The organism is Asticcacaulis aquaticus (genome assembly GCF_028550415.1).
In the GTDB taxonomy this organism is placed as follows: domain Bacteria; phylum Pseudomonadota; class Alphaproteobacteria; order Caulobacterales; family Caulobacteraceae; genus Asticcacaulis; species Asticcacaulis aquaticus.
Genome location: NZ_JAQQKX010000015.1, coordinates 57,008 through 102,720 on the forward strand (window position 1 = coordinate 57,008; position 45,713 = coordinate 102,720).

General features: G+C 61.1%; 50 protein-coding genes and 1 tRNA gene. 22 read left to right on the top strand and 29 right to left on the bottom strand.

Annotated features, from left to right (window positions below):
- The first annotated feature begins 24 nt into the window (after positions 1 to 24).
- Positions 25 to 312 carry a hypothetical protein gene (locus PQU92_RS15925; RefSeq protein ID WP_272749243.1) on the top strand — a complete coding sequence of 96 codons (288 nt, stop codon included), beginning with the start codon at positions 25 to 27 and terminating at the stop codon, positions 310 to 312.
- On the opposite strand, the gene PQU92_RS15930 is transcribed toward PQU92_RS15925, so the two are convergent.
- A complete protein-coding gene (locus PQU92_RS15930) occupies positions 309 to 2,261 on the bottom strand; it encodes a methyl-accepting chemotaxis protein (RefSeq protein ID WP_272749244.1) in 1,953 nt (650 codons plus the stop codon). The genes PQU92_RS15925 and PQU92_RS15930 overlap by 4 nt on opposite strands.
- 289 nt (positions 2,262 to 2,550) lie before the next feature.
- On the opposite strand from PQU92_RS15930, the gene PQU92_RS15935 reads away from it, so the two are divergent.
- On the top strand, positions 2,551 to 2,703 hold the full coding sequence (locus PQU92_RS15935; protein WP_272749245.1) for a hypothetical protein: 153 nt from the start codon (positions 2,551 to 2,553) through the stop codon (positions 2,701 to 2,703).
- A 9-nt stretch (positions 2,704 to 2,712) separates the two neighbouring features.
- Here PQU92_RS15935 and aguB read toward each other — a convergent pair whose 3' ends face one another.
- The 3 genes from aguB to PQU92_RS15950 all read right to left on the bottom strand — a co-directional run bounded on the left by aguB (position 2,713) and on the right by PQU92_RS15950 (position 7,220).
- Positions 2,713 to 3,594, bottom strand: a complete 882-nt coding sequence (gene aguB / locus PQU92_RS15940) for an N-carbamoylputrescine amidase (RefSeq protein ID WP_272749246.1) — start codon at positions 3,592 to 3,594, stop codon at positions 2,713 to 2,715.
- 29 nt (positions 3,595 to 3,623) lie between these two features.
- Positions 3,624 to 4,682 carry an agmatine deiminase family protein gene (locus PQU92_RS15945; RefSeq protein WP_303657418.1) on the bottom strand — a complete coding sequence of 353 codons (1,059 nt, stop codon included), beginning with the start codon at positions 4,680 to 4,682 and terminating at the stop codon, positions 3,624 to 3,626.
- Between the two features lie 159 nt (positions 4,683 to 4,841).
- Complete coding sequence (locus PQU92_RS15950; protein WP_272749247.1) at positions 4,842 to 7,220, bottom strand: TonB-dependent receptor domain-containing protein; 2,379 nt, start codon at positions 7,218 to 7,220, stop codon at positions 4,842 to 4,844.
- A 421-nt stretch (positions 7,221 to 7,641) separates the two neighbouring features.
- Between PQU92_RS15950 and PQU92_RS15955 the strand changes: the two genes are divergently transcribed.
- Complete coding sequence (locus PQU92_RS15955; protein ID WP_272749248.1) at positions 7,642 to 9,240, top strand: ArnT family glycosyltransferase; 1,599 nt, start codon at positions 7,642 to 7,644, stop codon at positions 9,238 to 9,240.
- Between the two features lies 1 nt (position 9,241).
- On the opposite strand, the gene PQU92_RS15960 is transcribed toward PQU92_RS15955, so the two are convergent.
- Together PQU92_RS15960 and PQU92_RS15965 are read right to left on the bottom strand one after the other, a co-directional pair.
- Positions 9,242 to 9,805: a sugar O-acetyltransferase gene (locus PQU92_RS15960; protein WP_272749249.1), complete on the bottom strand. Its 564-nt coding sequence runs from the start codon at positions 9,803 to 9,805 to the stop codon at positions 9,242 to 9,244.
- Positions 9,806 to 9,963: 158 nt separating this feature from the next.
- Positions 9,964 to 11,184 (bottom strand): OmpA family protein, encoded by a 1,221-nt coding sequence (locus tag PQU92_RS15965; RefSeq protein WP_272749250.1) that lies wholly within the window; start codon positions 11,182 to 11,184, stop codon positions 9,964 to 9,966.
- Between the two features lie 365 nt (positions 11,185 to 11,549).
- Between PQU92_RS15965 and PQU92_RS15970 the strand changes: the two genes are divergently transcribed.
- Positions 11,550 to 11,639: transfer RNA gene (locus tag PQU92_RS15970), tRNA-Ser, on the top strand.
- Positions 11,640 to 11,777: 138 nt separating this feature from the next.
- Here the strand turns inward: PQU92_RS15970 and PQU92_RS15975 are convergent.
- The 4 genes from PQU92_RS15975 to PQU92_RS15990 form a co-directional block, all read right to left on the bottom strand.
- Positions 11,778 to 11,981, bottom strand: coding sequence for a hypothetical protein (locus PQU92_RS15975; protein WP_272749251.1), 204 nt, complete (start codon positions 11,979 to 11,981; stop codon positions 11,778 to 11,780).
- Between the two features lie 39 nt (positions 11,982 to 12,020).
- Positions 12,021 to 12,452: a CBS domain-containing protein gene (locus PQU92_RS15980; RefSeq protein WP_272749252.1), complete on the bottom strand. Its 432-nt coding sequence runs from the start codon at positions 12,450 to 12,452 to the stop codon at positions 12,021 to 12,023.
- Positions 12,453 to 12,552: 100 nt separating this feature from the next.
- The gene (locus PQU92_RS15985) at positions 12,553 to 13,521 is read right to left on the bottom strand and encodes a bile acid:sodium symporter family protein (protein ID WP_272749253.1); all 969 of its coding nucleotides are present in this window, start codon (positions 13,519 to 13,521) and stop codon (positions 12,553 to 12,555) included.
- Entirely contained in the window at positions 13,518 to 14,495 is a 978-nt protein-coding gene (locus tag PQU92_RS15990; protein ID WP_272749254.1) for a ketopantoate reductase family protein, read from the bottom strand. The genes PQU92_RS15985 and PQU92_RS15990 overlap by 4 nt, the downstream gene beginning before the upstream one ends.
- Positions 14,496 to 14,581: 86 nt before the next feature.
- Between PQU92_RS15990 and PQU92_RS15995 the strand changes: the two genes are divergently transcribed.
- The 5 genes from PQU92_RS15995 to PQU92_RS16015 all read left to right on the top strand — a co-directional run bounded on the left by PQU92_RS15995 (position 14,582) and on the right by PQU92_RS16015 (position 18,012).
- Positions 14,582 to 15,037, top strand: coding sequence for a DUF4442 domain-containing protein (locus PQU92_RS15995; protein ID WP_272749255.1), 456 nt, complete (start codon positions 14,582 to 14,584; stop codon positions 15,035 to 15,037).
- Positions 15,038 to 15,047: 10 nt separating this feature from the next.
- Positions 15,048 to 16,073, top strand: a complete 1,026-nt coding sequence (locus PQU92_RS16000) for a threonine aldolase family protein (protein ID WP_272749256.1) — start codon at positions 15,048 to 15,050, stop codon at positions 16,071 to 16,073.
- Between the two features lie 134 nt (positions 16,074 to 16,207).
- Entirely contained in the window at positions 16,208 to 16,684 is a 477-nt protein-coding gene (gene ybaK / locus PQU92_RS16005; protein ID WP_272749257.1) for a Cys-tRNA(Pro) deacylase, read from the top strand.
- Positions 16,685 to 16,723: 39 nt separating this feature from the next.
- Positions 16,724 to 17,557 carry a hypothetical protein gene (locus PQU92_RS16010; RefSeq protein ID WP_272749258.1) on the top strand — a complete coding sequence of 278 codons (834 nt, stop codon included), beginning with the start codon at positions 16,724 to 16,726 and terminating at the stop codon, positions 17,555 to 17,557.
- 44 nt (positions 17,558 to 17,601) lie between these two features.
- On the top strand, positions 17,602 to 18,012 hold the full coding sequence (locus PQU92_RS16015) for a hypothetical protein (protein WP_272749259.1): 411 nt from the start codon (positions 17,602 to 17,604) through the stop codon (positions 18,010 to 18,012).
- Here the strand turns inward: PQU92_RS16015 and PQU92_RS16020 are convergent.
- Complete coding sequence (locus PQU92_RS16020; protein ID WP_272749260.1) at positions 18,009 to 18,635, bottom strand: glutathione S-transferase family protein; 627 nt, start codon at positions 18,633 to 18,635, stop codon at positions 18,009 to 18,011. The genes PQU92_RS16015 and PQU92_RS16020 overlap by 4 nt on opposite strands.
- Before the next feature lie 110 nt (positions 18,636 to 18,745).
- Positions 18,746 to 19,207, bottom strand: a complete 462-nt coding sequence (locus PQU92_RS16025; RefSeq protein ID WP_272749261.1) for a DUF2269 family protein — start codon at positions 19,205 to 19,207, stop codon at positions 18,746 to 18,748.
- A 49-nt stretch (positions 19,208 to 19,256) separates the two neighbouring features.
- On the opposite strand from PQU92_RS16025, the gene PQU92_RS16030 reads away from it, so the two are divergent.
- From PQU92_RS16030 to PQU92_RS16040, 3 genes are read left to right on the top strand one after another with little or no spacing between them, the layout of a single operon-like run.
- Positions 19,257 to 19,646 (top strand): DCC1-like thiol-disulfide oxidoreductase family protein, encoded by a 390-nt coding sequence (locus PQU92_RS16030; RefSeq protein WP_272749262.1) that lies wholly within the window; start codon positions 19,257 to 19,259, stop codon positions 19,644 to 19,646.
- Positions 19,643 to 20,254: a DUF4166 domain-containing protein gene (locus PQU92_RS16035; protein ID WP_272749263.1), complete on the top strand. Its 612-nt coding sequence runs from the start codon at positions 19,643 to 19,645 to the stop codon at positions 20,252 to 20,254. The genes PQU92_RS16030 and PQU92_RS16035 overlap by 4 nt, the downstream gene beginning before the upstream one ends.
- Entirely contained in the window at positions 20,247 to 21,293 is a 1,047-nt protein-coding gene (locus PQU92_RS16040) for a saccharopine dehydrogenase family protein (RefSeq protein ID WP_272749264.1), read from the top strand. The genes PQU92_RS16035 and PQU92_RS16040 overlap by 8 nt, the downstream gene beginning before the upstream one ends.
- Here PQU92_RS16040 and PQU92_RS16045 read toward each other — a convergent pair.
- The 7 genes from PQU92_RS16045 to PQU92_RS16075 all read right to left on the bottom strand — a co-directional run bounded on the left by PQU92_RS16045 (position 21,290) and on the right by PQU92_RS16075 (position 27,409).
- Complete coding sequence (locus tag PQU92_RS16045) at positions 21,290 to 22,069, bottom strand: tetratricopeptide repeat protein (RefSeq protein WP_272749265.1); 780 nt, start codon at positions 22,067 to 22,069, stop codon at positions 21,290 to 21,292. The two genes, PQU92_RS16040 and PQU92_RS16045, sit on opposite strands and share 4 nt — an antisense overlap.
- 60 nt (positions 22,070 to 22,129) lie before the next feature.
- Positions 22,130 to 22,648 (bottom strand): DUF1993 domain-containing protein, encoded by a 519-nt coding sequence (locus PQU92_RS16050; protein WP_272749266.1) that lies wholly within the window; start codon positions 22,646 to 22,648, stop codon positions 22,130 to 22,132.
- A 57-nt stretch (positions 22,649 to 22,705) separates the two neighbouring features.
- Positions 22,706 to 23,269, bottom strand: a complete 564-nt coding sequence (locus PQU92_RS16055; protein WP_272749267.1) for a hypothetical protein — start codon at positions 23,267 to 23,269, stop codon at positions 22,706 to 22,708.
- Between the two features lie 84 nt (positions 23,270 to 23,353).
- On the bottom strand, positions 23,354 to 25,045 hold the full coding sequence (locus tag PQU92_RS16060; protein WP_272749268.1) for an alkaline phosphatase D family protein: 1,692 nt from the start codon (positions 25,043 to 25,045) through the stop codon (positions 23,354 to 23,356).
- A gap of 195 nt (positions 25,046 to 25,240) precedes the next feature.
- Positions 25,241 to 26,248, bottom strand: coding sequence for an aldo/keto reductase (locus PQU92_RS16065; protein WP_272749269.1), 1,008 nt, complete (start codon positions 26,246 to 26,248; stop codon positions 25,241 to 25,243).
- Positions 26,249 to 26,261: 13 nt separating this feature from the next.
- A complete protein-coding gene (locus PQU92_RS16070) occupies positions 26,262 to 26,555 on the bottom strand; it encodes a putative quinol monooxygenase (RefSeq protein ID WP_272749270.1) in 294 nt (97 codons plus the stop codon).
- Between the two features lie 53 nt (positions 26,556 to 26,608).
- Positions 26,609 to 27,409 carry a type 1 glutamine amidotransferase domain-containing protein gene (locus PQU92_RS16075; RefSeq protein WP_272749271.1) on the bottom strand — a complete coding sequence of 267 codons (801 nt, stop codon included), beginning with the start codon at positions 27,407 to 27,409 and terminating at the stop codon, positions 26,609 to 26,611.
- Positions 27,410 to 27,533: 124 nt separating this feature from the next.
- On the opposite strand from PQU92_RS16075, the gene PQU92_RS16080 reads away from it, so the two are divergent.
- The 4 genes from PQU92_RS16080 to PQU92_RS16095 are packed head-to-tail and all read left to right on the top strand — an operon-like array spanning position 27,534 to position 29,748.
- Complete coding sequence (locus PQU92_RS16080; RefSeq protein WP_272749272.1) at positions 27,534 to 28,442, top strand: LysR family transcriptional regulator; 909 nt, start codon at positions 27,534 to 27,536, stop codon at positions 28,440 to 28,442.
- A 59-nt stretch (positions 28,443 to 28,501) separates the two neighbouring features.
- Positions 28,502 to 28,696, top strand: coding sequence for a hypothetical protein (locus PQU92_RS16085; RefSeq protein WP_272749273.1), 195 nt, complete (start codon positions 28,502 to 28,504; stop codon positions 28,694 to 28,696).
- 1 nt (position 28,697) lies between these two features.
- Positions 28,698 to 29,567 (top strand): SPFH domain-containing protein, encoded by an 870-nt coding sequence (locus PQU92_RS16090; RefSeq protein WP_272749274.1) that lies wholly within the window; start codon positions 28,698 to 28,700, stop codon positions 29,565 to 29,567.
- Between the two features lie 4 nt (positions 29,568 to 29,571).
- Positions 29,572 to 29,748, top strand: a complete 177-nt coding sequence (locus PQU92_RS16095) for a type II toxin-antitoxin system antitoxin (protein WP_272749275.1) — start codon at positions 29,572 to 29,574, stop codon at positions 29,746 to 29,748.
- 2 nt (positions 29,749 to 29,750) lie between these two features.
- Here PQU92_RS16095 and PQU92_RS16100 read toward each other — a convergent pair whose 3' ends face one another.
- Both PQU92_RS16100 and PQU92_RS16105 read right to left on the bottom strand, forming a co-directional pair.
- Positions 29,751 to 31,868, bottom strand: coding sequence for a hypothetical protein (locus PQU92_RS16100; RefSeq protein WP_272749276.1), 2,118 nt, complete (start codon positions 31,866 to 31,868; stop codon positions 29,751 to 29,753).
- 238 nt (positions 31,869 to 32,106) lie between these two features.
- On the bottom strand, positions 32,107 to 34,599 hold the full coding sequence (locus PQU92_RS16105) for a TonB-dependent receptor (RefSeq protein WP_272749277.1): 2,493 nt from the start codon (positions 34,597 to 34,599) through the stop codon (positions 32,107 to 32,109).
- A gap of 262 nt (positions 34,600 to 34,861) precedes the next feature.
- Here PQU92_RS16105 and PQU92_RS16110 point away from each other — a divergent pair, with 262 nt between their 5' ends.
- The 3 genes from PQU92_RS16110 (at position 34,862) to PQU92_RS16120 (ending at position 37,122) form a co-directional block, all read left to right on the top strand.
- Positions 34,862 to 35,443, top strand: a complete 582-nt coding sequence (locus PQU92_RS16110) for a YceI family protein (RefSeq protein ID WP_272749278.1) — start codon at positions 34,862 to 34,864, stop codon at positions 35,441 to 35,443.
- A gap of 71 nt (positions 35,444 to 35,514) precedes the next feature.
- The gene (locus PQU92_RS16115) at positions 35,515 to 36,333 is read left to right on the top strand and encodes a DODA-type extradiol aromatic ring-opening family dioxygenase (RefSeq protein WP_272749279.1); all 819 of its coding nucleotides are present in this window, start codon (positions 35,515 to 35,517) and stop codon (positions 36,331 to 36,333) included.
- Positions 36,334 to 36,435: 102 nt separating this feature from the next.
- A complete protein-coding gene (locus PQU92_RS16120) occupies positions 36,436 to 37,122 on the top strand; it encodes a glutathione S-transferase family protein (RefSeq protein ID WP_272749280.1) in 687 nt (228 codons plus the stop codon).
- A gap of 124 nt (positions 37,123 to 37,246) precedes the next feature.
- Here PQU92_RS16120 and PQU92_RS16125 read toward each other — a convergent pair whose 3' ends face one another.
- Positions 37,247 to 37,414, bottom strand: a complete 168-nt coding sequence (locus PQU92_RS16125; protein WP_272749281.1) for a hypothetical protein — start codon at positions 37,412 to 37,414, stop codon at positions 37,247 to 37,249.
- Between the two features lie 180 nt (positions 37,415 to 37,594).
- Between PQU92_RS16125 and PQU92_RS16130 the strand changes: the two genes are divergently transcribed.
- Positions 37,595 to 38,962 (top strand): alpha/beta hydrolase family protein, encoded by a 1,368-nt coding sequence (locus tag PQU92_RS16130; RefSeq protein ID WP_272749282.1) that lies wholly within the window; start codon positions 37,595 to 37,597, stop codon positions 38,960 to 38,962.
- On the opposite strand, the gene PQU92_RS16135 is transcribed toward PQU92_RS16130, so the two are convergent.
- From PQU92_RS16135 to PQU92_RS16165, 7 genes are all read right to left on the bottom strand, one after another.
- A complete protein-coding gene (locus PQU92_RS16135; protein WP_272749283.1) occupies positions 38,943 to 39,362 on the bottom strand; it encodes a metallopeptidase family protein in 420 nt (139 codons plus the stop codon). The genes PQU92_RS16130 and PQU92_RS16135 overlap by 20 nt on opposite strands.
- On the bottom strand, positions 39,359 to 39,535 hold the full coding sequence (locus tag PQU92_RS16140) for a hypothetical protein (RefSeq protein ID WP_272749284.1): 177 nt from the start codon (positions 39,533 to 39,535) through the stop codon (positions 39,359 to 39,361). The genes PQU92_RS16135 and PQU92_RS16140 overlap by 4 nt, the downstream gene beginning before the upstream one ends.
- On the bottom strand, positions 39,522 to 40,097 hold the full coding sequence (locus PQU92_RS16145; protein ID WP_272749285.1) for an ATPase: 576 nt from the start codon (positions 40,095 to 40,097) through the stop codon (positions 39,522 to 39,524). The genes PQU92_RS16140 and PQU92_RS16145 overlap by 14 nt, the downstream gene beginning before the upstream one ends.
- 139 nt (positions 40,098 to 40,236) lie before the next feature.
- Positions 40,237 to 41,055, bottom strand: coding sequence for an enoyl-ACP reductase FabI (locus PQU92_RS16150; protein ID WP_272749286.1), 819 nt, complete (start codon positions 41,053 to 41,055; stop codon positions 40,237 to 40,239).
- A 167-nt stretch (positions 41,056 to 41,222) separates the two neighbouring features.
- The gene (gene fabB, locus PQU92_RS16155; protein WP_272749287.1) at positions 41,223 to 42,446 is read right to left on the bottom strand and encodes a beta-ketoacyl-ACP synthase I; all 1,224 of its coding nucleotides are present in this window, start codon (positions 42,444 to 42,446) and stop codon (positions 41,223 to 41,225) included.
- 37 nt (positions 42,447 to 42,483) lie between these two features.
- Entirely contained in the window at positions 42,484 to 43,002 is a 519-nt protein-coding gene (gene fabA / locus PQU92_RS16160) for a 3-hydroxyacyl-[acyl-carrier-protein] dehydratase FabA (RefSeq protein WP_272749288.1), read from the bottom strand.
- Positions 43,003 to 43,362: 360 nt separating this feature from the next.
- Positions 43,363 to 43,974 (bottom strand): SH3 domain-containing protein, encoded by a 612-nt coding sequence (locus PQU92_RS16165; protein WP_272749289.1) that lies wholly within the window; start codon positions 43,972 to 43,974, stop codon positions 43,363 to 43,365.
- A gap of 180 nt (positions 43,975 to 44,154) precedes the next feature.
- On the opposite strand from PQU92_RS16165, the gene PQU92_RS16170 reads away from it, so the two are divergent.
- Both PQU92_RS16170 and PQU92_RS16175 read left to right on the top strand, forming a co-directional pair.
- Positions 44,155 to 45,138, top strand: a complete 984-nt coding sequence (locus tag PQU92_RS16170) for a 2-hydroxyacid dehydrogenase (protein ID WP_272749290.1) — start codon at positions 44,155 to 44,157, stop codon at positions 45,136 to 45,138.
- 7 nt (positions 45,139 to 45,145) lie between these two features.
- Positions 45,146 to 45,679 carry a hypothetical protein gene (locus PQU92_RS16175; RefSeq protein ID WP_272749291.1) on the top strand — a complete coding sequence of 178 codons (534 nt, stop codon included), beginning with the start codon at positions 45,146 to 45,148 and terminating at the stop codon, positions 45,677 to 45,679.
- Positions 45,680 to 45,713 lie beyond the last annotated feature (34 nt).

Genomic DNA, 45,713 nt, shown 5'->3' on the forward strand with positions numbered 1-45,713 from the left:
GATGTTTTTGGAGTATGTTCCGATATGAAACCTGTTCTGGTTCGCCCCATCCTGTCGCTTGTCCTGTCCGTGATCCTGTCTCTGGGCGCTCTGTCTTTGGAGGCTCAGGCGCAAGCTGCTGGCACGTCCGCCTATCGCGCCTGCCTGCGCGGCGCCCTGACGCCCGTTACCGCCACCTCCGCCTATCGCAACGGTTCGGTGCGCGAAAAACGCGCCCTGCTGAACAGCTACAAGGCCGAGGTCAGCCGCAACCGGGCGGCCTGCAAAGCCCAAGGTTACGCCTCAGGGTTAAGCCTCAGGGTTAAGCCTTAAGCCGCCTCGACCACGCTGTTCATCTTGCTGAGGAAATCGGCCACACGGCCGCGCAGGATATTGGCCTGCTCGGACAGGTCCTGCGACGAGCCATAAAGCTGCGCCGAGGCTTCGCCCGTTTCGGTGGTCACGTTTGACACGTCGTGCAGGTTATTGCTGATCATCTGCGTGCCTTCGGCGGCAAAGGCCATGTTACGCGCAATATCCTGCGTGGTCGCCGACTGCTCCTCGACCGCCGACGCGACCGAGGTCGTTGCCGACGTAATATCGTCGACCGAGCCCTTGATACCCGACAGGGCGTCGATAATGTCGCGCGACGCCGAGCGCATTTCCTCGATCACGCCGTTGATTTCGCCGATCGACCGGTTGGTCTGGTTGGCCAGATTCTTGACCTCGCCCGCCACCACCGCAAAACCGCGCCCGGCTTCGCCTGCCCGCGCCGATTCGATGGTCGCGTTGAGCGCCAACAGATTGATCTGGCTTGAAATATCCGCAATCACCGTCGTGACTTCGTTGACGCGATCGGACGCCTTCGACAGTTTTTGCGCCAGCAGATCGGCGTTCTGCACCTTCGCATAGGAGTCGCGCACCAGACCGTTGGTGACCTGAATCTGTTGGGAAATTTCGCGTACCGAGGCCGAAAGCTCCTCGGCGGCGGCGGCGACCGTGTGGACGCTGGCGGTCGTCTGAATGGCCGCCGACGATGCCGACACGGCCAGACCGGCGCTACGTTTCAAATCCGCATTCATCGTCTCGGCAACGTGCGACAACTCTACCGCCGACGACGCCAGACCCGACACCATATCCTGCACATTCAGCTCGAACTCCTGCGTCAGGTGCGCCTTGGCCGTCACCACGTCCCAGACCAGCATGGCGGCGACATAGTCCCCGTTCCGGTCATGAACCGCCGAAATCTGCAAATCGATCGAATCGCCACCGAGCCTGATCTTGGCGCGATGCGGCAGGTTCTTCGGATCGGACAGAAGCCGGCGCTGATGTTCGGGATGCGCGTGGAAAATGTCGATCGACTGCCCGATAATCTCCTCGCTCCTGATCGGCAGATGGGCCTCAAGGCGCTTGAGCAGGCCCAGGGTCGAGGCATTGGCATAGTTGATACGCAGATTGTCCCTGACGTCCACCGACATGACCGAAGTCGGCATGCTCAGAACCATCTGGTTGACCATGAAGGCTTCGCGCGCATTGTGACGCAGGGTTTCGGTGGCGCGCGCCAGAATCCCGATCTCGTCCCGGCGGTTAAGATAGTCGAGGTCGATATCGGTGTCGCCCTGAGCGATACGCGTGATCGTTCCGGCAGCGGCATTGAGCGGTTTCAGGAGGTCGCGCCACATAAGCCACGCCATCAGCACGACGCCCAGTACCGCCAGAGCCGACAACAGGCTGACGACGCGCTCCATGAATTCGCTGGCCGCGACCGCCTGCGCATCGGCGGCCTTCATCCAGGTGTCGATCTGATGCGACAAGGCTTCGTTGCTGGCTTCCATCGCCGAAAACTTCTGGTCGAAATCCGCCATCGTGCCCGTACCGGCGGCGACACCGTCCATGGCCGCTTCCCCCGCCGCCTTGTAGGCGTCGAGATTGGTCAGGGTCGCATCGAAGCTCTGTTTCAGATCTGCCGGCAGGTTCTCAGCCCGGTTGCTTTGCAGATTGGTGCGGAAATTGGCGGCATGGCTTTCAAAGGCCTCACGGGCCGCCGCCATCCCTGCCGCATCTCCGGCACCGTGGGCGACGACCGCACCGAGCACATCGGAGTTCATGGCGTCATGCATCATGTCGCCTTCCATATGCCGCTGGGTAATCGTCGTAATGATCGAGGACTGCCGGATATGGGCTTCGGTCAGGTTCGAGGCGTGCCAGTTGACGCCCACCACGCTGACCACCAGACACGCACACACGGCCCCAAGGCCAACAAACCGGGTCTGCAAATTCATCAGGGCACTCCGCCGCCTGTACCGGAACAGAGAGGCGGCCAAAGGCGTCCGGGCGCAGCCTCACGACCCGAACCAAACCTCAAAACGGTGCAGGCACGCCTTCTATGACGGCGTTATGCTTAATGCGACGTTAAGTCGTAACGCCGTTCGCTGGACCCGTTGTGGCTGAAAAATGCACCCTTTACCGCAGACGATTTTATCATCCCCTTACACGGCAGGCCTCTGCCTTCGTTTCAACCTTACGAAGAATGCGGTAATAATTCCCGATCATTTTTTCGCGAGGACCGCCATGAACAGCTATAGTTCCGCTCACACCGCGCCCGGTCAGCCGATCAAGGGCGCGCGCAACGCCGCCGAATGGAGCGCCCTTGTTCTCTCGCTCCTCGCCACGGGCGGGTTCGGCGTCTACGTCGTCTATTTCCTGACGGGGATGCTGGGCTAAACCGGGTGCCTATACGGGTCGGGCACCGCTGATCGCCGCATAAAGGTCCGTACGACGGTCCCGGAAAAAGCCCCACGCCGCGCGGTGCGTATTGAGGTAGTCGAGATCGAACGAGGCGACCAGCACGCCCTCTTCGTCGCGACCGAATTCCGCCACCTTGTCGCCGCGGTTATTGGCGATGAAGCTGTGACCATAGAAGCTCTGGCCCGCCCCGCTTTGCGGCGAGATCAGGCTTTCGGTCCCGATGCGGTTAGAGGCCACGACCGGAATGACATTGGCCACGGCATGGCCCTGCATGACGCGCTGCCACGGGGCGGCGGTATCCAGTTCCGCGTCGTGCGGCTCCGAGCCGATGGCCGTCGGATAGAACAGCACCTCGGCCCCCAGCAGCGCCATGGCGCGGGCGGCTTCGGGATACCATTGATCCCAGCAGATACCGACGCCGACCTTCGCGAACTTCGTGTCCCACACCTTGAAGCCCGTATCGCCCGGACGGAAATAGTATTTTTCCTGATATCCCGGCCCGTCGGGGATATGGCTCTTGCGATAGACGCCCAGCAGGTCTCCGCCCGCGTCGATCATGACCAGGCTGTTGAAATAGTGCGGACCTTCCTTCTCATAGATCGAGGTCGGAATCACGACGTTCAGTTCCGCCGCCAGCCTTTGCATGGCCAGCACGCACGGATGGGTGCGCCATTCAAACGCCGTCGCGAACCACTTTTCTTCCTGCGACACGCAGAAATATTCGCCCTGAAACAGCTCCGACGGCAGGATGATCTGCGCGCCCTTCGCGGCGGCTTCGCGGACCAGGGTTTCGGTCTTCGCGATGTTCTCGGCCATATCGGGGCCATAGGCGGTTTGCAGCGCCGCCACGGAAACGGTACGGGTCATGGGGATTACCTGTATAGAAAGAACGCCGGTCAGGCCTTGATATGGGGGACTTGCTGGCTGATGCAATGGAACGAGCCGCCGCCGGTCAAAATTGCGTTCGACGACAGACCGAACACCTGACGCTCGGCGAACAGGGTTTGCAACGCTTCGACGGCCATCTGACCCGGCTTGTCGTTATAGATCGGCACCACGACGCAGTCATTGGCGATCAGGAAGTTCATGTGCGAGGCCGGGATGATCTCGCCGTCCTCGTCCACCGTCTTGCCCGGCGATGGGATGCGCACGACCTGCAAGGCGACGCCGCGCGCGTCGGTCTGCTGGCTGAGGAACTTCGCCACGGCGTTGTACAGGTCGGCATTCGGATCGTCGGCACCGTAGGCGACCGGACAGACCACCACCCCCGGCGCCACAAAGCGCGCCAGATTGTCGATATGGCCGTCCGTATGATCGTTGAGCAGACCGTCATCGATCCAGATGACCTTGCGCGCCCCCAGACTGGCTTCGAGCGCGCGTTCGGCGATCGACTGCGTCCAGTCGGGGTTGCGGTTGGGGTTGAGCAGACACTGACGCGTGGTGATGATCGTGCCGAAGCCGTCGTGCTCCAGCGACCCGCCTTCGAGCACGAACTCCTCGGTCTGCGGCGTGAACCCGTCGTGCGCGGCGACCTGAGCGGCGACCTTGTCATCGTATTTCAGATGGTACTTGCCACCCCAGCCGTTGTTCAGGAAGGCCACCGGCAGGGTCTCATGGCGGTCGCGGGCGTCTTCGGCGCTGACATAGATCGGGCCGGTGTCGCGGAACCAGATGTCGCCGAACTGCCCGTCGACGATCTCGATACGCTTCACATCCGACAGCAGGGACTGCGCCGCCTCGCGCGCTGCCTCGCCCATCACCATCAGCTTGACATGCTCGTCGCCGAATTCCGCCAGCACGCGCACCAGCGCGGCGACCTCGGCCTGCGCCTCGATCAGGTCGTCCTGCCACAGGTTTTCATGGCTGGGGAAGCCGATCCACATGGCCTTGTGGGGTTCCCACTCGGCAGGCACCAGACGGGAAATGTGCGGATTTTGGCTCGTGCCAGACGTCATGCCAGACCCCAAAAAGCGTTGAAGCGATGGTTGCAACCTATCAGTCGCGGGTCTTTTACACAGCGTCAACCGCTTTGGCCATGATTGTTAACAACGACCAACAAAAAAGCGGCCCTCCGTTGCCGGAGAGCCGCCTTTTTAGTTTAGCTCAGGTTCGACTTAGAACTTGGTGCCGATCGTGAACAGCGTCGTGATCGGCGCGCCCACCCAGTAGAACGAGGTGCTGGCGGTATCCGAGAACACGTTGCCGGTCGAAATCGCCGACATGTACTTCTCATTGAAGAGGTTCTTCACGTTCATCTGAACATAGGTATTTTTCATCGGACCGAAATCACCGACGCTGTAACGAACGTTCGCGTTCCACACCGTGTAACCCGGTGCATTTTCGATATTCTGCAGCGACGCATAACGCTTACCCGTGTACTTACCCGTGACCGAGAAGTCCCATGCACCGGTTTCATAGTTGACGTTGACCGCATACATCAGGGACGGAATCTTGCCCAGCTTCTTACCCTTCACCAGGTTAACCTGAGTGGCCGAAGCACCGAACTTAACGTCGTTCAGCATTTCCGTGTCGGTGTACGAAGCCGAGGTGTAGATGTCGAGGCCTTCGACCGGGCGGAAGCCCAGTTCGGCGTTGATACCTTCCATCTTGGCCGCACCGACGTCGGTCGCCACCGAAGCGCCGATCGATTCGTCCCACGCAGTTTCAACGCGGTGTTCAAAGTCCGTCTTCCAAAGGGCGATGGAGCCGCTGACCAGAGGCGACGAATAACGGTAACCGATATCCGTGGTGCTGGAGGTTTCCGGCTCGATCGTGATGTCCAGACGGTCGTAGAGCGAGTCGGTACGCGGGGCCGAGATCGTTTCAGCATAAGAAGCGTAGACGGTTTGGTGATCGCTCAGCTTGTAGCTGATGCCCGCGTTCGGCAGAACCTTGTCGTAAGACACAGTCCACGAGGTCGGCTTCTTGGCCTGAATGGTCGTCGGCGTGCCGGTGGTGATAGGCGTTACGGGAACGACATTCGCACAGTAAGCCACCGAGGAAGAGGTCTGGTAACAGTAGTTGTTCAGTTCACGTTCGAACTTCGGGACGCGAACGCCAAGGTCGAACTTCAGCTTGCTCTCAAAATACGAGCCACCGTAGGTGATGGCGAACTGGTTGAGGTTGGCATAGGACTGACGGTTACGCTTCTGGATTTCTTCGCCGTTCTTGCCCTTGAGCCACAGGCTCGATTCTTCCGAGAACGGATCACCGATCCAGTTACCACCTTCGAGCAAGCTGTAACGGCCGGTTTGACGGTGGTTACCGCGATCGTAGGTATAGGCGAAACGCAGCGTATTTTGCGGATTGATGTACCAGATCAGCGACGAGTTGACCGTAACCCGGCGGGTCTTGGTAACGCTCGGGCTGAACACGTTGTAGGTCGACAGCTTGCCGTCCTTGTTGGCGTCGTAGCCGACCAGTTCACCCCAGGCAAAGCTGCTCGACGCGCTCAGCACGCCCGTCGTTTCGTTGATCGTCGTGACCTGCGTACCGCCGTCAGCCAGAGTATACTGGAAGCTGGGATCGACCGTCAGGACGAGGTTTTCGGTCAGGTGCTTCTTGAACTGGCCACGGATGTTGCCGTTGTCAGTCGGGTTGATACGGTAGCCGTAGAAACCGGTGATACCCGAAGAGGTGGCGTTGGCCAGAACCGGGTCGATCGTCGCAGCGTAATCATCGCTCCAGAAGCCAGACATCAGTCGGCTGCGCGAGATGTTGTACATGTTGTTGTTGCGCGTTTCATTATAATAGAACGCAACCGAGGCAAAGTCGCCGTCGCCCAGCGGCTGGTAGATACGACCGTTAACCTGCATACGATCTTCGGTGCCGACGCCCTTGAACTTGTTGGCATTCAGGTTCGAAGCGGCGACGAAAGCCGTCGTACCCCAAGGACCGATTTCACCAGTGTCCACGCGGACATATTCACGAGCATATTCGTTGGTGCCGAAGGTGCCCTTGACGAAAACGCCAAACTCTTTGTCCGGACGACGCGTCTGATAGTTGATGGTGCCACCACCAGCCGAGGCCGTCGGGCTGTCAACGTCCGTCGTACCGAGGTTGACGTCAACCTTCGAGTAGATTTCCGAGTCCGGGTTCATGGTGGGGTAGTAGGCATAGTTGCCGGTGTCGTTCAGCGGCATGCCGTCGAGCAGGAAAGCGATGCGCTGCTGATCGAAACCGCGCAGCGTAATATCGCCGCCGACCGAGCCCGAAGCAGTCTGGTCAGAGAAGTTTACGCCCGGCAGCAGGTTGATCGCTTCGAGGATCGAACCCGGACCTTGCTTCTCGATGAACTCTTCGGTGATCGAAGAGCGCGTCTTGGTCACCGTCTGATCAACCGCCAGACCACCGATGTTGCGGTTGCGCTGCCCTTTGACAACGACATCCTGCACTTCTTCAACAGTCTGCGTACCGGTCGATTGCGCCATCGCGCCGTGCGCGGCGAACAGCGTCGTCAGGGCCGTACCGGCCAGAATCCAGGACTTATTCATCTTCATAGCGGAGTATCCCCTCTCCATGAGTACACTTAAAAGAAACGGTCAGCATCGGCAGCGGATCCGCCGGGCCCGGTTTCACAACAACCTTCTCGTTACGATCTGGATGAAATTTAACCTTTAGCCGTTTTCGTGCCGCTTTTTGAGCCAAAAGTGCAAAGGTTTGATGACAATTGTGACAAGGGAGACGATATGCGTCCAAATTGTCACAGAAAATGCGCCATTCGCTCGCGAACCCGACACAGTCCGAAATCATTCGTGTTTGCGTTCTGTGCACAGGCGTGGCATTCACCCTCAACGTCTTCGCCACGCGCCGGTTGCCGTTGCGTAAGCCGCCCCGCACCGCAACACCGCCCTCTTCCGCCGAGCGACCATGACGCCTTCAAAAGCCCCCTCACCCGCTCCGTCCGGGACCGAAATGTCCACCGCCGCACGTTATGTTCTGTGGGGGCTGGGCCTTCTGTTCGTGCTGCGGGTGGCGCTGTTGTTCACCACCTATACCAACCTCTATCCCGACGAGGCGCAGTACTGGCTGTGGTCGCGTGAACTCGATTTCGGCTATTATTCCAAACCGCCGATGATCGCCTGGTTGATCCATCTGTCCACCCTGTTCGGCGACCGTGAGCCCTTCGTCCGGTTGTTCGCGCCCTTCCTGCATCTGGGGGCGGCGCTATTCCTGTGGGGCGCCGGAAAGAAGCTATTCGATGAGCGCACCGGCCTGACCGCGGCCGTCATATATAGCGTGATGCCGGGCGTCGTCCTGTCGTCGGCGGTCATTTCCACCGACGCGGCCCTGATGTTCTTCCTCGCCGCAACACTTTATTTCTACAGCCTTTTCCTGACATCCGACAGTGAGCGCGACCGTACGCGCGCCGTGCTGGGCATGGGGCTGATGTTCGGTTGCGCGGCGCTGAGCAAATATGCCTGTGTCTATTTCCTGATCGGTGCCGCCGCCCATGCCCTGTTCGCACCCTCCGTGCGCCAGCGGTGGTCCTGGCCGCGACTGGCGCTGTTTCTGGGGGCGTTTATCCTCCTCCTGTCGCCCAACCTGTACTGGAACGCCACGCACGGGTTCCAGACCGTGTCGCATACGGCGGATAACGCCAACTGGCACTGGGGCAAGCTGTTCAATCCGCTCTCCCTCCTCAAGTTCTGGCGCGATCAGTTCGGCGTTTTCGGCCCCGTGCCTTTCGCCATTCTCATTCTGGCGTTCGCCGGTTTATTCTGGCGCCGCGGGCCCGTATTGCAGCGCGATACTGCATCCGATCTGCGCACGGCCCTGATCGGCGTGGCTTGCCTGACCGCGCCCCCGTTGGTCTTCGTCAGCATTCAGGCCTTCCTGTCGCGCGCCAATGCCAACTGGGCAGCGTCGGCCTATGTCCCGGCCAGTTTGCTGGTGGCAGCCCTGGTATGGCATGGCTTTTATGTTGCCGTCAGGACACACCGCCTGAGCCGCTGGGCCGTCATTGCCGGCGCCACATTTCAGGTCGCCGTCATGACGGTTTTCATGGTCGGGGTCGTCTCGCCGGAGCTGTCGCGAACGCTCGGCCTCGGCAATACGGTCAAGCGCGCCCGGGCCTGGGACACGACAACCCAGGCCCTGATCGCGGCGGCTCAGGCCGGGCCCGCGCCATCCGCCATCGCGGTCGACAACCGCAACGTCTATAATGCCGTGGCCTATTACGGTCGCGACTGGTTCGCCGCCCATCCGGACACACCGCTCAAGGCCTGGGTGCGCGAAGCCCACCCCAAGTCGCAGGCCGAGACCGAAACGCCCCTGACCGAGACGGTCGGGCAGGACGTCCTGATCCTGTCCTATGTCGACGGTTTCCTGCCCGATATCCGTCATGACTTCATCAGCACCGGCAATGCCGAGTCGCTGAAGATCGCCATCGACCATAAGCGCACCCGCGATTTCACCCTGCTGCGCGGTTACGGCTTCAAACGTGCGCCCCGCGATCCGATTACCGGTCACCCGGTCGGCGCCGGTGTGGTGCAGGAGGATGAGGCGGAATAACTCACTCCGGCTGATCGAGGGCGCGGATAAACTGCGCCGGACTTCCGCCAAAAAGCGTATTTGGCGGGACATCCTTCGTCACCACCGATCCAGCCGCCACGACCGAATTTTCGCCGATAGTGACCCCGCCAAGAACCGTAACCCCCGCGGCAATCCAGACATTGCGTTTAATTACGATGGGTCTGGCGATCACCGTACGGTTTCGGTGAAGCGATTCGACCGGATGGCCGGACGTGATGAGGCTCACATTCGGCCCAATCATCACATCGTCCGCAATATCCAATCCCCCCAGATCGTAAAAGGTGCAGTTCTGATTTACGAACAGGTTGCGCCCAATACGCATATTTAGGCCGCCCGTCGCATAGAACGGCGGTATAAGAGCAAACCCGTCATCAACAGTCCTGCCGATAAGTTCGCTGAACAACGCCCTGATTTCAACCGCATCATCGAATGTCAAACGATTGAGCGCGGCGGTGATGCTCATCGCCCGCCTGATTTCCGCAGACATGGCGGCCGATGCCGGCGTCCGGTTGCGGATTATCAGAACCTCGTCTTTGTTTGACATGCTGGACTTTCAAGGCTGAGCGAATCTCAGGTTTCAGTCTATCCGTATAACCTGACAGTATACGCGGTTCGAGCCCGCCTCGACGGCCTTCAGATACAAAAAACCCGGCCTGCGTGAGCAGACCGGGTTCTTTTTGGTGTCGATATCGACGGCGCTGATTAGAACGCGATGTCGATGGTCGAACGGCGGTTCAGAGGCTCTTTCACGCCGTCGCCGGTGGCGACTGCCGGAGCCGATTCACCCTTCCAGTCAACGGCCAGGATCGAACCCGACACGCCGAGACCGGCGAGAGCATCAGCCACGGTCTTGGCGCGGCGTTCCGACAGGCGGATGTTGTAGGCAGCCGAACCCGAGGTATCGGCGTGACCAACGACAACCACGCGGGTCGCGTTACCGGCCTTGGCATAGTCAGCGGCCTGTTGAACGATCGCTTGCGCGTCGGTCGTCAGGGTCGACTGATCGAATTCGAAGTACACGATGAATTCGCGGGCTTCGTAAACGGCTGCCGGAGGCGGTGGCGGCGGCGGAGGCGGCGGGGGAGGCGGCGGCGGCGGCGGCGGCGGGGGAGGCGGCGGAGGCGGCGGGGTTTCCGCAGCCGGAGCACCGAACGCCCAGCGCAGGCCAACGGTCACGGTCTGATCGTTGAACTTGCCCGAGAACGAACCGGGGTTGAGCAGGGTCGTCGTCGACGTAGCCTTCAGGTTGACTTCTTCCGTCGTCAGGTAACGATAGGTGAAGTCCAGGTTCAGGCGATCCGACAGAGCCCAGGCGAAACCGGCCAGCGCCTGATAGGCGGCGACGGTGTCTTCACCGGAGATGGTCAGGTTCTGACCAACGCCGGTCGGGTTGACCGAATACTGACCCGTGAAGTCAGCCTTCACGCGATCCAGACCGACGCCCAGACCGACGAACGGATGGAACTTCGATTCCGGGATGAAATCGTAGATCAGGTTCGCCATGAAGGTCGTCTGATCGAACGAACCGACCGGACCGCCGCAGGGCGTCGAAGCCGTACGCGTCACACCCGGGGTGCAGAGCGCGGTGTCGCGGGGGTTCGTGCCCGGATACGGATAGGCGCGAGCGAAGCCGCGGGCCGAGGTCACGTCGCCGGGGCGGTAGCCACCTTCGAATTCCACGCGCCACTTCGGGCTGTAACGATAGCCGAGGCGAGCAAAGCCAGCCCAGTCATCGTCCGTACCGACGTTGTACACGAACGGCGCACCGTCCGGCATGTTGTTCGCCGACTTGGCAGCGTATTCCGACTTGGTGTTGTAGCCAAGGTCGACAGCGCCGTACCAACCTTCAGCTTCCTGAGCAAAGGCGCCAGTCGCCGTTGCCAGTGCGACGAGCGCAGCGCCCGCCAGCAAATTGAGTTTCATGTGTAATGCCCTCTCTTGGCCATCGATCGAACAGCCGAAATCCCGGCTGAGTACCGTTGTTTACAAATGTATACATAACTTTGGGAACGTTTTTTGCCTAGCACCTAAAATGGTATTTTGGTTAAAAATGCACCCGGTTAATCGCTTTAGCGACGACTGACACCCGAAAGACACGAAATATGACGGGTCAACTCTTGAACATCAGATGCTCTATCACCTCTAGGAAGGCGTGTAAATTTTCAATAATTAAATGTGAATAGCTGTGGAAAGGGGCTTGCGGAATTCGTTACATGTGAGTAGGAGAACACCTCGTTCAGACCACTGAGCGATTTGCGCTCCCTTTTGGCGCAACACCTTGAAAAGACGGAGAGGTGGCAGAGTGGTCGAATGTACCGCACTCGAAATGCGGCGTAGGTGGAAGCCTACCGTGGGTTCGAATCCCACCCTCTCCGCCATTCAAAAAGCCCGCCATCACGGCGGGCTTTTTTGATTCTGCGGTAAATTTGCATCACCTCTGAGGAGGCTTACGCACACGCCCTCACCGCGAAATCCATTGCGACGCAATACGACCCGATTCGCACCTGCACAAAAAATCAGACGACTTCCGGTTCGCGCGACACAATCGTATCGCAGACCTCTCCGGCCCGCGCCGGGTTGGGCGCATCGTCGAGCGCCATATACAGGCTTTCAGCTCCGGTGACGATAAGCGGACTGTCCTCTTCGCGCTGAAGGACGCCGTAGTGCTCATGGCCGCCTTTGGCCGAGCGCGAAATCTTCAGGGTATGCAAGGCCGGCATGGCAGGACTCCTGTTGGGGCTCACAACGCAAAGCGCGCCTCATTCGGCGGCGATCTTCGTGTCTTCGGCGACGGCGTTTTCGATGTCGCCGGTCAAACGCTCGTCCTCGCAGCCGCGCGCGATGTCGCCCAGCGACACCACGCCCACCAGCCGCCGGTCGGCATTGAGCACAGCCAGACGGCGGATCTGAGCGCGCTTCATACGCTGGGCCGCATCTTCGACATTGTCTTCTTCGAAGCAGTAGATGATGCGGTCGCTCATCACCTCGGACACCGCTGTATCCAGCTTGCGCCCTTCGGCCAGACCGCGCACGACGATATCGCGGTCGGTCACCGCCCCTTGCAGACGATCATTCGAGCCCACGGGCAAAAAGCCGCAGTCGCGGTCGCGCATCATCTGCGCTGCCTCGCGAAACGGAGTGGACGGATGCACGATGCGCACATCGGTGCACATGACCTGACGGACTAACATAGGCGGCTCCCTGATTTTTGAAGCTTCACTCTATAGGAAAGGCCATAAAAAGGACGGCAGGCATGGTGAGTCACAGATAAGGATCGGGCAAAGCCCGACTTTACGGATTTTCTATACGATCACCTGTCAGACGCGGGGCCAAAAAGGCGCAGACGATCAGCTGCAACTGATGGAACAGCATGACCGGCAGAAGGACCGGCCCCAGCACGGCGGGCGGAAACAGCGTCCCGGCCATCGGCACGCCCGACGCCAGACTCTTTTTCGAACCGCAGAACAGGACGACCACCCGGTCCTCGCGGCTCAGGCCCGCCCGCCCCGACGCCCACCAGGTAAAGCCCATGACGGCGGCCAGCAAGACCGCACCTGCCACAAACATCAGGGCCAGATCAGCAAGCCCCACCTTGGACCACAGGCCTTCGACGACCGATGCCGAAAAGGCGGTATAGACGACTAGTAGGATCGATCCGCGATCGACGCGCCCGACAAGGGTCTTGTGCGTATCTAGGACACCTTTCAGCACCGGTCTCAGCAAATGCCCAACGATGAACGGCAGCAACAATTGCAAGGCGATCGAGGTCACGGCATCGAACGATACGCCGCCCGCCGCTTGTCCCATCAACAGCGCCACCAGCATCGGCGTGATCAGGATGCCTAAGATATTTGACACCGACGCGCTGCATACGGCCGCCGCGACATTGCCTTTGGCGATGGCGGTAAAGGCGATCGACGACTGCACCGTCGAGGGCAGCAGGCAGAGGAACAGCAGCCCGGCCAGCATCATCGGGTCCATCAACGGCGACAAGGCCGCGCGCAGGCCCAGCCCCAGCAGCGGAAACACCGCGAAGGTCGTGGCGAAGACCAGCGCATGGACCTTCCACGCCTTCATCCCGGCCCAGATCGATTCGCGCGACAGCTTGGCGCCATGCAAAAAGAACAGCAGGACGATGGCGGCGTCCTTGATCCATTCCGCGACGACGGCGGCGCTTCCGCGCACCGGCAGGACGGAGGCCAGAACCACCATGCCCAGCAGCATGAGGATATAGGGATCGAGAATTTTGAACAGTTTCATGCGGTTTGTCCTGCCAGCAGCGGCACAAGGATATCGCTGACCGGGGTCGGGATACCGTGCTTGCGGCCCTTGCGCACGATCACCGCGTTGCGAGCGTCCCACTCGGTTTCGCGGCCCGCCGCCCGGTCGTCGTACATCGAATTGGTGTCGTCGGGGGTGGCCTCCATGAACTTCGCCATCTGCGCCTCTATAAGACTGTCGGGCAGTTTCGCCCCTTCGGCCCGGCCCACCGCCACGCATTCGCTGAGGATGGCGAGGGCGATATCGGCGACACCGGGTTTATGGAACACGCGCATGGGCTGACCGGTCAGGGCGAGGATGGCACCGCCGGGGGCATTGACGCACAGCTTCAGCCAGTTGTCGGTGACGAAGTCCTCCGTCGTGCGCGCACTGACGAAGGTGCCGTCGAACAGGGCGCAGAAATCGCGACCGTCACCTGTATCCGGCACCAGCAGATTGGCCCGGCCGCGCCATTCGACGACACCGGGCGCGTAGCGACCTGCCGGGATATCGACGACCACCGGCACCAGAGCACATCCCGATCCTGTTGGATCGGAATCATGCTCTGGTTTTTTGTCTTGTCGCGCATTTGATTCCGAAAACCGTTGCACACTTTTCGGAATGCGCTTTGGCAGCACATTCGGCACCAGAGGCTCGACGCGCTCCACATGCTCGACGCCGTTTTGCAGGATGGCGACGCGCGTCCCCTCCCCCACTGCCGCGTTGAGCCAGTCCGCCGCGCCCTGAACCTGATGGGCCTTGACGCAGAGCAGCACCCAGTCGGGCGGGGTTATCTGTGCTGGATCGGTGACGACGGTGACATCCAGATCGCGGGCCGGTTCGCCAGAACAGTTGACGCGCAAAGGCGCAAAGGCCTGACGCGCAGCAAAGGTCACGGCGTGTCCGGCGTCGATCAGGGCCGCTCCGGCGCTCAGGCCCACCGCGCCCGGTCCGATGATCAGAATGGTCGTCATTTTTTGGCGTTTCCTTACCTTGGGTGACGCTATACCGGCGGTCCATTTGACGTTAAGGTCAAGGCAACCTCGTGCGGAGCGTGCTTATGGCCAGCAACCCTATCAAACGTTTCAAGCTGATCAACCTCTATCCGCCGATGATCGGGGCCGGTATCCGCGTCGTGCGCTATGCCGACGACTTCACCGAGATCGAAGTCCACATGAAACTACGCTGGTGGAACCGCAACGTCGTCGGCACGCAGTTCGGTGGCTCGCTCTATATGATGTGCGACCCGTTCTTCATGGCGATCCTGATGACGCAACTAGGGCGCGGCTATATCGTGTGGGACAAGGCCGCGCGCATCGACTTCCTCAAACCCGGCCGCGGGCGGGTGCGCGCCATCTTCCGCATCCCGCCGGAAGAAATCGCCCGGATCAGGGCGCTGGCGGACAGCCAGCCCAAGATCGAGCCGGAATTCGAGGTCGATGTGGTGGATGACGATGGCGTGGTGGTGGCGCGCGTGCATAAGACACTATATGTGAGGAAGAAACCTCCGAAATAACCGAGCTCCGATGCCCTCCTTCGCCAGCGACAATACCGCCCCGATGCACCCCGCCGTTTTGGCGGCTTTGAGCGCCGTCAATAGCGGCCACATGCCGTCCTATGGGGCCGACGAGGTCACCGGGCGACTCAATGAAACGCTGCGCGAAGTGTTTGCCGCACCGCAACTGCGCGCCTTTCCGACCTTCAACGGCTCGGCGACCAACGGCGTGGCCTTGGCCGCCATGATGAAGCCGTTCGAGGCCGTGATCGCCACCCGCGACGCCCATATCCAGAACGACGAATGCGGCCTGCCGGAGTTTTTCACCGGGGCCAAAATCCTGATCGCACCCGATCATCTGGGAAAACTGACGCCCGAAGGCATAGAGCGTATTGTCGCCGGATCGAAGGATCATGCCCCCCACGCCGTCCGCCCAAAAGTCATCAGCCTGACGCAATCGACCGAGATCGGCACGGTCTATAGCGTCGCGGAATTGCAGGCCTTGCGCGCGGTCGCCGATGCGCACGACCTGCTGATCCACATGGACGGGGCGCGCCTGAGCAATGCGGTGTCATCGCTGGGCGTATCGCCGTCGGAAGCCGTGACGGGGGTCGATATATTGTCGTTTGGCGGCACCAAGGCCGGCGCAGCGCTCGCCGAGGCCGTGGTCATTTTCAATCCGGGGCTCCAGCGCGATTTCGAATACTGGCATAAGCGCATGGGGCAGTTGCCGTCCAAGATGCGCTTCGTCTCGGCGCAATTACTGGCCTTGCTGGAGGGCGATCTGTGGCTGGAACTGGCCGGTCATGCCAATGCGATGGCGAGGCGGCTGGAGGCCGGATTGGCCGGTATCGACGGCGTGTCCGTGCTCTACCCGGTCGAGGCCAATGCCCTGTTCGTCACCTTGCCGCCCAAGGTCGCGCAGGGGCTTGAAGCGGCGGCTCACAAGTTCTATCCGTGGTCGCTGGCCGGGGATAATGCCTACCGTCTGGTGTGCAGTTTCATCACTACCGCCGCGGAGGTCGATCAGTTCCTTGCCGATTGCGGCTCTCAATAATCCCCTCTCCCTTGAGGGAGAGGGCTAGGGTGAGGGGGAACTGTTAAACACATACTCGCTGCACCCTTTCCCCCTCACCCGGCCCAGTCGGGCCACCCTCTCCCTCAGGGAGAGGGAAAAAAAATGACAAGTCCATGTCCAAAACCACCGCCGCCACTGCTGCCCTCACCAAAGCCGGGATCGTCTTCGATCTCCACCCCTATGCCTACGACCCGGACGCGCCGCGCGTCGGACTGCAAGCCGCCGAGGCCCTGAACGTCGATCCGTCGCAAACCTTCAAGACCCTGATGGCCGAGGTCGACGGCAAGTGCGTCTGCGTCGTTGTGCCGTCGGACGGCGAAGTGTCGATGAAAAAGCTGGCTGCGCATTTCAAGGGCAAGTCGGCTAACATGATGAAAGTGCCCGAAGCGGAAAAGGTCACCGGCTTCAAGGTCGGTGGCATCTCGCCTTTCGGTCAGCGCAAACTGCACCCCACCGCCATCGACGAAACCGCGCAGCTTTACAACATCGTCTATATCAATGCCGGTCAGCGCGGTTTGCTCCTGAGCATCGCGCCCGAAGAGGCCTCACAATTCCTCAATGCCGGATATGTGGATTTAATGGCAGAATAATTATCCGCATGTTACCGTCCTCGGAACAGGGGGCAGGACATGCTGAAGACCGTTTTGGCGGCCATTTTTCTGATAGCGACCGATATTGCCGTCGCTCAGACCATACAGCCCTTCGATATGGGTTACCGTGATGGGGAACCTGAACGATTGACGGAATCCAGCGGCCTTGCTGAACGTAACGCAAACACGCTCATCTTGAATTTCGATGGCAAGCCCGTTGTCCGGCTTCAGGACCGCGCCACCGGTCATTGCCCGACCAATGAATGCCATATCTGGTCCTATTGGATGACGTGGCAACTGAAAACGTCGCCGGACAGCGCACCGGAACCCCACGCCCTGATTGCCTGGTATCCCGGCGAGGGCGGCAAGTTTATCCTTGTCGGCAAGGACGAGCGTCTGTTCTGGTTTGATGCCAATGTCGCCTATTCTCCCGATGGGCGTTACGTGACGGATTCAGCGATCGATGGAATTCACGAACCGGCGCAATTTCACCTGATTGATTGGACCTCGCCAGATCATGCCATCGCGTGGAAAACACCCTTTCCCTGTGAAGTTCCCGAATGGATCAGTGCGTCATCGTTCTATGTCGCATGTGAAAACTCCAAGCTGAAATCCCGCAGTTTTGCCGAGGTCCGCCTTATGCCCGACGGAAGCTGGAAATTGCGGGAATTAGGTGGCTTACCCAAAGGCATATGGCTGCTGGATGAGTTTATCGCCAAAGGCGCCAAGGTCATCACAGTACCTAAGCGCCATCTGAGAGAAGTCGTACTGACGCCGTTTCGTTACGACAGACGCCCACTCCGGCCAACCACCGAAGTCTATGATGACGTCATGAAATCCGTAGAAATCGTTAAACAGGCACATGAGAGATAGAACCGCCAAACAACCCATGATAGCTTTCCTAAATGGAGGCGAGCATGGCAGACAGCGGCGGCAATCCCTTTTTCGACCCCTTTAACCTGATGCGCTTCGCGCCGCAAACCCTGACGCAGGATATCCTGCGCGGATGGTCGCTGATCAGCATTACCGAGAACAACTCCTCGGCCCCGGACACCGAAAAGCGTATCGTCGAGCAGGAGAGCTATGGCCGACAGATCGGCAAGCTGACCGACGCCGTGCTGTGCCTGATCGACGACCTGCCCGACGATAAACGCGATGCCCAAGCCTATGTCGAACTGGCGGCGCTGAAGGACCGCATCGATAAACTCAAGGCCGAAAGCGCGACCAAGCGGCTCAACCGCTGGCAGGACGATCTGAGCCTGCTCAAAGCCAGCGACCCGGCGGAATATTCGCGGCAGATCGAGCGGTTGAAGGCGTACCTCGCCTAACGCGCTTCCTTGCCGATGGTCATGCCCTTCTGCACCGCCGGGCGCGCGCCGACCTTGGCGAACCAGGCATTGATATGCGGTGTGGCCTCCAGAAGCGCTTCCTGCTTGTAGAAGGTGCGCAGGGTGTTGATCCACGGATAGATGGCGATATCGGCGATCGAATAGTCCTCACCGGCCACGTAAGCGTGCTTCGACAGTTGCGTTTCCAGCACCTTCAACAGACGGATCGCCTCGGTCTTGTAACGGTTCTGGGCGTAGGGCACTTGCTCCGGCGCAAACACCGTGAAATGCCCCAGTTGGCCGAACATCGGCCCCAGACCGCCCATCTGCCAGTTGAGCCACTCCAGCACCTTGTAGCGCGCCTCGCCCGACGCGGGCAGCAGCTTACCGGTCTTTTCGGCCAGATAGACGAGAATGGCCCCGGTCTCGAAGACGCTGATGCCGGTTTCGTCGTCGACGATGGCCGGGATCTTGTTGTTGGGGGATATCTTGAGGAACTCCGGCTTGAACTGATCGTCCGCCCCGATATTGATCGGATTGACCTTGTACGGCAGACCCAGTTCCTCCAGCGCGATGGAGGCCTTGAAACCGTTGGGCGTCGTCCAGGTGTGCAGGGTGATCATCGCGGAAAATCCTTGTTCGGGGTGTCCCCTGTCGGGGTGTCTCAGTGCTGCGTCAGAGATAGGGGCGCAAATGTGGCGATCAAGAGGTATGGTTTTGTTTTGTCGGATATTTAGGGCTTCACCACCATCAGCCAGAACACCACCACGATCGCCGGAAAGGCCAGCGCGCCGAGGATCACCCACCAGCGCTCATAGGTCCAGTACAACGGCGGCAGGGGCTCGCCCGACAGCAAGGCCGCTTTGGACAGGTCGCGCATTCGGATCTGCATCCACACCACCGGCAGCCAGCACAGACCGGCGAACACATAGAGCAGCAACCCGCCCAGCACCCAGCCGCCGAACAGCTGAAACCCGCCCAGATGGACGAGCATAAGCCCGGTCAGAAGTTGCACCGTGACGGCGGGGGTGGTGAAAATCCAGTCGGCGATGACGACGTGCCGCGCGGCGAAGGCGATGCCCGCCACGTCCTTGCGCCGGTTGGCCATGAACATGAAAAAGGCCGTGCCGATCCCCGTCCCGAACAGGATGGTCGAGGACACGACGTGCACCCACTTGATCCACAGATAGAGCATTGATCCCCCTCCCCGACAGGCCTATGACAGGGTGATAAAGGGTAAGGGGATGATGAGCAAGACCGACGCCGATACGCTCTATCTCGTCTATGACGGCGACTGTCCGCTGTGTCGGGCGGGGGCGCAGGGCTTTCGCGTCAACAAGGCCGTCGGCCGGCTGGAAACGCTCGATGCGCGAACGACCGACCACCCGCTGATGAGTGATATCCGGACGAGCGGATTCGACCTCAATCAGGGCATCGTCGTCGCCTATCAGGGACAACTTCATCACGGCGAAGACGCTATGTACATGCTGGCCCTGATGGGGTCGTCGAGCGATGCCTTCAACCGGTTCAATGCCTGGCTGTTCCGCTCTAAGGCGCGGGTCAAATGGCTCTATCCGCTGTTGAAAGCCGGACGGCGCGTGAGCCTGAAACTGATGGGGAAAGACGAGATATGAAAACCACTTTCGAGGCCGTTTTCGACGAGCAGTGGGCCGCCCTGCCCCCGGCGCTCAAGGCGCACTATGCCAACCGGCCCTTTTCACGCGATCGCGTCACCGTCGAAGGGACGCTCGATGTCGAGATGCACCCGTGGATGCGCAAGATATCGTGGCTGATCAGGCTGACCGGCATGCTGACGCCCTATGAGGGCAAGGCCGTGCCGGTGACCGTGCATTTTCATTCCGAGCCCGACAGCAACGCCTTTGTCTTTGAGCGGATTTTCAACTTTCCGGGCCGTGAGCCGGTCGTGTTTCGCTCGCGCATGATCTCCAAACGCGCCCACCGCGTGACCGAATATATGAAAACCGGCGCAGGCTGGAAGGCGACCTATTACTACGACAATGACAAGGTCATCCTGCGCCATGCGGGCTATGTGGTACGCGTGCTGGGGATCGATATCCCCATGCCCATCGAATGGCTCGTCGGTTACGGCTACGCCTATGAACAGGCCACCGGCGAGGACAGCTTCAAGATGCACATGCAGATGTCGGGCGGGCTGCTCGACAAACCGCTCTACAGCTATGGCGGCGAGTTCCGGGTGACGGAAGTGCTCTATCGTGACTAATTCGGTGATGGTCCTCGGCGGCTACGGGAACTTCGGCAAGCGCATCGCCGACGGCCTGAGGACGCGCGGCGTGCCGGTCATCATCGCCGGGCGCGATCCGAAACGCGCCGAGGCCTGTTTCGACCTCAATACCGGGCTGGGCGAGGCCCTGGCACAGTACAGACCCGCCGTGGTCGTCCATACCGCCGGGCCGTATCAGGGCACCGATTACCACGTCGCAAAGACCTGCATCGCGGCGGGCGTCCACTATGTCGACCTGTCCGACGCGCGCGATTTCGTGGTGGGGTTCGGCGCGCTGGATGCCGAAGCCAGAGCGGCCAATGTGACGGCGATCAGCGGGGCCTCGACCGTGCCGTGCCTGTCGTCGGCGGTGATCGACCATGTCCGCGATCGGTTCGCGACACTGGACGAGGTCGATTGCGGCATCTGTCCGGGCCAAGGGGCAGAACGCGGACTGGCCACCACGGCGGCGATCCTCAGCTACGTGGGACAACCGCTAAAACCCTTCGCCGGGCATCCGAAAGCCTATGGCTGGCAGGGTTTGCGGCGGCATCGCTTCCCGCATCTGGGCCCGCGTCTGATGGGCGATTGCGACATCCCCGATCTCGATCTGTTGCCTGCGCATTACGGTTTGAAATCCATCCGGTTTGGGGCCGGGCTGGAACTGGGCTTTATCCATCTGGGGCTATGGGCCTTATCGTGGACGGTGCGCTGGCGGCTCCTGCCCTTCCCGCTGCCGAAACTGGCCACGCCGCTGTTGAAGGCCGCCGACCTGTTCGACCCGCTGGGCTCGGACGACGGCGGCATGTTCATGGTCCTGAGCGGCACCGGTCACGACGGCCAGCCCAAACAGATCGACTGGCACATTATCGCCAAGGACGGCGACGGGCCGCAAATCCCCTCGGTCCCGGCGATCCTGCTGGCCGAACGTTTAGCCAAGGGCGAGCCGCTGGCCCCCGGTGCGCGCTCCAGCCTCGGCCAGATCAGCCTCGACGACTATCTGGCCGCGCTGAAACCGTTCAACATCGTCACGGCTTAACTCGCCTTCTGCTTTTTCTTCTGTTCCTTGATGAAGATCAGCTCGTTTTTGGCGATCTCGTTCTTCGGATCGAGTTTGAGCGACTCCTTGTAGGCTTTTTCGGCCTCGTCCCACCGTCCCAGCTCAATAAGGGCGTAACCCTTGCGGCGCAGGATCGCCGCCTTGCCGGGATCGGACAGGGCCAACATGAAGTTGCCAAGATGCTTGTCGGCGGCGGCGATGGTCTCCTCGTTCCGGCCCGCCTGAGCCAGACAGAAGAGGTGCTCGGCAATCATGGCTTCGTCGAACGGATCGCGCTTAAGACCGTCTTCGAGCACCGTAATGCAGCGCCCGTAGTCGCGGCGGTCGGCATAGGCCCAGCCCAGACCGAAGGCGAGGGTCGCATAGGGCGTCGGACCGCTGAGATTGATATTGGTCTTTGTCTTGTCGTCCTTGCCACCGGCCGCCATGACCCCGATCATCAGCGAGGCCGACATATTGCTGGTATAGACCGTGATCGTCGTGTCGCAGCGTTCGGCATAATAGGGCGCCGGTGCCACCGCCATCACAGCTTCCATTTCCGGCACCATATTCAGAATGCCGGGGCGGTCGCCCTTGTTCAGGAAGGTCGTGAACTTGTCCGCCACGGTCTGCGCTGCGGCTTCGGCCGCCTTGTCGTGCGTCTGGCACGGAAAGTTCAGCAGCGGCGCCGCGTCATCCTTATCGTCGGCGGCCTGAGCGCTGCCGCTCACGGCCAGCGCCGCGCACAGAGCAACGGTTATGGTTCTGAAAAACATGAAAAAGCCCCCCGTTATGATAGCGGGAGGCTAAACCGGAACGGGTATGCTTAGCAATACTTAACCGCCGCGCAGATAGTCAGCCTTGCCCAGATCGACGCCGTTGTGACGCAGGATCGCATAGGCCGTGGTGATATGGAAAAACAGGTTCGGCAGAACGAAACCGATCACATAGCTGTAGCCGGTGAAGTTGATCTCACGCGCCGGGGTTTTCAGCACGACATCGCGCGTTTCCGCGCCTTCGAACAGGGCCGGATCGACGGATTTAATGAAATCGACGGTCTTTTGCAGGCGCTCTTTCAACTCGGCAAAGGTCGTTTCGGTGTCCGGCATGGACGGGTTTTCCGTGCCGCTCAGACGCGCCACCGCACCCTTGGCGGTGTCTGACACCGACTGAATCTGACGGCGCAACGGGTGCATGTCGAGCGCCAGACGCGCCTCGATCACCACCGACGGGTCAATCTTCTTTTCCGCCGCATAGGCCTCGGCCTTGTCGAGAATATGGGTCAGGTTTTTGATGCCGTTAAGCAGCACGGGCACGGTCATCGAATAGATATTGATTGGCGGGACGTCGGACATTTCGTTTTCTCTCTGTGGTGCGAATGCCCTCCGCAAATGGGCGGCGGACGCGTCCGATCAAGGTCTAGCGGGCCGGTTGTGGCCGATATATTTCAACTCGTTCTTCGCCTGCACATTGCCGGGTTCGTATTTCAGCGACGCGCGGAACGCCGCTTCGGCGGCGTCCCACTGTTCCAGCTCGATCAGGATATGCCCGCGCGTCCGGTAGAGCCCGGCGCGTTGCGGTCTACTCAGGTCCGTCCGCTCAAGCAGGGCGTCGATCCGCGCCTGAGCGTCATCGTATTTTTGCTGCATGAACAGGCTGAAGGCCGCTTCGTGCCCCAGTTCGACGTGCTGCGGCGAAAAGCGCAGGCCTTCGGATTGCCAGCGATAAGCGCTGTCCCAGTCTCCCGACTGGCTGATCACCCAACCCAGCGCCAGTGTGGCCTGAGCATAGATATCGAGCTTCCCCGCACAGGTCCGGTCACGCAGGTCGGGCGCACGATTGAACGCGGCCTCCAGCTCAGGCCGCAGGGCCTCCAGTGCCACCTGATCGGTCGCCTTATATAGCCGCTCCGCACGGGCAAACAGCTGCGTATCGGCGCGCGGAATATCCGGACAGGCCTCAGCCGTCGTCGCCATGATACACACCCATAAAGCGATCATCCATCTCATGCGCGCATGATCACCACAGGCCGCCGCGCACCGCAAGTTACGGTTGGGCGCTTACAGCACTTGTAACGGACCGGCGCGGTCGGCCATCGCCTCGCTGCGGAAACGCCCGTCGGTCGTCACCTGATAGTCGCGCGACGTGATCGACGACACCGACACCCACTCGGCCTCGGCGCGGTCAGGCGTGAGCGTCAACCGCACAAAGCCGTTGCGGTCGGTAGACGCCGCCAGTACCTCTGCGTTCTGATCGGTCAGCACCTTGGGCAGGTCGAAGTTTGGGATGATTTTGTCGAACCAGATGGTCGGGCTTGAGATCGCCGTGACGCCGATTTCGACGGCCACTTCCGCGCCCGTTGTGTCATGCAGCTGATTGGCCCAGGCCTGATGGCTGTCGCCCGACAGGACGATGGCGCGTGCCTTCGCCGCCTTGATCAGGTCGTAGAAGCGCTCGCGCTCCGCCGGATAGCCGTCCCAGGCATCGAGATTGAGCGGCAGGGCGTCGTCCTGACTGAAGGTCTCGACCAGCGGCTCCACCACGGCGCGGACATTGCCCGGCAGGCTGTCGAGCAGTTTTTGCACCTGCGTGTCGCCATAGACCTTGCGAAGGTTCGGTCCGGCGACCTTGGCCATGACGACCTGATTGCCGAGCACCTGCCAGCGCACACCGTCCTTGGTCGAAGCGTTGAGCGCCGTCCCCAGCCAGTCGCGTTGTGCGGCCCCCAGCAGTTCGCGTTCGGGCGCGTTGAGCTTGACGCGAAAAGCATCGAAGTCGAGCCCGGTGGCCGTCTTCGGCACGTCGGTCTGATAATCGAGCTGTTTGCTGCGCGCCAGCAGTCGCGTCTCGGTCATGAACAGCTCGGCCAATGTGCCGAAGCGGAAGCTGCGGTAGATGACCTCGCTCAGTTGCCCCGGCTGCGGGTCGCGGATCGGCATCCATTCGCGATAGGCCCGAAGCGCCACGGCCTTGCGCACCATGAAGTCGCCCTCGCGGTCCGGCTGATGATTTTCAGCACCGCTCGTCCACGGGTCGTTGCAGATTTCGTGGTCGTCGAAGACGCAAATCCACGCCGCGCGGGCGTGCGCCGCCTGAAGGTCGAGGTCGGACTTATATTGCGCGTGACGGGTGCGGTAATCGGCCAACGAGACGATCTCGTGCGGCGGGTCGGGCACCCGGCCCAGCATCCGCCCGTTGCCCATGCCGTAGTCGGTCAGCCCCGCGCCGTATTCGTACAGATAGTCGCCCAGATGGACGACGACATCGGCTTCATCGAGGTCGGCAATGGCGCGATAGGCGTTGAAATAGCCGTTCGGGTGCAGCGAACACGAGGCCACGGCCATGACCACGCGCTCGGTCTGTTCGGGCAGGGTCTTGGCCTGACCGACCGGGGATTCAACGCCGTCGCAGATAAAGCGGTAATGGTAGGTTGTGCCGGGTTTCAGCCCAGCGACATCGACCTTGACCGTATAGTCGCGTCCGGCATCAGTATAAAATTGCCCGCTGCGCACACCGGTTTTGAAGCTGGCATCGGTGGCGATCTGCCACGTCACCGCTGTCATGGCCTCAAGGCCCGACACCCGTGTCCACAGGACCAGACGGTCACGCAGCGGATCACCGGCAGCAACCCCGTGGCGGAAATGCGCGCCCTTGACGGGAGCCGGACCGGTGGCGCTGACCGCCGGGGCGGCCCCGGCCAGACCCAGCGCCATCAGGGCCTTGCGGCGATTCAGTTTGTAACCCGTCGTCATGCCCGCCGTCCCCTGCGTTGCAACACGGAACGGCCTTTAGGGTGATTTCATGACAGGCGCTTATCGCCTTTGCGACAGTTTATCCACAGGACGCTTAGAGCACGCTCCGATCTGATTGGATCGAAACCTGCTCTAAGCTTTTGTTTTGTCGCATTTCCTAACGGCAAACCGGCATCCTCTTTGCCGGGAAACGCTCTAAACCGGCAGCGGGGCGTCCGGATGGACCAGACCGGCCTGGCGCAGTTCGCGCCAGAAGTCCGCCGGGACGGTCTCGTTCAGCGCCGCGCGGTCCTCAGCTATGCGTTCCGGGCGGCTGGCCCCGGGGATGACCGCGGCGACCGCCGGATTGGCCAGAGCGAATTGCAACCCCGCCGCCTTCATGCTGATACCGTAGCGGTCGGCAATGGCCTTGATGCGCGCCACCTTGTCGAGGATGGCGGGCGTGGCAGGCGCATATTCGAAGTTCGGACCGCCGACCAGCGCGCCAGAGCTATAGGGCCCGCCCACCACGATGCCGAGGCCTTTTTCGGCGACCTGAGGCATGACGCGTTGCAGGGCCTTGTCGTGGTCGAGCAGGGTATAGCGTCCGGCCAGCAGGAAGCCGTCGGGACGCGGTTCATCAAGCGCCAGCAGCAGCTCGATCGGCTCGACGCGGTTGACGCCGAGGCCCCAGCCTTTGATGACGCCTTCGTCACGCAGGCGGTCGAGCACCCGGAACGCGCCGGTGCGGGCTTCCTCGAACTTCTCCAGCCAGCGATCGCCCCAGAAATCCTGCGCCAGATCGTGGACGAAGGCGATATCGATATGGTCGGTTTGCAGGCGCTTCAGGCTGTCTTCGATCGAGCGCAGGGTGGCGTCGGCGGTGTAGTCGTTGACGATCTTGTTGGCGCGGCCGTACTGGAACACACCGGCCTTTTCCCCGAGGTCGCGGGCGCTGATGTCCTCGACCTCATCGAGGATGACGCGGCCCACCTTGGTCGAGATGATGTAGTCGCCGCGCGGCTTGTCTTTCAGGGCCTCGCCCATGCGGATTTCCGCGAGGCCCGCGCCATAAAAGGGCGCATTGTCGTAATAGCGGATGCCGTCGTTCCAGGCGGCTTCGACGGTGGCCTGCGCCTCGGTTTCGGGGATATCGCGGAACATGTTGCCGAGCGGGGCGGCACCGAAGCCGAGCGTGCCGTTGAGAAGGGTTTTGAGGGTCATGGTCGTTTGCCTTTTAAGCGACATCCGCCGGATCGAGGACCAGCGCGGTCCGTTCGGCCAGATCGTTGATGCGGGATAGATAGGTATTGAAATGCGCGGTGCCACGGTGCGCGGCGACAGCGGCGGTATCGACATAGAGCTCGTCAAGCACGAAGCGCTCAGGATTGGCCTGATCCTGCCAGATGTCCCAGCGCAGATTGCCGGGTTCGGCGCGGCAATCGGCCACCATACCGAACAAAAGGCCTTTCAGTTCATCGACCTTGCCGGGACGGGCCGTGAGGATCGCGGTGATCTTGGTAGGGGTCATGGGATGTTCCTTTGTTTCCCCCTCTCCCCTCGTGGGGGGACAGGGGACGTTTGTTATGCTGCGACCAGCGACAGGTCGAGCGCGGTGACGAAGGCCTTCGCGATCGGATGATCCGAGCGCGGGTTCTGACCGGTGATCAGCTCACGGTCGACGATGACGTTCGGTTCGAAGTCGGTCGCCGTGGTAATGACCTCGGCCCCGGCGGTGTTCAGAGCATCGACCATGTTGAAGTACAGTTTTGCGTGCAGGATATGGTCTTCGACCACCTTTTCCTCACTATTGGAGAAGACCGTCATCCGGTAACCGGCATAGGGCCAGCCCTTCGCCAGTTCGGCGGCTTTTGGCGTGTCGCTGTCGATCAGGGCGGCACGGAAATCACGTGCGTTGGACATCGCCGAGACCACCGCCACCGGACCGTGGCACAAAAGCGCGGTAGGCTTTTGACGGTCGTGGAAGTGGCGCAGGATCTCACCCGTATCGGCGTCCTGCATCAGGTCGACGACCGGCCCCTGCCCGCCCGGGACAAAGACCCCAGCATAGGCATCGAGGCCCTCAGCGATGACCGAGCGCAGGGTGCGCACCTTGGTCATGGCCGGGTCGGTATAGAAGAAGGTCCGGGCGCGCTCATAGGCCGCCACGTCGCCGCCGAAGTGATCGGCGCTGTCCGACGCCTCGTCGATATGGGGTTGCGTGCCGTTGGGCGTCGCCAACACCACCTCATACCCCGCCTCGATCAGGGCCAGGGCCGGGACGACGGTTTCATTGAGATATTGACCGGTGGCGCCCGTGCCGCCGCCCTGAACCTCGATACGGGTGGCGTTGGAGCCGATAATCAGAACTTTGCCTTTAGTCATTTTAGCCTCCATCAAAAAACGTTTGGGGTCACATCCTCTTCGGATGCTCTGATCATGCGCCCGGCCAATCTATTTTTGAAATTTATTTGTTTGATTTAAGATATTCACAAGGCATTATAACTGGATGCGCTACGACCTGAACCTGCTGCCGGTATTCGTGACCCTTATGGAGGAGCGCAGCGTGACGCGTGCCGCCGAACGGCTGGGGATCACACAGCCCGCCCTGTCCAACGCCCTGACGCGGCTACGGACCATGATTAAGGATCAGCTGTTCGTGCGCGAGCGCTACGGGATGCAGCCGACGCCGATGGCGCAGGAGCTGGCTCCGGTGATTGCGGCGGCGCTGGCGCGGATCGACGACGTCATTCTGGGGCAGCAGGCCTTCGATCCGACGCAGGCCGAGCGGCTGTTTACCGTCGCCCCGAATGGCTATGTCGAGTTCGTGCTGGCCCCGGCCATCGTGGCGCGGTTACGGGAGCGCGCCCCCGGCATCCGCCTGCGCCTGACGCCGTTCGGCAACGATCTGAGCGAGACCGGGGTGATCTCCGGCACCACGGCGATGGTGCTGGGGCGGATGGTCGATCCGCCGGACAATCTGGTGGTCCAGCATCTAATGGACGACGGTCTGGCCTGCGTGGTCCGCGCCGATCACCCGGAGGTCGGCGACACCCTGACGCGGGAACAGTACGAACGGATGCGGCACGTCAATGTCCTGCCGCCGGGACGGCTGCGCGCCGGTCTGTTTCAGGCGCTGGAACGGCAGGGCCTGAAGCGCGAGGTCGCGGTGTCGGTGACGCACTTTCTGGCCATCCCCGAAATGATCGCGGTGACGGATTATTGCGCCACCCTGCCCCGGCTGATCTGCCGTCAGTTGCGCCACGATCCGCGGCTGAAGGTGCTCGACGCGCCAGTCGATCTGGGGACGTTTCCGGTCGAGATGGCGTGGCACGTCCGCTACCGCCACGATCCGGCCCACCGCTGGCTGCGCTCCCTGATCAGCGAGGTGGCGAAGACAGTCGCCACGTCGGAATGATTGACTTCCGGTGCAAAAGTGATATCACTTTGATATAGAAATACGGGAGGGCCCCAACCATGGCTGACGAGACGAAACCCCTGAGCGATCTGGTAGCACAGGGCTGGGAAGTTCTGAATTTCAGTACGTCGCACGACGCCAGCGGCCTGGCGATCGACAATTTCCTTCTGCGCAAGCAGAAGATGCACCGCATCCTCAGCCTGCGGGCGAAGATGATGGGCAAGGGCTATGTGGCAACGGAAAGGGATGTCTGAGATGAACACGCAACCGATAAACAGCACACGCGAACGGCCCGGCGCCGGCAGCAGCGGCGGCCTGTGGCTGCTGATCGTTCTGGTCTTGCTGGCGGGGATCGGCGTCGCCGTCGCCCTGCGCCTGATCCCGCCCGCGGTGGTGCTGGGCGTCCTGTCGCTGCTGGCCCTGTCGGGCTTCTATACGGTTCAGCCCAATCAGGCCGTGGCCATCACCGTCTTCGGCACCTATAAGGGCAGCGACCGCACGACGGGCCTGCGCTGGGTGCCCTTCTGGTACACGCGCAAAAACGTCAGCCTGCGGGTGCGCAACGTCACCAGCGAGGCGCTCAAGGTCAATGATCAACGCGGCAACCCGATCGAGATCGCCGCCAATATCGTCTGGCACGTTTCGGACTCGGCTCAGGCCCTGTTCGACGTCGACGACTATAATGTCTTCGTCAATATCCAGATCGAGACGGCCCTGCGCGAAACGGCGCGGCAATATGCCTACGATCACGCCGAGGACGGCGAACCGACCCTGCGCGACGACGCCGACGTGGTGGGCGCGCGGCTCAAGGCCGACCTTCAGCTGCGCGTCGAGGTCGCGGGCGTCACGGTCGACGAAGCCCACCTGATGCATCTGGCCTATGCGCCGGAAATCGCCGGGGCCATGCTCAAGCGTCAGCAGGCCGAGGCCGTTATCGCCGCGCGTCAGAAGATCGTCGCCGGGGCCGTCGGCATGGTCGAACAGGCGCTGGAGCAGTTGTCCGAACGCGGCGTCGTCAGCCTCGACGAAGAGCGCAAGGCGGCCATGGTGTCGAACCTGCTGGTCGTGTTGTGCGCCGACCGCGAAGCGCAGCCGGTGGTCAATACCGGCACGCTGTACGGCTGATATCGTGGCCTCGCCCGGTAAAAAAGCCTATCCCCTGCGCCTCCCGCCGGAGGTGCTGATGGCGGTCGAGCGTCTGGCCGCGGCCGAACTGCGCTCGACCAACGCCCAGCTTGAGATGCTGCTGCGCGAAGCCCTGACCCGTCGCGGTGTGCGTTTGCCCGCGCCGGGGGAGGAGGCGTAGCGTTACGGCCTCGGATCATCGCGAATTTGCAGTGCGTAGACCAATGCCCAATCCTGATCATTGGCGTAAGGGTCAGAAAAGTGACCCTGACCGCCATTAACCGTAAGCGGATAGACGAATGCGGCGAAGCCCTTTCCATCCGCCGTAAACAGACTCAGATTGTTTCGGATGATGTTATCCGCACGAACGGCCCACTCGTTTTGACCGGTTGCAATGGCGTAGTGATGGAAAACGCCCGCTGTAATCGCTGACCAATAGTGGGGGAAGGTATCGCCCCAGGTTTTGAACTTCCCGAACCAGTAGGCATCCCAATGACGAATGGCGACATCGTTCATGTGATGGTCGGGCTGACGTCCATTAAACAGTGACAGCAATTCGACGTTGGGCTTCGCCGCTGTTAGCCATTTCTTATCCCCGGTGATACGGTGCAATTCGACAAGAATGGCGGCGGCGGGTCCGACTATGGACTGCTCGTAATTGACTTCACTTGTCGGGTAATGGATGCCGCGCGTGGATATTCTGTCGCCGTGACGGATAAACAGGTCGAGCACCCGTTGCGCGTCTGCCGCCAGCCCTGCCGCACGCAGCGCCCTCACCCCATCATAGACCGGCAATTGAATGGGATAGAACTCGGCACCTCCGTGTGCGTAAAAGTTCTCTATTGTCTTGACGAAGGCGGCATAGGCCTCTTTTGCGCTGGTAAGTCTCGCATATTCCAGATAAAAGACCGCCACCCACGGCCAGTTATAAAGACGCTCGCGATCCGATTTGACGCCGTTCTTGACGAAACCGTCAGGTCGTTGGATTTTCGTTGAGATGAAGGTGTAGTAGCGGTCGAGAGCCGCTCTTAAGCGTGGGGTCTTATCGGAGTGCATCCGAAGCCATTGGGCTAGCAGAACCCCCATCCCCAATCGCTCGCGCGCTTCATTTCGATCGGACATGCTATCAAAAAGCACCTGAACATTGGCCGCCGTATCGTAGACCACAAAAGCGCCATCTCGCTCATCCGTCGGGTCGTTGACCTGCTGGCGATCGACGATGTAATTGATACGAGCCTTGATCAGGTCATCTAATTTGGGGACGACGTTCATACGAACGAAAGCGTCTCTTCCATTTGGCGCGATCAGACGTGCGGTGATTTCTCCGGGTTTAGACGGCGTAAACTGTCCTTTGCCATTGCTGAAAGGGACGGTCGTGTTCGTCAATCTGAGTTCACCCGAGGAGGTATCGGCCCCCTTCACGGCAAACTGAATCGTCTCTCCCACATAGGCGGTATATGGACTAGCGTCGAACTGGACAAAGGCCGAGGAGTACCGAGCGCATTTTGCAAAAAAATCGTCCCAGCCACTGTGCCAGAAGATAGTCCATGCGACGGCTTTTGTTTCACCCGGAGCCAGTTGGAGGCTGGGGTGTAGCAGGAAAGTCCCGCGCGTGTTCGAGGACGTCACCTGATCGCGACCACTGTTTCCATAACCCGCCAAATAGCCTTCGGTCAGGACCAGTCCCAGATGCGCTCCCTCCCCGCCCATGCGGAATGCGGCTACCCACGAAGACGTGCCGCCCGCCCAGATATGGGCGTGACAGCGATTGCGCAGGACATCTGCCGACGACGTATAGTGGTCATTGAACGGCACATAGATGGCGGCTCCCATGTGATCGCGGCGGCTGATATCCAAGGGTGTCGAGCCCGTGTTGGTAAAGGCATAACGCTCTTTAAACACCTCACCTTCCAGTGAGCGGCTAACCTCCAGTTTAAGAGGTCCGAGTTCATAGGTGAGTTTCGCCGTGTCTTTCGTTAGAATAACGGATTTTGGCGCGTCCCAACGTCCGCGATGCAAATAGCCTGAACCCAGATCGGCAAAGCCCATGCCCCATTGCACGGATCGCATTTGCCACGGGGCATTGTCCGTAGCGCTCAACCAGTTGGTTGCGAATGGATCAGAGGGATTGGATATTTCCGTAATCGAACCGTTGGCTTTGTCGATTGAAACCCGGAAGTATTTGTTTGAAAGCCCATTTTCTTGAGGCGTTGCGTGTGCGGTCGACACCGACGCAGCCGTTACAGCGCCAAATCCAAAGGCTTTCAAAAAACCTCGGCGCTCGATCCTACGTCCGTTCATGTTTGCTCCCTTGTCAAATATCACGGCGCTGTAATTTTTTATATGTTAGCGCTACCTTTAACTTGCATAACCGATCCACATGAAAACTTCCAGCATAAATATTACAATTAAAAATGGATGACGCTGAGGAAAACGAGTCCGACGCCTACCGGCATAACTAGAGCCTGAAATACCTAAACGACACGAAAAACCCCGCCCTGATCGCTCAGGGCAGGGTTTTCGTTTAATTCGGATATCCTTAGTAATTCACCCGCACCGTGACGCCGACCATGCGCGGTTCGCCCGCGATGAAGGTCGCCACGCCGAGGTTGTCGCCGGTGTTGCCCGCGTCCTTGATATAGGCTTCGTCGGTCAGGTTATCGGCGAAGACCTCCACCGACCATGACGTCCCTTGGGGGGCCTTTTTCGGCGCGAAACCGAGGCGCAGGTTGAGCAGGCCATAGGCCTTCTGCTTTTCGTCCTGCACCGTGTCGCCGACCGGGCGCAGGTTCGGCACGGCGGTCTGGAACTTCGCCAAATCGTTGTCGTTCTCAAAAAAGACCTCCGACTGCCAGGTATAGGTCGGGGTGACCCAAAACCGCAGGGCCTCGGTGTGGAACTTGAACCGCCCACCCAGAGAGACGCTATGATCCGGGCTCAGGCGGAAGCGGTTGCCCTTGTACAGGCCGTTGCCGAAGCGCGCGTGATTATAGGCGTAGGTGGCGAAGATATCCGCGCCCGGCGTCAGGCGATAATAGGCCTGCGTCTCCAGACCGTAGGCGTCCGCCTCACCCGCGCTGACCGTGATCAGGCCGCCGGTCGAGGTCGCCACCTGCGTCTGGAAGTTCTCGTACTTATAACCATAGACCGCCGTGTCCCAGCTCAGGCGGCCGCCCAGCAGGCGCGTCTTGAGACCCAGTTCGAGGCTATCGACCGTCTCGGCGGCGGCTTCGGTGAAGGTCGGCTGGGCCAGTGGCGTCGCACCCGAGTCGCCCGACAGGACCTTGGGCTGACGGCCACGCGCCACCGAGACGTAGCCGTTGACCGTGTCGCTAAACAGGTAACGGCCCACGAGGCGATAGGTGACGCCGTCGTCGCTGAAGTCGCGGCTGACGACATTGCCGTTACCCGGCGTCGGCTGCTTGAAGATGCCGACCGGCGGCAGGCCCGCCACGGCAGCCTGCGTCACCGCGGCGGTCCATTGCCCGATCAGGGCCTGCGACGGCGCGGTGCCGGTTTGCATAAAATACTGCGTCGCCAGTTGATTGACCTGCGCGCTGATCGCGGGGCTCAATTGCGACGCGGCGGCCAGCACGGACGGGGACTCGACACTGGCCGCATAGCCCGAGGTCTTGTCGTCCTGCGTGTAGCGGATACCGGCGCTCAGTTCGAATTTCGGTGTCACGCGCCACGTCGCGTCGGCATAGGCGTCGACCGACTTGGTCTCGCCGAAGGTCGTCGAGACTTCGCGGTGAGCGGTGTTCAGGTACGGGGCCAGCGGCCCGAAGGCGGCATTGGCCGTGGCTTGCAGCACCGGCAGGGACTGCGGCGTCGGGCGGTTGAGGGCGTTGGCGAGGAACAGGCCGGCGGCGCGCTCGTCGAACTGCAGCGGCACGGCGGTCGAGGCCTCTTCCTTGAAATAGCTGAGGCCCGCGAACCACGAGACGGCATGGCCCGCATCGTAGTTGAGGCGCAGTTCCTGCGACCACTGTGAACCTTTGGCGATTTCGGCGGCGGTCAGAAGGCCGAGCGACATGCCGTCGGCGTCGAACACTTCCGAGGCGCTGAACCGGCGGTGCGCCGAGATCGACGACAGGCTCCAGGCGTCGTTCAGCACCCAGCGGCCCAGCAGGGTCGTGCCGGTCACCGTGCGCTCAAGGCCGAGGTCGCGGTTCATGAACCCGTCCGACAGGGCCGCGCCGCCGAACGGCGTACGGTCGCCCAGCACCGCCCCGGTATTGGGGTTGGTCGGGTTCCACGTCCCCGACTTGAAGGCCGTGCCCGGCGTCGAGTCCTTTTGCGTATTGACGATCAGGTCGAAGCCGAGCGCATCCGAGGGCGTCCACGCCGCCGACAGACGCAGGGCATCGGTGCCCAGACCGTTGAAATCCTCACCGCCCAGCAGGTTCTCGACAGAACCGTCGCGGTGCTTGGTGCGGCCCGCCACACGAACCGCAAAGGTGTCGCCCAGCGGCACATTGACCATGGCATCGACCATGCGGAAATCATAGTCGCCGACACTGACGGCGGCCTTGGCGTCCAGCACCGGTTTGGCCTTGGCCTGAATGATATTGACCGCCCCGATCAGTGCGCTGCGCCCGAACAGGGTCGATTGCGGGCCCTTGGCCACCTCGACGCGCTCAAGGTCGAACAGCTCGACATAAGACCCGCGCGATCGCGAAATGCTCACCCCGTCCTGAAACACCGAAACGCGGGTTTCCGCTGTCGCCGTGCCCGAATCGGAGGTGACGCCGCGCATGACGAAGCCCGGATTGTTCGGCGACTGGTCCTGCACCTCGAAGCCCGGTACGAACAGGGCCAGTTCGGCGAAATCGGTGATGCCGACATCGGTCAGGAAGCTGTTGCTCAGGCCCGTCACCGCCGCCGGAACGTTGAGCAGTTTCTGCTCGCGCTTTTGCACCGTGACGACGATTTCGGGGATAGCCTCGTCATTTGCGGTCTGCGCACAGACCGGCGCGGCGGCCATAAGGGCAAGGGCGGAAACGGCCATAAGGGCACGGCATGACGACATGGGAAAACCTGCGAACAAAGGGATAGGACCTTATCTCGTTGCAGGCTTAACGAAACCTTATGACAGTCGCGTTGCGCTTTGGTGTCAGTTGTGGTTTGCGGCAAGGATGTCACGAAAAGGCGACAGTACGTGTCGTATGGAAATCTGATAATTCTGCCTGCGTTTTTATTTTTATCGCGGTACACCCTCTTGCAAGCCATAACGGTAACTCTTATAGTTACGTTTAGTCGCATACACCCTTTCTATCTCAGAGGACATCGCCATGAAGACCCTGTTCAAATCCGCCGCCGTTGCCGCCGCCCTGCTCGCCGGCAGCCTGACGCCCGCCTTCGCCGCGCCCGAAACCTACGCCCTTGAGGCCACCCACACCGAAGTCGTCTTCTCGTGGACGCACTTCGGCTTCTCGAAGCCGACCGGCAAGTTCATGAACGCCGTCGGTACGCTGGTGCTCGACGAAGCCGCCCCGGCAACCTCAAAGGTCGAAGTGACCTTCGCCATCGACGGTATCAATACCGGCGTTGCCGCCCTCGACACGCACCTTAAGGGTAAGGACTTCTTCGACGCCGCCACCTACCCGACCGCGACCTTCAAGTCGACCAAGGTCGAGGTCACCGGTAAAGATACCGCCAAGGTGACCGGCGACCTGACCATCCACGGCGTCACCAAGCCGGTCACGCTCGACGTCAAGCTGAACAAGGTTGGCGAGAACATGAGGAAGGTGAAGACCGCTGGCTTCTCGGCCACTGGCGCCATCAAGCGTTCGGACTTCGGCATCGGCGCCTATGTCCCCGCTGTCGGCGACGACATCACGCTGCAAATCACCGCCGAAGCCAACAAGAAGTAAGCTGAGTTTACGCCTAAACCTACAGGAGCGGGCGCAATCCAATTGCGCCCGTTCTTTTTTGGAGACCCGTTATGTCCGCGAAAATGCCCACCCTCTATATTCCGCATGGCGGCGGTCCGTGCTTTTTCATGGACTGGAACCCGCCGCATGTCTGGGACCGGATGGGAGACTATCTACGCGACATCCCCGCTCAGGTGGGCCAGACCCCCAAGGCCATACTGGTGATTTCCGCGCACTGGATGACCGAGCACTTTACGGTGCAGACCAAGGCGCGACCGGGGATGTTGTTCGACTATTACGGCTTTCCCGACCATACCTATCAGCTGAAATACCCCGCGCCCGGCTCTCCGGAACTGGCCGAGCGCGTCATCGAACTGGCGGCCGAGGCGGGTATCCCCGTCGATCGCGATTCTGAGCGCGACTACGACCACGGCGTCTTCGTGCCGTTCCTGCTGATGTATCCCGACGCCAATATCCCCGTCGTGCAGCTGTCGATCAAGCGCAACTGGAACCCCGAAGACCATATCGCATTGGGTAAGGCGCTGGCCCCACTACGGGACGAAGGCGTGCTGATTGTCGCCTCGGGCATGAGCTTCCATGATCTGAAAGCCCTGATCCGCGGGACGCTGGTGCACGAACCGGTCAATGGCTCGCACCATTTCAACGACTGGCTCAACGACACCCTGACCGGCCACAGCGGGACGCAACGCGAAGCGCTTCTGGCCGACTGGTCGCGTGGGGCTGGGGCGCGTATCGCCCATCCCCACGAAGACCATCTGGTGCCGCTGTTCATTGCTGCCGGCGCCGCCGGTGAGGATACAGGCGTGCGGACCTATGACGAGACGCTGCGTCCGATGAATACGGCGGTCAGCGGGTTTCAGTTCGGGTAAGGGTAGACGAGTTGGCAGGATTTTTACGCAAGATGACAAGCTGCCAACTTCCGTAAACCAGCGCACAACGGCATAGTGCCTCCATCAAAGGAGAGACGCCCCATGTACGACCTGCACATCGCCAACAAGAACTATTCCTCGTGGTCCCTGCGCCCGTGGGTGCTGCTGCGGGAACTGGATATCCCCTTCACCGAGCATCAGCACTATTTCACCACGCCGGTTGGGGAAAACGTTCAGTTCAAAGCCTTTTCCCCGACGGCGCTGGTCCCGGCACTTCAGGACGACGGGACGACGGTGTGGGATTCGCTGGCCATCGCCGAATATGTCCATGAGGCGCATCCGGCGGTCTGGCCGGGTGACCGCGAGGCGCGCGCCTTCGCCCGGTCGGCGGCCGCAGAAATGCACTCCGGCTTTTCGGCCCTGCGCAACACCTGCACCATGAATTGCGGATTACGCATCGACCTGAACGATGTTTCCGCGCCTCTGCTGCGCAACATAGACCGCTTGGACGCCCTGTTCCGCGAAGGACTGGAGCGCTTCGGCGGGCCGTTTTTAGCCGGTCCGGCCTTCACCGCTGTCGATGCCTTCTACTGTCCGGTCGCGTTTCGCGTCCAGACCTACGGCCTGACGCTGAGTGCGCCATCGCAGGCCTATATCGAGCGCTTGCTGAACCTGCCCTCGATGCAGGCCTGGTATGCCGAGGCCATAGGCGAGGCCGAACGCGAACCAGAGCACGAGGACGAAGCACAAGCCGCCGGAACGATCACGGCCGATTATCGTATAGGGTAAGAATTGTCCGGCGGGAGACACGTCCGGAGCCTCCCGCCGCGGCAGGTCGCCTCTTAAAGGCGCGCCTGCCGTTTACGCGCCGGGGCCGCTGCGCAGCGGCCAGCAAAAGTCCTGAACAGGGCTATCAGCCCCATCCAAGCCGGCGGGTAAAGCGGAGGACGACCTCAAACAGGCCAAAAAGGTCGGGACGGTGCGGGGGGATATAGACTTCGGTCGCGCGCTGGACCTGGGACGGCAGGTTCGCACGGGCATCGGCGCGCAGCGCCGGGAAAGACGGATCAGGGGTACGCATTACTCAACACCAAAATTTACACACTCAAAGCCTACAGGCTGAGATCATCGAACGTAACCACGTTCGCTTAATGCGGGATTAACGCTCAGGTTGCAGTTCGCCCGGTGGCGCTTTTCAGCGGGCTTGACGATCGCGGCGAACTTGCTATTTTGCCAATGACCGAAATAATGGAGGTGGGGCGTGAAAACGTGGATATTATCGCTGTTGATGAGCAGTCTGGCCTTGCCCGCCCTGGCCGAAGAGGCCGCCGGTGTCTGGCACGGCAAGCTGATGGGGAAGCTCAATATCGTCATCCGGATCGAAACCGACGGTACGGCCTATAAGGGTGTGCTGGAAAGCCCGGATCAGGCCAATTTCAAGATGCCGCTCGACAGCGTCACGGCGACGGCGGACAGCCTCGATTTCACCGCCGTGAAGATCAATGGCCGCTATCAGGGCAAGTGGGACGAGGCGCAAAAGGCCTGGGTCGGGACGTGGACGCAAGGTCAGGGCCTACCCCTGACGCTGAAGCGCATCGACGCCGATCAGGCCAATGGCTTCGCGCCGAAACGCCCGCAGGTCGAGGCGGCTGAGGCGGCATTGGCCAATTATCACGTCGAGGCGGTCACCCTGCCCGGCGCCGTCGCGGGCGTTACGCTGTCGGGCACCTACAGCGCGCCCAGAGGCAAGGGTCCGTTTCCGACGGTGATCCTGATCGCCGGATCGGGGCCGAATACGCGTGACGAGGCGGTGGCCGGGCACAAAGTCTTCCTCGTCTGGGCCGATGCGCTGAACAAGGCCGGGATCGCCGTTCTGCGTTACGACAAGCGCGGCGTCGGGGCCTCGACCGGCGATTACAAGGCCGCGACCACCGCCGATTTCGCCGCCGATGCCGGGGCGGCGGTGACGTGGCTCAAAGCACGCAAGGATGTCGGGGCTATCGGCCTCGTCGGGCATTCCGAAGGCGGCATTATCGCGCCCATCGTCGCCAACCGCGAGCCAGCGGTAAGGTTCATTGTCCTGATGGCCGGGGGCGGCGTGCGCGGCGATCAGATTCTGATCACGCAGCAGACCCTGATCGGGAGGGCCAACGGCATGACGGAAGACAATCTGGCTCAGGTCGCCGCCGCCAATCGCCGTATCTACGACGCCTTGATCTCCAATCCGGTAGATACAGAGGCCAGGGTGCGCGCCGTTGTGGAAACAGAGCTCCCCCTGTCAACCGATCCCAAGGTGGTGGACAGTGTCGTCAAGCCGCTGGTCGCGCCGTGGATGAAATATTTCATCGCCTACGACCCGGCACCCGAACTGCGCAAGGTCAGGGTGCCGGTCCTCGCCCTCATCGGCGGCAAGGATCTGCAGGTCGCGGCCAGCGATAACCTTCCCGCCATGACCGCCGCGCTGAAAGGCAATAAGAGCGCGACGGTGCGCGAACTGCCGGGGCTCAACCATCTGTTCCAGTCGACGGCGGGCAGTGGCGCGCCGTCGGAATACAGCCAGATCGAGGAGACGACCGCACCGGCAGCACTTGATCTGGTGACCACATGGATCAGGGCTCGGGTGCAGTAGCGCTTTTCTTCAGCTCGTCCTCAAGCCATTCCATATCGTCGTCGCTGAGGCCGAAATGGTGCCCGGCTTCGTGGATCAGGACGTGGGCGACGAGGTCTTCGAACGCCACCTCCCCGCCGGCCCACTCATCGAGGATCGGGCGGCGGAAGAGATGGATCATCGGCGGCAGGTCGCCGGTATAGACCTCGGTCTCCGCCGGGCGGCCCGTATAGAGGCCGGTCAGTTCGAACGGATCGTCCATCTCAAGCTCGGCGAGAAGCTCTTCCGACGGGAAGTCTTCGACGATCAGCACCACGTCGCGCAGATGTCCGGCGAACGGCTCCGGCAACTTGGCGAGAGCGTCACGCGCGATGATCTCGAGGGTGTCCAGCGACGGCGGCGGGCCGTATTTACGCGTCATTCGGCGGCCGGGCGCGTTTCGGTGTCAGGATGGACCTCGACGGGCTTTTCACCGTCCCAGACCACCCAGTACTGACCCAGACGGCGTTTGCGGTCGATGGCTTCGGCAACGGCTTCGCGCAGCACACCGAGGGCGTGGTCGGACTTCTGTGTAAAGGCTTCACGTGTGGTCAACAGCCTGCTCCATAAGCCAAGTGTGCAGCGTGTCATCGAATACGGTCAGCATTTCTCCCGATTGCTCGAAGATGGGCTGAGGTACGGCTCCAACGTTTATATAGGCACGGCATTCATTCACCGCCATTCTATAACTGAACATAAGATTTCGCAAACTGCGCGGGAAACGGCGCTCGATATCGCTGTCTGGGATATGGTGACCGCCATGCGCTACGCGTTCCGCCACACGCCGCTTCGATACTTCTGGGGAAGGCAGCGCCAGATAATAGAGTTCGACGGACCAGCCGTCAGCTTTCAGTTTCTCGATCAGCTTTAGATAGGCTTTGCCGGATAGAGTCGTCTCGAACGCAAAGTCCTGACGCGCTTCGATACGGGCGTCCATTGCTTTCAGGAACAGGCGTGCGGCGGCAGCGGCTTGCTGTTCGGGATGAAAGGGCGACAGACCCGAAGCGATCAGGTCGGCATTGATGAAGTGCGCCACACCAATCGCGGGCAGGTATTTCAGTGCAAAGGTCGTCTTACCCGCGCCATTCGGTCCGGCAATGATCAGGCACCTGGGCATTCGCACTCCCTGTCTCAACCTGATTTACGCTCGGTGCGTAAAATCGTGAGATTTGAGGCAAATAATAGCCGGCAAGCGACGCGGGTACACTTGTACCCGCTAGCGCAGACTGCGTATTAGTTGCCCAAAGACCGCGATTTTACCCCTCGATGTCTTCCGGCAGACCAACCACATGGAAGCCTGCGTCCACGTGGACCACTTCGCCGGTCGTCGAGAAGCCGAGGTCAGAGGCCAGCCACAGGGCCGCGCCCGCAACGCCTTCCATCGAAGTCTCTTCCTTCATCAGCGAGAACTGGCCCGACTTGGCGTGCAGGCCACGGCCACCGGCGATCCCGGCGAGGCTCAGGGTGCGCATGGCGCCCGCCGAGATGGCGTTGGCGCGGATGCCCTTCGGCCCCAGATCGCGGGCGATGTAGCGCGTCGAGGCCTCAAGCGCGGCCTTGGCGACGCCCATGGTGTTGTAATTGGGGATGACGCGCTCGGCCCCGAGATAGGTCAGGGTGACCAGCGAACCGCCGTTCGGCATCAGCTCGGCGGCACGGCGGGCCGTGTCGACGAACGAGAAGGCCGAGACGTTGAGCGCCAGCAGGAAGCCGTCACGCGTGGTGTTCTCAACGAACGAGCCCTGCAGCTCATTCTTGTTGGCAAAGGCCACCGAGTGGATGACGAAATCGATCTCGCCATAAATCTCTTTCAGCTTGGCAAACGCCGCGTCCATCGACGCGTCGGACGTCACGTCGCATTCGATCAGGTGCTTGACGCCGATCGAGTCGGCCAGCGGCTGCACGCGGCGCAGCAGCGACTCGCCGAGGTACGAGAACGCCATGTCGGCACCCTGCGCCGCCAGTTGCGAAGCAATGCCCCAGGCGATGGACTTGTCATTGGCGACGCCCATGACGAGGCCTTTTTTGCCCTTCATCAGGTCGCCCGTGGGGAAATTCCAGCCGGATTCAGCCATGTTCTTTTTTCCTTTTCATCCTCCCCTGCAAGCCCTTGGCGCAGCGGGGGAGGTGGATGCGAACGAAGTGAGCAGACGGAGAGGGCAAACCCTGTGACTCGCCCCCTCCACCATCGTCGCTTCGCTTGATGGTCCCCCTCCCCCGCTAAAGCAGGGGAGGATGTTGATTACAGATCAGCCTGTGACAAGATGATCGAGCCATTGGTGCCGCCGAAGCCGAACGAGTTCGACATCACGGTCTCCAGCGCCCCGTCGCGGCGTTCGCGCAGGATCGGCATCCCGTCGAAGGCCGGATCGAGTTCCTCGATATGGGCGCTCTTGGTGGCGAAACCGTGCTGCATCATCAGCAGGCAGTAGATGGCTTCCTGAGCCCCTGCCGCGCCGAGCGAGTGCCCGGTTAGCGACTTGGTCGAGGAAATCAGCGGCATATTGCCCCCGAAGACGTTGCGCACCGCGCCCATTTCGCGCTCGTCGCCGACCGGCGTCGAGGTGCCGTGCGGGTTGAGGTAGTCGATCTTGCGGCCACCGGCCTGACGCAGGGCTTCGCGCATGCAGCGTTCCGCGCCCTCGCCCGACGGCGCGACCATGTCGTAGCCGTCCGAATTGGCGCAGTAGCCGACGACTTCGGCGATGATATTGGCGCCGCGCGCCTTGGCGCGTTCGTATTCCTCAAGCACCACCGCGCCCGCGCCTCCGGCGATGACGAAGCCGTCGCGGTTCTTGTCGTAGGCGCGCGAGGCGACCGACGGCGTGTCGTTGTAATTGCTGGACATGGCACCCATAGCATCAAACAGGTTCGACAGGGTCCAGTCGAGTTCTTCGGTGCCGCCGGCGAACATCACGTCCTGACGGCCGAGCATGATCTGCTCCGCCGCCGCCCCGATGCAGTGAACCGAGGTCGCACAGGCCGAGCTGATCGAATAGTTGATGCCGCGGATCTTGAACCAGGTCGCCAGCACCGCCGAAGGGCCCGACGACATGGCCTTGGGCACCGCGAACGGCCCGATGCGCTTGGGAGACTTCTTTTCGCGCGTAATGTCGGCGGCTTCGACGATGGCCTTGGTCGAAGGACCGCCCGCGCCGAAGATGATGCCGGTACGTTCGTTGGAAATGTCGGACTCGTCCAGGCCCGCCGAAGCAATCGCCTGCTCCAGCGAGATATGGCCATAGGCCAGACCGCTCGACAGGAAGCGCGCGGCGCGGCGATCGACATAGGGTGTCCAGTCGCCGATGGTCGGGGCGGCGTGCACCTGACATTTGAAGCCCAGTTCGGCGTATTCGGGCGCCGCTATAATGCCCGACCTCGCCTCGCGAAGCGACGCGGTGACTTCGTCCGCACCCGTGCCGATGGACGACACGATGCCAAGACCGGTGATGACAACTCTGCGCATATCAGTATCCCCTGCGATGGGTCTCAGGTGGCGGTTCTTACACCAGATCCTTGGCGTCGAACAGGCCGACACGGAGGCCCGAGGCGCTATAGATCGGCTTGTCGTCGGCCAGGACGACGCCCTCGCCGATGCCCATGATCAGCTTGCCTGTAATGACGCGCTTCATGTCGATGCGGTAGGTGACCTTCTTGACCGCCGGGGTAACCTGACCGGTGAACTTCACCTCGCCGACGCCCAGCGCGCGGCCGCGGCCCGGATTGCCCGACCAGCCGAGGAAGAAGCCGACCAGCTGCCACATGGCGTCGAGGCCGAGGCAGCCCGGCATGACCGGGTCGTTGATAAAGTGGCAGGCGAAGAACCACAGGTCCGGATTGATGTCGAGTTCGGCCTCGATATAGCCCTTGTTGAAGGCCCCGCCGTCCTTGGTGATCGTGATGATACGATCCATCATCAGCATCGGCGGCGCGGGCAGCTGGGCATTGCCCGGGCCGTACATTTCGCCGCGCGAGCAGGCCAGAAGGTCTTCGTAGCTGAAAGAGGAAGGACGGTCGCTCATTGGGGCTCCGGATAGAGAATCGTACGCATCGACGTTATGACAAACGGCGCTAATGGCCCATTCGTAACAGGCTGTAAAGATGCGTTACACGTTCAGACCGTGCGGCTCAATGCTTTTTAACGATTTTTAAGCGGATGCAGACGCCGAGATAGTCCAAAAAACCTTCATACCTCCCTGGCTATGCCGGGGAGGGGGACCGCACGAGCCGCGAAGCGGTGAGATGTGGTGGTGGGGGTTCTTGCTTGCTTACAATAGTGCTCGCTGAACCTTCGCAAGACACCCCACCACCATTTGCTCCGCAAATGGTCCCCCTCCCCGCACTGAAGTGCAGGGAGGCATAAGGATGCTGACAGCCTTAATTTACGACAACCGCGTCAGCGCGTCCGGGCGCTTGCAGACCGCACCGTCCTGCGCCCCCCACAGGCTTTTTTGCGGCGCCCAGCCATCGACATTGCCGACCGTGACCTTGCAATAGTCCTTCTTGCATTTGTCGAGCGTCGCCAGGGCGCGCGGATTGAGCCGTGCCTTGACCTTGGCCGTGGCCTTCGGCCCACTGAGGAGGTCGATTTTCGCCGTACCGGTCGATATGACGCTGCGCTGGGACTTGAGCATGGTCTTGCTGACCCAGGCGATGCCGCCGTCGGGATCGCAGATCATCCGCCATTCCTTGGTTTCGGAAATGATCTGCACCGGCAGGTTCTTTTGCGTATAGGTCCACAGGACCTTGTTTTCCTTGGTCGGCCCCGACCGGGCATAGACCTTGTTCGAGCGCAGCGACGCCCAGCGCGGCACCGGCTGCTTCGACGGCGTGTCGAAGGCCTCGTCTTCCGGTCCGGCCAGAGCCGCGCCCGTCATGAGGCTCCCCAGCAGAAGCGTCAGTAAAAACGTGGCCGTCCAACGGCGCGCCTTGACGCAAGGGCCTGCGCTATGGTCAGGTGATTTCACAGCGAACGACGGGCTGAACAGGGTCATCGACGGGACACAAACTAAAGCTGGCAGATGGGGTTGCTGGTCAAGACATGCGTCCGAAAGCTTCAGATTTGGTTAACCATAGGGCGAACAACGGCCATGCGGCTGAAAATTTGCTTCCCGGATTTGCAACTGATCCTGTAAGACACCCGCAAAACAAAATGCCACAGGAACTAAGCCGATATGAGCAAGAAGCTTAAGGTCGTCATGACCGTGAAACTCCCCGACGGGGTCGAGACGCGGTTCCGGGAACTGTTCAACACGACCCTGTGGCTCAACAAGAACCCCATGCCGCGCGAGGCCCTGTTCGAGGCGGCGCAGACCGCCGAGGTGCTGGTCTCCTCGATCAACGACCGCATCGACGCCGAATTTTTCGAGGCGGCGGGCGAACAGCTCAAGATGATCGCCAATTTCGGCGTCGGCCACGACCATATCGACATCGCCAAGGCCGTCGAAAAGGGCATCATCGTCACCAATACGCCGGGCGTCCTGACCGAAGACACGGCCGAAATGACCATGGGCCTGATCATCGCCGTGTCGCGCCGCTTCATCGAAGGCGCCGAAACCGTGCAGCGCGGCGAATTTTCCGCCTGGTCGCCGACCTTCCTGATGGGCCGCCGCATCTATGGCAAGCGCCTCGGCATCGTCGGCATGGGCCGCATCGGTCAGGCTCTGGCCCGCCGCGCCCGGGCGTTCGGGATGCAGGTCCACTATCATAACCGCAAACCGGTTTCGGCGCGCATTTCCGAAGAGCTTGAGGCGACCTATTGGGACGATCTCGATCAGATGCTGGCGCGCATGGACGTGGTGTCGATCAATGCGCCGGGCGGCCCCAATACCTTCCACCTGCTCGATGCCGAACGTCTGGCCAAGCTTCAGCCGCACGCCATCCTCGTCAACACCGCCCGCGGGCAGATCGTCGACGAAGAAGCGCTGGCGCATCTGCTCAGGGAGCACAAGATCGCCGGGGTCGGCCTCGACGTCTATGAGCGCGCCACGGCGATTTCGCCGGAGCTGTTCGGTTTGCCGAATGCGGTGCTGCTGCCGCACATGGCGTCCTCGACGGTGGAGGCACGCACCGACATGGGCGACCGCGTGATCCTGAACATCAAGACGCTTCAGGACGGCCATCGCCCGCCGGACAGAGTTATCCCGGCAATGCTCTGACAACATTATGAGTTTTCTGCATGCCTTTCCCAAATCGCTGCACGATATAGCCCATAAACCCTGCGCTATTATTGAAAGTCATTTAACCCGTTCTCAGGACAGTCCGGAATATCGGGATATTCTGATCGTAGGCGGCGAAGACGTTTGGCTGCCGGGGCGCATCTATAGTCAGGGGAGCCACCACGTCGAATTTTACGACCGACGCCCCTTCGACGCGGCAACGGCACTTCTCGAAAACGAAAACCTGAGTCAGACGCAGTGCGCGATGTTCTTGGCTTTACTGACCCGCCATCATAACGGGTTTGTCCGTGAAATAGCTCTGGAGGCTATCATGGGCGTTAATGAAGCCTGGGTCGTACCGTTCGTAATGAAACTGGCGTCCGAATATGTTCTTGAGATTATTGTGCACATCCAAACGCACCTGAATGAACTCGACGCCGGACTGTATGGCCGGTTTGAACCGCCCCGGCTTTGCCGGAGGCTCCAACTTCTGAGAAGATGGAGCTACTATGAACAAAACGACGAACAAGTTTTCACCTGAAGTCCGCGAACGCGCTGTGCGGATGTTTCTCGAT

What these genes read in the sequence shown, in the direction of transcription:
- PQU92_RS16010 (WP_272749258.1), top strand. Translation starts at nt 16,724, where the DNA reads ATGCTGAAGACCGTTTTGGCGGCCATTTTTCTGATAGCGACCGATATT.
- PQU92_RS16165 (WP_272749289.1), bottom strand. Translation starts at nt 43,974, where the DNA reads ATGACCCTGTTCAGCCCGTCGTTCGCTGTGAAATCACCTGACCATAGC.
- PQU92_RS16100 (WP_272749276.1), bottom strand. Translation starts at nt 31,868, where the DNA reads ATGAACGGACGTAGGATCGAGCGCCGAGGTTTTTTGAAAGCCTTTGGA.
- PQU92_RS16070 (WP_272749270.1), bottom strand. Translation starts at nt 26,555, where the DNA reads ATGACCCCTACCAAGATCACCGCGATCCTCACGGCCCGTCCCGGCAAG.
- PQU92_RS16075 (WP_272749271.1), bottom strand. Translation starts at nt 27,409, where the DNA reads ATGACTAAAGGCAAAGTTCTGATTATCGGCTCCAACGCCACCCGTATC.
- PQU92_RS16085 (WP_272749273.1), top strand. Translation starts at nt 28,502, where the DNA reads ATGGCTGACGAGACGAAACCCCTGAGCGATCTGGTAGCACAGGGCTGG.
- PQU92_RS16035 (WP_272749263.1), top strand. Translation starts at nt 19,643, where the DNA reads ATGAAAACCACTTTCGAGGCCGTTTTCGACGAGCAGTGGGCCGCCCTG.
- PQU92_RS15975 (WP_272749251.1), bottom strand. Translation starts at nt 11,981, where the DNA reads ATGCCGGCCTTGCATACCCTGAAGATTTCGCGCTCGGCCAAAGGCGGC.
- PQU92_RS15955 (WP_272749248.1), top strand. Translation starts at nt 7,642, where the DNA reads ATGTCCACCGCCGCACGTTATGTTCTGTGGGGGCTGGGCCTTCTGTTC.
- PQU92_RS15935 (WP_272749245.1), top strand. Translation starts at nt 2,551, where the DNA reads ATGAACAGCTATAGTTCCGCTCACACCGCGCCCGGTCAGCCGATCAAG.
- fabB (WP_272749287.1), bottom strand. Translation starts at nt 42,446, where the DNA reads ATGCGCAGAGTTGTCATCACCGGTCTTGGCATCGTGTCGTCCATCGGC.
- aguB (WP_272749246.1), bottom strand. Translation starts at nt 3,594, where the DNA reads ATGACCCGTACCGTTTCCGTGGCGGCGCTGCAAACCGCCTATGGCCCC.
- PQU92_RS16000 (WP_272749256.1), top strand. Translation starts at nt 15,048, where the DNA reads ATGCCCTCCTTCGCCAGCGACAATACCGCCCCGATGCACCCCGCCGTT.
- PQU92_RS16055 (WP_272749267.1), bottom strand. Translation starts at nt 23,269, where the DNA reads ATGGCGACGACGGCTGAGGCCTGTCCGGATATTCCGCGCGCCGATACG.
- PQU92_RS16120 (WP_272749280.1), top strand. Translation starts at nt 36,436, where the DNA reads ATGTACGACCTGCACATCGCCAACAAGAACTATTCCTCGTGGTCCCTG.
- PQU92_RS16145 (WP_272749285.1), bottom strand. Translation starts at nt 40,097, where the DNA reads ATGCCCAGGTGCCTGATCATTGCCGGACCGAATGGCGCGGGTAAGACG.
- PQU92_RS16175 (WP_272749291.1), top strand. Translation starts at nt 45,146, where the DNA reads ATGAGTTTTCTGCATGCCTTTCCCAAATCGCTGCACGATATAGCCCAT.
- PQU92_RS16065 (WP_272749269.1), bottom strand. Translation starts at nt 26,248, where the DNA reads ATGACCCTCAAAACCCTTCTCAACGGCACGCTCGGCTTCGGTGCCGCC.
- PQU92_RS15965 (WP_272749250.1), bottom strand. Translation starts at nt 11,184, where the DNA reads ATGAAACTCAATTTGCTGGCGGGCGCTGCGCTCGTCGCACTGGCAACG.
- PQU92_RS15980 (WP_272749252.1), bottom strand. Translation starts at nt 12,452, where the DNA reads ATGTTAGTCCGTCAGGTCATGTGCACCGATGTGCGCATCGTGCATCCG.
- PQU92_RS15960 (WP_272749249.1), bottom strand. Translation starts at nt 9,805, where the DNA reads ATGTCAAACAAAGACGAGGTTCTGATAATCCGCAACCGGACGCCGGCA.
- PQU92_RS16015 (WP_272749259.1), top strand. Translation starts at nt 17,602, where the DNA reads ATGGCAGACAGCGGCGGCAATCCCTTTTTCGACCCCTTTAACCTGATG.
- PQU92_RS15950 (WP_272749247.1), bottom strand. Translation starts at nt 7,220, where the DNA reads ATGAATAAGTCCTGGATTCTGGCCGGTACGGCCCTGACGACGCTGTTC.
- PQU92_RS15945 (WP_303657418.1), bottom strand. Translation starts at nt 4,682, where the DNA reads ATGACGTCTGGCACGAGCCAAAATCCGCACATTTCCCGTCTGGTGCCT.
- PQU92_RS16050 (WP_272749266.1), bottom strand. Translation starts at nt 22,648, where the DNA reads ATGTCCGACGTCCCGCCAATCAATATCTATTCGATGACCGTGCCCGTG.
- PQU92_RS15995 (WP_272749255.1), top strand. Translation starts at nt 14,582, where the DNA reads ATGGCCAGCAACCCTATCAAACGTTTCAAGCTGATCAACCTCTATCCG.
- PQU92_RS16170 (WP_272749290.1), top strand. Translation starts at nt 44,155, where the DNA reads ATGAGCAAGAAGCTTAAGGTCGTCATGACCGTGAAACTCCCCGACGGG.
- fabA (WP_272749288.1), bottom strand. Translation starts at nt 43,002, where the DNA reads ATGAGCGACCGTCCTTCCTCTTTCAGCTACGAAGACCTTCTGGCCTGC.
- ybaK (WP_272749257.1), top strand. Translation starts at nt 16,208, where the DNA reads ATGTCCAAAACCACCGCCGCCACTGCTGCCCTCACCAAAGCCGGGATC.
- PQU92_RS16105 (WP_272749277.1), bottom strand. Translation starts at nt 34,599, where the DNA reads ATGTCGTCATGCCGTGCCCTTATGGCCGTTTCCGCCCTTGCCCTTATG.
- PQU92_RS16150 (WP_272749286.1), bottom strand. Translation starts at nt 41,055, where the DNA reads ATGGCTGAATCCGGCTGGAATTTCCCCACGGGCGACCTGATGAAGGGC.
- PQU92_RS15925 (WP_272749243.1), top strand. Translation starts at nt 25, where the DNA reads ATGAAACCTGTTCTGGTTCGCCCCATCCTGTCGCTTGTCCTGTCCGTG.
- PQU92_RS16115 (WP_272749279.1), top strand. Translation starts at nt 35,515, where the DNA reads ATGTCCGCGAAAATGCCCACCCTCTATATTCCGCATGGCGGCGGTCCG.
- PQU92_RS15990 (WP_272749254.1), bottom strand. Translation starts at nt 14,495, where the DNA reads ATGACGACCATTCTGATCATCGGACCGGGCGCGGTGGGCCTGAGCGCC.
- PQU92_RS16090 (WP_272749274.1), top strand. Translation starts at nt 28,698, where the DNA reads ATGAACACGCAACCGATAAACAGCACACGCGAACGGCCCGGCGCCGGC.
- PQU92_RS16060 (WP_272749268.1), bottom strand. Translation starts at nt 25,045, where the DNA reads ATGACGACGGGTTACAAACTGAATCGCCGCAAGGCCCTGATGGCGCTG.
- PQU92_RS16030 (WP_272749262.1), top strand. Translation starts at nt 19,257, where the DNA reads ATGATGAGCAAGACCGACGCCGATACGCTCTATCTCGTCTATGACGGC.
- PQU92_RS15930 (WP_272749244.1), bottom strand. Translation starts at nt 2,261, where the DNA reads ATGAATTTGCAGACCCGGTTTGTTGGCCTTGGGGCCGTGTGTGCGTGT.
- PQU92_RS16080 (WP_272749272.1), top strand. Translation starts at nt 27,534, where the DNA reads ATGCGCTACGACCTGAACCTGCTGCCGGTATTCGTGACCCTTATGGAG.
- PQU92_RS16045 (WP_272749265.1), bottom strand. Translation starts at nt 22,069, where the DNA reads ATGTTTTTCAGAACCATAACCGTTGCTCTGTGCGCGGCGCTGGCCGTG.
- PQU92_RS15985 (WP_272749253.1), bottom strand. Translation starts at nt 13,521, where the DNA reads ATGAAACTGTTCAAAATTCTCGATCCCTATATCCTCATGCTGCTGGGC.
- PQU92_RS16025 (WP_272749261.1), bottom strand. Translation starts at nt 19,207, where the DNA reads ATGCTCTATCTGTGGATCAAGTGGGTGCACGTCGTGTCCTCGACCATC.
- PQU92_RS16110 (WP_272749278.1), top strand. Translation starts at nt 34,862, where the DNA reads ATGAAGACCCTGTTCAAATCCGCCGCCGTTGCCGCCGCCCTGCTCGCC.
- PQU92_RS16135 (WP_272749283.1), bottom strand. Translation starts at nt 39,362, where the DNA reads ATGACGCGTAAATACGGCCCGCCGCCGTCGCTGGACACCCTCGAGATC.
- PQU92_RS16020 (WP_272749260.1), bottom strand. Translation starts at nt 18,635, where the DNA reads ATGATCACCCTGCACACCTGGACGACGCCCAACGGTTTCAAGGCCTCC.
- PQU92_RS16125 (WP_272749281.1), bottom strand. Translation starts at nt 37,414, where the DNA reads ATGCGTACCCCTGATCCGTCTTTCCCGGCGCTGCGCGCCGATGCCCGT.